The 49,850-nt window shown below is 66.6% G+C and carries 41 protein-coding genes; 29 read left to right on the plus strand and 12 right to left on the minus strand.

The annotated features are described in order from the left end of the window. Both Q319_RS0108260 and Q319_RS0108265 read left to right on the plus strand, forming a co-directional pair. The coding region (locus tag Q319_RS0108260) for a PhoX family protein (protein WP_029481787.1) at positions 1 to 1,583 on the plus strand (1,583 nt) is incomplete at its 5' end. Further along, entirely contained in the window at positions 1,580 to 1,888 is a 309-nt protein-coding gene (locus tag Q319_RS0108265; protein ID WP_029481788.1) for a hypothetical protein, read from the plus strand. The genes Q319_RS0108260 and Q319_RS0108265, both read left to right, overlap by 4 nt. Before the next feature lie 181 nt (positions 1,889 to 2,069). Here the strand turns inward: Q319_RS0108265 and Q319_RS0108270 are convergent, their stop codons facing one another. Beyond that, positions 2,070 to 2,567, minus strand: a complete 498-nt coding sequence (locus Q319_RS0108270; protein WP_029481790.1) for a helix-turn-helix domain-containing protein — start codon at positions 2,565 to 2,567, stop codon at positions 2,070 to 2,072. 400 nt (positions 2,568 to 2,967) lie between these two features. On the opposite strand from Q319_RS0108270, the gene Q319_RS0108275 reads away from it, so the two are divergent. The 6 genes from Q319_RS0108275 to Q319_RS0108300 all read left to right on the plus strand — a co-directional run bounded on the left by Q319_RS0108275 (position 2,968) and on the right by Q319_RS0108300 (position 8,453). Continuing rightward, a complete protein-coding gene (locus Q319_RS0108275; protein ID WP_029481791.1) occupies positions 2,968 to 3,246 on the plus strand; it encodes a hypothetical protein in 279 nt (92 codons plus the stop codon). Between the two features lie 398 nt (positions 3,247 to 3,644). Beyond that, positions 3,645 to 4,349 carry an AzlC family ABC transporter permease gene (locus Q319_RS0108280; protein ID WP_245619052.1) on the plus strand — a complete coding sequence of 235 codons (705 nt, stop codon included), beginning with the start codon at positions 3,645 to 3,647 and terminating at the stop codon, positions 4,347 to 4,349. Beyond that, positions 4,346 to 4,651: an AzlD domain-containing protein gene (locus Q319_RS0108285; protein WP_029481793.1), complete on the plus strand. Its 306-nt coding sequence runs from the start codon at positions 4,346 to 4,348 to the stop codon at positions 4,649 to 4,651. The genes Q319_RS0108280 and Q319_RS0108285 overlap by 4 nt, the downstream gene beginning before the upstream one ends. A gap of 343 nt (positions 4,652 to 4,994) precedes the next feature. Further along, positions 4,995 to 6,518, plus strand: coding sequence for a dihydrolipoyl dehydrogenase family protein (locus Q319_RS0108290; protein ID WP_162178630.1), 1,524 nt, complete (start codon positions 4,995 to 4,997; stop codon positions 6,516 to 6,518). Beyond that, positions 6,515 to 7,588 (plus strand): flavin-containing monooxygenase, encoded by a 1,074-nt coding sequence (locus tag Q319_RS0108295; protein ID WP_029481795.1) that lies wholly within the window; start codon positions 6,515 to 6,517, stop codon positions 7,586 to 7,588. Before Q319_RS0108290 ends, Q319_RS0108295 begins: the two co-directional genes overlap by 4 nt. Then, the gene (locus Q319_RS0108300; RefSeq protein WP_029481797.1) at positions 7,575 to 8,453 is read left to right on the plus strand and encodes a hypothetical protein; all 879 of its coding nucleotides are present in this window, start codon (positions 7,575 to 7,577) and stop codon (positions 8,451 to 8,453) included. The genes Q319_RS0108295 and Q319_RS0108300 overlap by 14 nt, the downstream gene beginning before the upstream one ends. A 91-nt stretch (positions 8,454 to 8,544) precedes the next feature. Here the strand turns inward: Q319_RS0108300 and Q319_RS25440 are convergent, their stop codons facing one another. Further along, a complete protein-coding gene (locus Q319_RS25440; RefSeq protein ID WP_081845948.1) occupies positions 8,545 to 9,027 on the minus strand; it encodes a hypothetical protein in 483 nt (160 codons plus the stop codon). 122 nt (positions 9,028 to 9,149) lie between these two features. Here Q319_RS25440 and Q319_RS0108310 point away from each other — a divergent pair, with 122 nt between their 5' ends. The 4 genes from Q319_RS0108310 (at position 9,150) to Q319_RS0108325 (ending at position 15,126) form a co-directional block, all read left to right on the plus strand. Then, the gene (locus Q319_RS0108310) at positions 9,150 to 9,554 is read left to right on the plus strand and encodes a hypothetical protein (protein ID WP_245619054.1); all 405 of its coding nucleotides are present in this window, start codon (positions 9,150 to 9,152) and stop codon (positions 9,552 to 9,554) included. A 2-nt stretch (positions 9,555 to 9,556) separates the two neighbouring features. Beyond that, entirely contained in the window at positions 9,557 to 14,434 is a 4,878-nt protein-coding gene (locus Q319_RS25445) for a DUF4132 domain-containing protein (RefSeq protein WP_051655211.1), read from the plus strand. A gap of 37 nt (positions 14,435 to 14,471) precedes the next feature. Further along, positions 14,472 to 14,732: a DNA polymerase beta superfamily protein gene (locus Q319_RS28615; protein ID WP_029481804.1), complete on the plus strand. Its 261-nt coding sequence runs from the start codon at positions 14,472 to 14,474 to the stop codon at positions 14,730 to 14,732. Between the two features lie 118 nt (positions 14,733 to 14,850). Further along, positions 14,851 to 15,126: a cold-shock protein gene (locus Q319_RS0108325; protein WP_029481805.1), complete on the plus strand. Its 276-nt coding sequence runs from the start codon at positions 14,851 to 14,853 to the stop codon at positions 15,124 to 15,126. Positions 15,127 to 15,324: 198 nt separating this feature from the next. Here Q319_RS0108325 and Q319_RS0108330 read toward each other — a convergent pair whose 3' ends face one another. The 7 genes from Q319_RS0108330 to Q319_RS0108360 are packed head-to-tail and all read right to left on the minus strand — an operon-like array spanning position 15,325 to position 22,011. After that, positions 15,325 to 16,131: an ABC transporter ATP-binding protein gene (locus tag Q319_RS0108330; protein ID WP_029481806.1), complete on the minus strand. Its 807-nt coding sequence runs from the start codon at positions 16,129 to 16,131 to the stop codon at positions 15,325 to 15,327. Further along, the gene (locus Q319_RS0108335; RefSeq protein WP_051655212.1) at positions 16,128 to 17,147 is read right to left on the minus strand and encodes a FecCD family ABC transporter permease; all 1,020 of its coding nucleotides are present in this window, start codon (positions 17,145 to 17,147) and stop codon (positions 16,128 to 16,130) included. The genes Q319_RS0108330 and Q319_RS0108335 overlap by 4 nt, the downstream gene beginning before the upstream one ends. A gap of 18 nt (positions 17,148 to 17,165) precedes the next feature. Beyond that, a complete protein-coding gene (locus tag Q319_RS0108340; protein WP_029481809.1) occupies positions 17,166 to 18,092 on the minus strand; it encodes an ABC transporter substrate-binding protein in 927 nt (308 codons plus the stop codon). A 55-nt stretch (positions 18,093 to 18,147) separates the two neighbouring features. Beyond that, complete coding sequence (locus Q319_RS0108345; protein WP_156039237.1) at positions 18,148 to 19,122, minus strand: FecCD family ABC transporter permease; 975 nt, start codon at positions 19,120 to 19,122, stop codon at positions 18,148 to 18,150. 44 nt (positions 19,123 to 19,166) lie between these two features. Then, positions 19,167 to 20,114, minus strand: coding sequence for a sucrase ferredoxin (locus Q319_RS0108350; protein WP_029481812.1), 948 nt, complete (start codon positions 20,112 to 20,114; stop codon positions 19,167 to 19,169). 2 nt (positions 20,115 to 20,116) lie between these two features. Then, positions 20,117 to 21,061 (minus strand): ABC transporter substrate-binding protein, encoded by a 945-nt coding sequence (locus Q319_RS0108355; RefSeq protein WP_029481814.1) that lies wholly within the window; start codon positions 21,059 to 21,061, stop codon positions 20,117 to 20,119. Next, positions 21,058 to 22,011, minus strand: a complete 954-nt coding sequence (locus tag Q319_RS0108360) for an ABC transporter substrate-binding protein (RefSeq protein ID WP_415813226.1) — start codon at positions 22,009 to 22,011, stop codon at positions 21,058 to 21,060. Before Q319_RS0108360 ends, Q319_RS0108355 begins: the two co-directional genes overlap by 4 nt. A gap of 343 nt (positions 22,012 to 22,354) precedes the next feature. On the opposite strand from Q319_RS0108360, the gene Q319_RS25450 reads away from it, so the two are divergent. The 9 genes from Q319_RS25450 to Q319_RS0108405 all read left to right on the plus strand — a co-directional run bounded on the left by Q319_RS25450 (position 22,355) and on the right by Q319_RS0108405 (position 34,274). After that, positions 22,355 to 24,469 carry an ATP-binding protein gene (locus Q319_RS25450; protein WP_029481818.1) on the plus strand — a complete coding sequence of 705 codons (2,115 nt, stop codon included), beginning with the start codon at positions 22,355 to 22,357 and terminating at the stop codon, positions 24,467 to 24,469. Between the two features lie 354 nt (positions 24,470 to 24,823). After that, a complete protein-coding gene (gene yidD, locus Q319_RS0108370; RefSeq protein ID WP_029481820.1) occupies positions 24,824 to 25,108 on the plus strand; it encodes a membrane protein insertion efficiency factor YidD in 285 nt (94 codons plus the stop codon). A 152-nt stretch (positions 25,109 to 25,260) separates the two neighbouring features. Continuing rightward, positions 25,261 to 26,493: an MFS transporter gene (locus Q319_RS0108375; RefSeq protein ID WP_034414336.1), complete on the plus strand. Its 1,233-nt coding sequence runs from the start codon at positions 25,261 to 25,263 to the stop codon at positions 26,491 to 26,493. 343 nt (positions 26,494 to 26,836) lie between these two features. Then, a complete protein-coding gene (locus Q319_RS0108380; protein ID WP_051655213.1) occupies positions 26,837 to 27,661 on the plus strand; it encodes an SDR family NAD(P)-dependent oxidoreductase in 825 nt (274 codons plus the stop codon). 285 nt (positions 27,662 to 27,946) lie between these two features. After that, entirely contained in the window at positions 27,947 to 28,816 is an 870-nt protein-coding gene (locus Q319_RS0108385; protein ID WP_029481824.1) for an SDR family oxidoreductase, read from the plus strand. A gap of 10 nt (positions 28,817 to 28,826) precedes the next feature. Beyond that, complete coding sequence (locus Q319_RS0108390) at positions 28,827 to 30,164, plus strand: family 1 glycosylhydrolase (RefSeq protein WP_029481826.1); 1,338 nt, start codon at positions 28,827 to 28,829, stop codon at positions 30,162 to 30,164. A 383-nt stretch (positions 30,165 to 30,547) separates the two neighbouring features. Beyond that, positions 30,548 to 32,926 (plus strand): acyl-CoA dehydrogenase family protein, encoded by a 2,379-nt coding sequence (locus tag Q319_RS0108395; protein WP_029481827.1) that lies wholly within the window; start codon positions 30,548 to 30,550, stop codon positions 32,924 to 32,926. Between the two features lie 26 nt (positions 32,927 to 32,952). Beyond that, positions 32,953 to 33,687, plus strand: a complete 735-nt coding sequence (locus Q319_RS0108400; RefSeq protein ID WP_051655215.1) for a PIG-L deacetylase family protein — start codon at positions 32,953 to 32,955, stop codon at positions 33,685 to 33,687. Next, positions 33,684 to 34,274, plus strand: a complete 591-nt coding sequence (locus Q319_RS0108405; protein WP_029481829.1) for a class I SAM-dependent DNA methyltransferase — start codon at positions 33,684 to 33,686, stop codon at positions 34,272 to 34,274. The genes Q319_RS0108400 and Q319_RS0108405 overlap by 4 nt, the downstream gene beginning before the upstream one ends. On the opposite strand, the gene Q319_RS0108410 is transcribed toward Q319_RS0108405, so the two are convergent. Continuing rightward, positions 34,238 to 35,371: a glycosyltransferase family 2 protein gene (locus Q319_RS0108410; protein ID WP_081845949.1), complete on the minus strand. Its 1,134-nt coding sequence runs from the start codon at positions 35,369 to 35,371 to the stop codon at positions 34,238 to 34,240. The genes Q319_RS0108405 and Q319_RS0108410 overlap by 37 nt on opposite strands. Before the next feature lie 204 nt (positions 35,372 to 35,575). Between Q319_RS0108410 and Q319_RS0108415 the strand changes: the two genes are divergently transcribed. Both Q319_RS0108415 and glf read left to right on the plus strand, forming a co-directional pair. Beyond that, positions 35,576 to 36,832 carry a glycosyltransferase family 1 protein gene (locus tag Q319_RS0108415; protein ID WP_415813848.1) on the plus strand — a complete coding sequence of 419 codons (1,257 nt, stop codon included), beginning with the start codon at positions 35,576 to 35,578 and terminating at the stop codon, positions 36,830 to 36,832. Next, positions 36,825 to 37,976 (plus strand): UDP-galactopyranose mutase, encoded by a 1,152-nt coding sequence (gene glf / locus Q319_RS0108420; protein ID WP_029481833.1) that lies wholly within the window; start codon positions 36,825 to 36,827, stop codon positions 37,974 to 37,976. The genes Q319_RS0108415 and glf overlap by 8 nt, the downstream gene beginning before the upstream one ends. Before the next feature lie 155 nt (positions 37,977 to 38,131). Here the strand turns inward: glf and Q319_RS0108425 are convergent, their stop codons facing one another. Together Q319_RS0108425 and Q319_RS0108430 are read right to left on the minus strand one after the other, a co-directional pair. Further along, the gene (locus Q319_RS0108425) at positions 38,132 to 40,690 is read right to left on the minus strand and encodes an excinuclease ABC subunit UvrA (RefSeq protein WP_034414313.1); all 2,559 of its coding nucleotides are present in this window, start codon (positions 40,688 to 40,690) and stop codon (positions 38,132 to 38,134) included. Between the two features lie 153 nt (positions 40,691 to 40,843). Beyond that, positions 40,844 to 41,518, minus strand: a complete 675-nt coding sequence (locus tag Q319_RS0108430) for an N-acetylmannosamine-6-phosphate 2-epimerase (RefSeq protein ID WP_034414316.1) — start codon at positions 41,516 to 41,518, stop codon at positions 40,844 to 40,846. A gap of 214 nt (positions 41,519 to 41,732) precedes the next feature. On the opposite strand from Q319_RS0108430, the gene Q319_RS0108435 reads away from it, so the two are divergent. The 6 genes from Q319_RS0108435 to Q319_RS28620 all read left to right on the plus strand — a co-directional run. Beyond that, positions 41,733 to 42,719, plus strand: coding sequence for a sugar-binding transcriptional regulator (locus Q319_RS0108435; RefSeq protein WP_029481836.1), 987 nt, complete (start codon positions 41,733 to 41,735; stop codon positions 42,717 to 42,719). A 149-nt stretch (positions 42,720 to 42,868) separates the two neighbouring features. Continuing rightward, positions 42,869 to 47,248 (plus strand): alpha-2-macroglobulin family protein, encoded by a 4,380-nt coding sequence (locus tag Q319_RS0108440; RefSeq protein ID WP_081845950.1) that lies wholly within the window; start codon positions 42,869 to 42,871, stop codon positions 47,246 to 47,248. A gap of 85 nt (positions 47,249 to 47,333) precedes the next feature. Next, positions 47,334 to 47,960 (plus strand): hypothetical protein, encoded by a 627-nt coding sequence (locus tag Q319_RS0108445; RefSeq protein ID WP_029481838.1) that lies wholly within the window; start codon positions 47,334 to 47,336, stop codon positions 47,958 to 47,960. Between the two features lie 50 nt (positions 47,961 to 48,010). Then, positions 48,011 to 49,051, plus strand: coding sequence for a zinc-dependent alcohol dehydrogenase family protein (locus tag Q319_RS0108450; RefSeq protein ID WP_029481839.1), 1,041 nt, complete (start codon positions 48,011 to 48,013; stop codon positions 49,049 to 49,051). 187 nt (positions 49,052 to 49,238) lie between these two features. Then, on the plus strand, positions 49,239 to 49,709 hold the full coding sequence (locus tag Q319_RS24345; protein WP_245619056.1) for a carbohydrate ABC transporter permease: 471 nt from the start codon (positions 49,239 to 49,241) through the stop codon (positions 49,707 to 49,709). After that, positions 49,643 to 49,850 (plus strand): carbohydrate ABC transporter permease (locus tag Q319_RS28620; protein WP_425387984.1); only part of this gene is annotated, 208 nt, incomplete at its 3' end. The genes Q319_RS24345 and Q319_RS28620, both read left to right, overlap by 67 nt.

Here is a 49,850-nt window from a genome sequence, read left to right on the forward strand (position 1 = left end):
TCACGTTCAGCGGCGCGCAGGCGGCGGCCAACAACGGCGCGCCCGTCAACGCCGATCCCACCAGGCTCAGGCCGCAGACGGTGGTTCCCTTCCGCCCCATCGAACCCACCCGCGCCGACACGATCACCCTGCCAGCCGGCTACCGCTTTCAGGTGCTGGCCCCCTGGGGCGAGACGTTCACGGCAGATGGCCGCGAGATAGGCTTTAACCACGACTTCATCGGCTACTTTCCGGCTGATCTGCTTGAGGGCGGTCAGAGCGCCACCGACGCTCTGCTGACCATCAACCACGAATACGTCAATCCCCTGTTCGTGGGTGGCAACACCACGGAGCGCACCCCCGCCCAGATCAGGAAAGAAATGGAATCGGTGGGCGTCAGCGTGGTGCGGGTCAGCAAGCAGGGCCAGACCTGGAAAGTGGTGCCGGACGCCCGCAACCGACGGATTGATGCCATGACCAGGATTGAGCTGACCGGGCCGGTGCGCGGCACTGCGCCCGTCAAGGGGGCCACCGTGGTCAGCGGGACGGTGGGCAACTGCTCCGGCGGCCAGACGCCGTGGGGCACGCTGCTGACCTGCGAGGAAAACGTGGACGGCTACGCCAAAGCCTGGCCGGACAGCGGCTACGAGGCCATGCACCAGGGCTGGGTCACCGAGATTGATCCCTTCGACGCGGCCTGGATGCCCAAAAAGCGTACTGCGATGGGCCGCTTCCGCCACGAGAACGCCGCCGTCAAGGTGGCCGGGGATGGCCGGGTGGTGGCGTACATGGGCGACGACATGCAGGACGCGTGCATCTACAAGTTTGTCAGCCGGGGCAGGTACAACCCGGCCAACCGCGCCGCCAACCGTGACCTGATGGCCGACGGTGATCTGTATGTCGCCAATTTCGGCAATGGCACCTGGGTGCTGCTGGACTACGACAGGAACAAGAAGTTGCAGGAGGCCAGGGACAGCGCGGGCAAGCCTGTCTTTGCCAGTCAGGCCGAGGTGCTGGCCGACGCCCGCGCCAGCGCCCTGGCCGTGGGCGGCACGCCAGTAGACCGCCCGGAAGACATTGAAATCCACCCGCGCACCGGCGAGGTATATGCCGCGCTGACCAACAACAGCAAGCACGGCAACTACTTCGGCCACATCATCAAATTCCGCGAGGACAAGGGCGACTTCACCGCCGAGAAATTCCTGTGGGAAGTGTTCGCCTACGGCGGCCCACAAAGCGGCTTTGCCAGCCCAGACAACCTGGTGTTCGATCCTTACGGCAACCTGTGGATGGTCACGGACAACAGCGACCTGGGCACCAACCCGATCAAGGAATACCACGGCAACAACGCCATGTTCTTCTTTCCCACCGAGGGGCCGAATGCGGGCAAGGCGTACCGTTTTGCCGTCGGCCCGATAGATGCCGAAATGACTGGCCCGGTGTTCTCGCCGGACGGCAAGACGCTGTTCCTGTCGGTACAGCACCCCGGCGAGGACAGCGAGAGCCTGGACAGGCTGACCAGCAACTTCGCGGCGGCAGCGGGCAGCAAGACGCCGCGCCCCACCCTGGTGGCCATCGAGGGCTTCCCAGGATGGACGGCATGACCCTCTGGCCGCGTTCCAGTGCGCCGTGGATCGTGGGCCGCCCCGCCCGCTTTTCGGACGCCGCCGAGGATTTCGTCAATGAACTGACCCGCCAGCAGCCGTGGCGCAAGGCCCGCTGTGAGGCGCGGCTGGAGGCGCTGGGCGAGAGCCTGGGCGATCCTGCCCTGGGCACTGAGTTTCCAGACGCCCGGCTGGAAGCGTGGCTAGACACCTGCCCCGAGAGTGAGCGGGCTGGGGCACGCGCCCTCCTGAAAGAATTTGAGATCTATTTGCGCGAGTGGGACTGGTTGCCTCCGCGTCTATAACGCAAGCCCGGCTGGCGCTGGAGTCCGCTGGCACAGTCAGGCGGGCACAGTCAGCAGGCGGGCAGAGTCAGATGGGCACAGAAATTAGGCGGGCACAGAACGACAGAGAAATACAGGCCGGGCTGGGAAAGACTGCGCTCCTGAACAGGTCTGCGCGATGCATTGAGGCGGCGTTGCTCCGCTAGGACTTCGTTTTGAAGGGCTCCTGGGCAACCTCGTCGCCTCTCACTTGCCGAGGACGGGATTTTTGCGGTGAAACCCCCGCCGCACGCATGAATTCATAAGTGCGTCCCAGGTACACCTTCTTCCCGAACTCCGTCTGAATCCACTGCTGAAGGTCTTTCCCCGCCGGAACGACGCCCGGCTCAAAATCCTCGTGCAGATGCCGGGCGAGGCGCTGCTGTTCGCTGGGGGTCAGGACCGTGGGCGCACCCGCATTGCTATGGCGTCCGTCCGCGAGGCTCTCCAGTCCCAGGGCGTGATACCGGGTGACGAGGGCATAGGACGTCACCCGGCTGTAGCGGGTCAACGCCAGGATTTCGGCCAGGGAGCGGCCTTCGGCCAGAAGCGCGAAGAACTGCGCTCTCCGCTGCTCGACCGCGCAGTCAGAAGTCTCGAAGAGTTGCCAGAAATCGGCGGCGGAGTGTTGCAGCGGCTGGGCAAAAAGAGCTGATTTCATGACCTATTGTAAGCGACTTAATCGGAATTAATCTTCGACGTTGTCGGACATGGCAGTGTAGGCCGTGAATCAGCAGAACGCCCCCCACAGCGCGCACTCGACGGTTTCACATACGCGTTGGCACAGATCACCGCGCCGAACCCCATTCGCTGACCGGATGCTGGAAAGGCTGAGCATCCCAGTTCAGTGACCAGCCTGCCAGACCGATGAATCCTCCAGGCAGAACGGCTGTTTCGATGGCTGCTGGGAAAGTGCAGTGGAAAGCGGTAAATTCACTCCGGGTCACGCACGGCCCACTTGCCGGACGCTGCCTTCATCATCCCTTCAGTGGAGCTTGAGCGGATGCTCAGCGGGGCGGGTTGTGACATGTCTGGAATCAGATGCTGAATAGCCTGAGCCTATGGGAAAAGTTCCAGTCCGCAAGTTCACCTATCTGAACTACGAGATAGAAATCATCAGGGAGCGCAGAAACCTTGCCCCCGTCTCAACGTTTGAACCCAGGCTCGGCGTCGAGGTCCGCTATGGCCTGAAGTTCGGCGGTCAGATGACGGATTGGAGCGAGTTCGTCGAAGCCACGAATGATGAGGTGTCCGCGAACAATCTGGCCGAGATGGGCCTGTGGCGGGCGCGGGAGCTGGAAAAGAAAGCGAGAACGGTTGTCGTCTCACCTGCGGCCTGATGGGGGTCCGTATGGGCAACACATCACCGGTACCGTTTCAGACCAAAGAAAAAGCCCCACACATTGTGGGGCGGTATTCCTGCCTACACGCGGGCAGGTCCTGCTGTTGACGGTAAGTTAGCCCGCCCCCTGTCACAGAAGCATGACGTTCGTCCCACACATGAAGAATTCCTCTGGGTGCTGTCCAGACATCGGCGTCCTGTCCAGATATTGCGGCGCTGCCCCGTATCGTCTTCGGCGAGACGCCAGAATCTGCGGGGCACGCCGCGATCAGAACCTACCTGCACGCCTGACTCGTTCACTGGCCTGAACACCGTCACTGCTTTGCAGCGTGGTACGGCGACGGGAAAGCTGAGGGCGTGTCCGCGCACACCCGTCGGATGCGGCATTCTGCGGGCATGACCGATCCCTCCATGCCCTCGCCAGGTGGGGCCAGTTCCTTCTGGAAGGGCCTGCGCGCCTTCTTGCCGCTGGTTCCGGGCGTCATGCCCTTCGGTATGGTTGCGGGAATCGCGGCGGTGCAGGCTGGATTCACGCCCCTGGAGTCCATGGCCTTTTCCCTGATCGGCTACGCGGGATCGGCGCAACTGGTCGCCTCACAGATGTTCGGCCAGACGCCTGTCCTGCTGATCGTGCTGGCCACCCTGATCGTGAACCTGCGCTTCGCCATGTACTCGGCCTCAATGCTGCCCCTTTTTGACGGTGTCCCGCTAGCGCGGCGCTGGCTCCTCGCCTACAGCCTGACCGATCAGAGCTACGCGGTAACGATGGGGCGGCCCGCCACAGAGCCAGATCCGGTGGCGTACTACACGGGAGCCACCGCGCTGATGTGGCTCACCTGGCAGATCGGAACGGCTGTCGGCGCGCTGCTCGGCGCGAAGATTCCCGCCAGTTGGCCCCTGGAATTTGCCGTGCCGCTGAGTTTCATCGCGCTGCTCGTTCCGGTGCTGAGAAGCAGACCGCAGATGCTGGCGGCAGGCATCTCCGCTGTGGTCGCGGTGGCCGCCCACAGCCTGCCGTTCCGCCTGAATCTGATTCTCGGGGCGGTGTGCGGCATTGCTGCGGGCCTGCTGGTCCAGCGCTGGAAGGGGCGGCAGCCATGAACATCTGGCTCCTGATCGTCGGCGTCGGCCTCGGCAGCGTCCTGCTGCGCGCGTCATTTCTGGTGCTGCTGCGCGACCGCAAACTGCCAGAGAGCCTCACGCTGTCTTTGGGACTGGTGCCTGCGGCGGTGCTGGCGGCCCTGATCGCGCCGGAATTGCTGTATTCCCGGGAAAATGGCGTCTTCGATCCTTTCAGCCCACGGCTGGCGGCGGGTCTGCTGGCCGCCGCCGTGGCCTGGAAAACCCGCAATCTGCTGTTGACGCTGATCGTCGGTCTGGGTCTGCTCGTGGTCCTGGGCTGACCCGACTGTGCCGTTCCTGATGGGCGGAGCTGTTGTGCAGCGGGACTGTGCAGCGGGACTGTGCAGCCGGACTGTCCAGCGGGACCAGCCGCTCACAGACGTATCTCTGGTGTGTGCCAGACATGGTGCCACGGACGTTGGGAATGATGAACGGCAGCCCGCCACATGTCGTGCAGGCCACACACCACTCGCTCCCGTGCCCCTACGGTGGGATCTGGAGGAGACCGATGCCTCCTGCCGCTTTACCCAGATGGGTGTATGGATTCATGGCCGCGCTCCTCGTCCTGGCAGACCTGTCCACGTCCACACGCGCGGTCAATGATGATGGAGGCAAGAAAAGATGATGACCCATAACCCCACTCCCCCAGCCCACGCCTGGGCACACCCAACCGACCTCGGCACCACCCCACTCAAGGCCGACGTGGTGGTGATCGGGGCCGGTTCTGCGGGCCTCACGGCTGCCGGTCTGGCCGCCTCGCTGGGCCGCCGCGTGATCCTGGTGGAACGCGACAGGACCGGCGGGGAATGCCTGTTCACCGGCTGCGTGCCCTCCAAGGCGCTGCTGTCGCTGGCAAAGCGGGTGCATACCGCCCACGGCGCGGCCACCCTGGGCCTGGACGTCACGGGTCAGCCGGACTGGGCCGTCATCCGGGCGGAGGTGAGGCGGGTCATAGACCACTTCCAGACCGTGGACTCCCCCCAGGCCATCGCGCAGAGCGGCGTTACCGTCATCGCGGGCGAGGCGGCGTTCGTGTCGCCGCATGTGCTGGAGGTCACGCACGCACAGGGGAAACGCACCGTCATGGCGGGGGAGTTTGTGCTGGCAACCGGCTCCGAGGCGGTCATCCCCGACATCGAGGGTCTGCGGGACGTGCCCTTCCTGACGCACGAGACTATTTTTGACGTGCCGGAGCGCCCCGCCCACCTGATCGTGCTGGGGGGCGGCCCCATCGGCTGCGAGCTGTCGCAGGCCTTTGCGCGGCTGGGCAGTCGGGTGACGACCGTGGATTCGGGGACCCGCCTGATCTCGCGGGACGAACCCGAGGCGTCGCAGGCTTTGCTGGACATCCTGCAAGAGGAGGGAATCACGGTACATCTGGACGCGCAGGCCGTCCGGGCCGAGGTCACGCCGGACGGGCTGCGGCTGCACCTCAAAGGCGGCGAGGTGGTGGAAGGCACGCACCTGCTGGTGGCAGTGGGCAAGCGGCCCCGCGTGAATGGCCTGGGGCTGGACGTGATCGGCGCGGCTTTTGACGGCCACGGGCTGAAGGTCCGGCCCTCCATGCAGTCCGTCACCTGCCCTTACCTGTGGGGCGCGGGGGACGTGGTGGGCGGGCCGATGTTCACGCACGGCGCGACGGAGCGCGGCCTCCTGGCGGGACTGGGTTCGGTGGCGTGGTGGGGCCGCGCCGCCGCCCGTTTGCGCGCTCCGGCAGGCCGGGTGGAACAGATTCCCTGGGTGACCTACACCGACCCCGAGATCGCCCACTGGGGCCAGACCGAGGCGCAGGCGGTGGAGCAGTACGGTGAGCGCGTCGTGGTGGTGGATTACGATTTCACGCACCTTGACCGGGCCGTGACCGAGGGCGAGAAGGGATTCGTGAAACTGGTGGCCGTGCGGGGCGTACTGGGTACGCCACTGGGCCTGCGGGTGGTGGGCGCGCAGGCCGTGGGCAGCCGCGCCGGCGAACTGATCCAGGGCCTGAGCCTGTCGCCGCGCCTGGGCGTTCATCCCCTGCGGACAGCGCTGCTGCCCGTCTCCTATCCCACCTTTTCTGAGGCTACCCGGCAGACGTACCTGGGCCTGTTTACCGAGGGTCAGCATTTCGGGCGTGCGCGGCCAGGCCGGGCCGGTCCCGCCGCATGACCGGCGACGCGCCGCTTGACGCGCTGGTGATCGGTGCCGGCTCGGCGGGCCTCGCGGCGGCCTACTGGCTGGCACGCCGGGGGCTGAGATTCAGCGTTCTGGAAGCCGGACCCAGTCCGTCCGGGGCGTGGCCCGCGTACTACAGCAGCCTGAAGCTGTTCACGCCTGCGCGGCACTCCAGCCTCCCGGGCCTGCCGTTTCCCGGCCCACCCAGCCATTATCCGTCCAGGGACGCCATGGCCGCCTACCTGCGCGCCTACGCCGCACACTTTGACCTGCCGATTGAGCGGGATTCAGACGTCACCAGTGTGCAGCCCCAGGCGGGCGGCTTTGGGGTCACTGCACGGGATGGCCGGACGTGGTCAGCCCGGACGGTGGTGGCGGCCACCGGCACCTTCCGGCGGCCCCGGCAGCCAACCCTGCCGGGGGCCGAAAGCAGCGCCGTCAGGGTGATGCACTCCTCGGCGTACCGGCACCCGGAGCCTTTCGCGGGAGAGCGGATCGTGGTCGTCGGGGCCGGCAATTCCGGCGCACAGATCGCCGCAGAACTGGGCCGGGTAGCGCGGGTGACACTCGCGGCCCGCCACCCGCTGAGGCTTTTCCCGCAGCGGCCACTGGGCCATGATCTCACGGACTGGCTGACGTGGTCCGGCGTGGAGCGCCTGCCCCTGGGTGCTTTCGGACGGGTGCCAGACGCGCAACCGGTCATCGCGGTACCGGGTCTGCGCGCCGCTCTGGGTCACGGAAATCCAGATGTCCGGCCCATGTTCACGGCCCTGACCCGTGACGGCGTGCGTTGGGCGGACGACACGGTGGAGGCCGTCGATACCGTGATCTTCGCAACTGGCTACGGCTGGAACGGCCCGGACCTGCCAGCAGGGGCCATCAGCGCGGACGGGGAACCCTGTCAGCGGCTCGGGATCAGCACGGCCCTTCCCGGCCTGTACTTCGTGGGCCTGCCCGGTCAGCGCACCGTGGCGTCCGGGACGGTGCGCGCCGCTGGCCCGGACGCGAAAGCCGTGGTGCGTCACCTGGCCCGTCACCTGGAGGGAACCCATGCGCCCCACTGACCTCAGACAGATTCCGTCTGTTTCGCGTGGCAATCGGGACAGCACCGGCCTTGACACTCCACGCCCGGAACCCGTTTTTCTCCATCTCGCCTCCGCCCGGATTTCCAGGTGTTTCCAGCACCCTTCAGTCGGTGTCCATATCAGACCGCTGCTGCTGACCGCCCTGCTGGGCTGTGGTCCAGCGCTGGCCACCCCTTTCGACGATGCTCAGGCGGCGCTGCTGCGCGGTCAGCCGGACGTGGGCGTCACGCTGCTGACGGGTCGCCGCGACGCCCCGTCCCTGGCGCTGCTGGCCCGAACCCATGTCGGTCAGGCGGTCTTCGCCTCCACCGAGGCGCAGAAGCGGTCCCTGTATGCGCGCTCCGAAAGGGCGGCGCGGGCAGCCCTGGCCGCCGACGCCCGCAACGCCGAGGCGCACGTGGAACTGGCGAACGCGCTGGCGTTGCAGTTGCCGGGCACCGGGATCATCAGGGCCACGCAGGTGGGCCGCGAGATCCGCGCGCTGTACGAGCGGGCCGTGGCCCTCGATCCGGCGCAGGCGCGCGGATGGATGGGCCTGGGCGGGTGGCACGCGCAGGCGCTGGCACTGGGTTCCCTGGTCGCGCGCGCCGTCGGTGCCAGCGAGCAGAAGATGCGTGACCACCACCTCCGCGCCATTGAACTTGAGCCGGACGAGGTGTTCTACCGCCTCAGGTACGCCGATGACCTGCTGCTGCTCGCCGGGTCTCAGCCGCGCCGCGCCCAGGCCCTGAAAGCAGAGGCCGGCAGTGTCCTGAAGGCCGCCGCTCGCCTGACCCCGCAGACGTACTGGCAGACCCTCGATCTGAATCAGGTACGCGAGCGGCTCAGGACTCTGGGCCTCTGATCTTCACGCTCCACGTCTAGAAATCGCCTTTCTCCTCCTCCCTATGCCTCTCCCCTGCCCCGCTGCGCGTCCAGTTGAGGGCGCGCCACCTTCAGGCCGGGGGCCACGGTATCCCACCGTCCGCGAAGGCGTCCTGAAGTGCGCCCGTGAGACTGCGCCGCAGCCGCTGGTCCACCAGACCCACGATCAGAGGATTGGGAAAGCACTGCGGGCGGGCCGTGAGCAGCCGCCCCACCAGTTCATGGTCGCTGAGGTCCGGGTGCGTCCGTGCCAGGGCAAAAAGCGCGAGCGCGGCGCTGCGGCTCACCCCGGCCAGACAGGAGACATGCAGGTGGGCGGGCTGGTGCGTGTCCAGAAAAGCCTCGATGACCTGAAGGTGTTCACCGCTGGGAAGGAGGTGCCGCTCCGAGTCGAACCAGACGTCATGCAGTTGCAGATTCAGCCGGGGGCCGTTGTGTTCTGCCAGACGCCGAGACCCGTCGCTCAGGTGGCTGCCAGGGTCAAGGGCGACGATCACGGCGGTCTCGTCGTTCAGACCCGGCATATCCCCCTGACCACTGACTGTCACTTTCATGATTTCCGCCTCCCAGTAATTTCACGTCAAATTATGCTATTTACATAACCAGTTTCAGCCGCTACACTTGAAGGTGAAGTTTAGCACCATCCAAATTCCCCTATCCCTGGCGAGGTTTTTCTATGATTGTCGAGACCAAGATCGTTGGCCGCCGCACCCCCTTTGAACGCCGCCCCACACCACTGCCAGACGGCCCCCAGACCCTACGCAGCCTGCTGGGTCATCTGGTGCATCAGGAAGTGACCGCCTACCACCAGCGGCAGGAGAGCGTGGGCCTGCTCCGTGTGCTGACCGAGCGGGACCTGAGCGACGGCGCGGCGGCGGGCCGGATCAGTGTTGCCCCCCAGGAACGCAGCGGCACCGTCACCCCGGAGGACGCCACCCGGACAGCACTCACCGCCTTCGGCGACGGTCTGTATTACGTGTTTGTGGACGACGAGCAGATCGAGAATCTGGATCAGCCACTTGTCCTGCACGCCGACAGCACGCTGCTGCTTCTGCGCCTGACCGCGCTGGCCGGGGGCTGAGGATGGATGTTCAGGACTATCTGCGCACGTTCCAGCAGCCCTGGAAAGCCCCGCTGGAGGAGCGCCTGAGCGGCGCATCTCCCGAACTCGCCGCACTCGTCCGCCCACTGCTCAAGGAACCCCGCGACTACCGCGAGCGTGAGGGGCGCGAGGTGACGCTGGCCGACTTTTTGCACGGCAGTTCCGAGGCCCATCAGCGCGAACTGGCCGCCCTGCTCTTTCCCCAGTCAGCGGACACTGCCCAGCGCACCATCAACGCCCTGCTGACCCGCCATCCATACCCGGAAAGTTACGCCCGCCGCGCCTTCCGTGCGCCGGGGGAGCGCGTTCAGGCGGTGCGGGCCGCCTCGTGGTTGATGGTGGCGTGGCAGGCCACCCGCGACTATCCGCAGAACATGGAATGGTTCGCGGTCCATGCTGGGCTGCTCGACGCCTGGAATTCACACAGCCTGGGTCTCCTGCTTGGGCAGGCCCTCAGCGACGGCGACGCGGCAGTCTTTCAGATCCTGCGCGACACGGCGTCCACCGGGCATCCGGTGGCGCGCATGGGCCGCCATGTGCCGCTGGCGCTGCTGTCCAGCACCGATCCTGAAGCCTGGGCACTGGCCGAGGGCCTGCTGCTGGCCGCCCAGCGTCAGGAAGGGCTGCGGCAGGTGATTCTGGAAACCGTGGACGAGGCCGGGCCAGAGCCGTTTGCACGGATGCTGCGCCTGATCCTGCAAGAGGACCTGCTGCGCTTCGCCGCTGTCCTGCGGGCGGCCTGCGTGTGGTTCGGCCTGAACTACGACGTCAGCGATCTCAGGGTGGTGCGCGGCCTGCTGACGCGGGCGCTGGCCTTTCTGGAAGACAGCGGCGCAGCCCGCACCGCCGTGCAGAACGGTTCCGGGGTGGACGCTTACCTGGCGCTGTACATCCTGGCGATGCGCGACACTTCCGGGGCTACCGAACTGGCGCGCCCCCTCCTGCATGACGCCGACGCTGAGCGCCGCATGGCCGCCGCCCAGTTCCTGCTGGCTGCCGGACGACTCGCCCAGGCCGAGCAAGCGGCCCTGATCGGTGACCCAGACTCCCGTCTGGCCGCCCTGGCCGGGGGAATGGTCAGCCGTTGGACGCACCTGGATCAAAGTTCTGGACTGACCTTTGAGGACTACCTGTCCTATGCCCAGCGCCTGCCAACCGAGGTCGGTCATCAGCCCCTGCTGTTTCCCTGGCTGGGGCAGTTGCCCGCGCGTGTGGAGGCGATGGACTCGCTGATCGCCGTGCTGGGCGAGGCCCATATCTCACGGCTGGTCCCTTATCTGGGACAGATGAGCGGCGACGGCAAGGTGTCTGTCCTCAGAAAGATCGAGCAGCGCCACAAGGAAAACGTGCAGCCCATCGACACGCCTACCCGTGACATGCTGCTGACCCTGCTGCAAGACCGCAACAGCGGCGTGTCGCAGGCCACGGTGGAGGTGATGGCGCACCTGACCCCCAATCCAGAGGAGGTTGGCGTCATCCAGACCCTCCTCAAGCGCAAGAGCGCGGACCTGCGCCGGGGCCTGATCCGCCTGCTGGCCCGCGACGCCGCGCTGGCCGAGACGAGTGCCCTGGAGCTGCTGAAGACCACCAACACCGATCAGCGTCAGGCGGGGCTACAACTGCTTCAGGAGGTGGGGGCCGCGCCGCCCGCCGACTTTGCGCCAAAAAACGTCAGTGAGCAGACCCTGTACGCCCGCCTGACCGAGCCAGGGGCGCAGATGTCGCTGGACGACGGTCTGGGGCTGTTTGATCCGGCAGAGCGGACCCCATTTGGGCCGCTGGAAATTCATGAGCGAGATTACCCGCAGGACGTTCAGCGCGGCGCAGACCTGCTGCAAAGTCTGGACGCCCTGATCGCCGCCAACCGCGAGTTGCCGCTGCTGGGCGTGGGCTACGACGGTGAGCAGACGATCCTGCTGGGCAACCTGTCGGGCTGGATGCTGCGCCTCAACAGTGACGGTGTCATGCCCCTGGCCGAACTTTGGGACGGCTGGTGGGCGGGCCGCGTAGACGCGAAGGACGGCGACCTGACCCGCATGGGCTGGACCCTGGGGCATTACGTGGCCCGCAAGGACACCACGACAGCAGAACTTGAGACGGAGCTGGCCGGGAACGATGAGGATGACGAGGGCGATGAGGACGAGCAGGAGGTCCAGGCCACGCTTGAATTCAACGAGGCTAGACAGCAGGTGCTGCGTCAGACCCTCCACCGCACGCTGGGGCCGCTGGCGGCGCTGTGGTTGGAACATGCCGATCTCCTGCGGGCCGTCCATACCTATCTGGTAAGCAGGTTCCGCGACGAGCTGGACACCACCCTGGCCCTGGATGCCTGGGAGACGGCCCTGACCTACCTTCCACGCGACACACGGATGCTCAAGCACCCGGAATATACCTGGCGGTCCGAGGACCCCCGCAGCCTGCTTTCGCCGCTGGCCGCCAGGGTGCCTGTCTACAGCCAGCCAGAGCAGACGCTTCAGCGGTACTGGCAGATCAGCCTCTATCAGAATTCAGCCTTCCCGGACCTGCCGCGCTGGCGGCCCGACACCCGGCTGCTGCTGCTGGCCCACGAGCGCGGCTGGGCCGGGCGGACGGATTTGCTGGATCAATTGATCGGCCCGCGCCCTGAACGGGAGGGCTACCACTCCGGCAACGATTTTGATGATTTGAAGGAGTACACCCGTCGCAAGTTGCGCGACAACCTGCCCACCACGCCTGAGTGGCTGGCGGCGGTGGATGAGGTGCGTGCCCGCGTGCTGGAGGTGGAGGTCACGCGCGGCGATCTGGAAACGCCCGCCACGCAGCCTGCCCTGGCCCTGCAAAGCGCGTTGGGCGCGGCGTTGCCCCTGCGCCTGCTGGCCGGGCTGGGCAAGAACCCGCTGAAGCGCGGCTATCAGGGCCGCAACGAGAGCCGCGACGTGACCTTCAGCCATCTGGTCCGGGTGTCGTTTCCCGCACCTGGGGACACGCCCGCCACGTTCGCCGCACAGGTGCAGGACTTCAAGCTGGCCGACGCCCGGTTGCTGGACCTGGCGATGTTCGCGCCGCAGTGGGCCGATCTGGTGGCGGCCACGCTGGGCTGGAAGGGGCTGCGCAGCGGCGTGTACTGGCTGCACGCCCACACCAAGGAAAGCAACTGGAGCGTACCGCAGGACATCCGCGATTCCTGGGAGGCCGAGATTGCTGAGCGCACCCCCCTGAGCGCGGGCGATCTGACCGAGGGCGCGGTGGACGTGGCCTGGTTCAGGCAGATGAATAAAGCGCTGGGCAAGGAACGCTTCGCGGCGCTGCTGGACGCGGCCAAATACGCCAGCAGCAGCGGCGGCCACAAACGCGCCGAACTGTTTGCCCGCGCCATCCTGGGCGAGCTGGAAGAAAGCGATCTGCGCGCACGTATTGCCGACAAACGCAACCAGGACGCCGTGCGGGCGCTGGGGCTGCTGCCTCTGAGCCGTGCCAGAGCGAAGCTGGCAAAAGAACTGGAAGGCCGCTACCGCGTCCTGAGCGATTTTCGCCGGGGGGCCAGACAGTTCGGGGCGCAGCGGCAGGCTAGCGAGCGTCTGGCCGCAGACATCGGCATGCAGAACCTGGCCCGCAGCGCCGGATACAGCGATCCGCAGCGCCTGACCTGGGCGATGGAAGCCCGTATGGCCCCCGACTGGCAGGCCACGGTGACCGAGGGCGGCGTGACCCTGGGCATCGAAATGACCCCGCAGGGCGAGGCCAGCCTGACCCTGCGGCGCGGCGAGAAACCTCTCAAGACGCTGCCGCCCGCCCTCAAGAAACACCCCGAAGTGATCGCCCTGCGCGCCGCCGTGACCGAACTCAAGGCCACCCGTGGGCGCATGCGCGCCGCGCTGGAAGAGGCGATGGTACGCGGCGACTTCTTCACGCCGCAGGAACTGAACGATCTGGGCCGCCATCCAGTGATCGCACCGATGCTGGGGGGACTGCTGTGGGTGCTGGACGCATCCACGGTGGGGTGGTGGCAAGACGGGCAGCTCAAAACGCCGTCTGGCACGCAGGACATCGGCGAGCAATCTTTGCGGCTGGCACACCCGCATGACCTGTACCTGAGTGGCCAGTGGCCCGCCTTTCAGCAGCAGATCATGGAAGGCGGCCTGACCCAGCCGTTCAAACAGGCGTTCCGCGAGTATTACCCGCTGACCGCCGCCGAGGGGGGCGGCGCGGTTCGCAGCCAGCGGTATGCGGGCCACCACGTCCAGCCGGGCAAGGCCGCCGCGCTGTTCAAGGCGCGCGGCTGGGTCACCGTGCCCGAGGAGGGCGTCCGCAAGACCTTCCACCACGAGGGCCTGAACGTTTGGGTGGACACCAGCGTGGGCTACGGCACCCCCAACGAGGTGGAGGGCGCGGCCCTGAACGCCGTCTATTTCGTGCGCCAGGACGAGACCGACGAGCTGGGCCGGGCGCGGCTGGTCCCGCTGACCGAGGTGCCGCCCCGCGTCCTGAGCGAGACCCTCCGTGATCTGGACCTGGTGGTGGGCGTTGCCCACGTCGGCGGCGTCGATCCCGAGGCCAGCCTGAGTACCGTGGACATGCGCACGGACCTGCTGCGTGAAACCCTGCGGCTGCTCAAACTGGGCAACGTGCGGCTGGAACACAGCCACGCTTTCATTGCCGGACAGTACGCCAACTACACCGTCCACCTGGGCAGCGGCACCGTCCACCGAATGCCCGGCGGCTTCCTGTGCGTGATCCCGGTCCACAACCAGCACGCGGGCCGCCTGTTCCTGCCGTTTGCCGATCCCGACCCCAAAACGGCGGAGGTGATCAGCAAGGTACTGCTACTGGCCGAGGACAGGAAGATTCAGGACCCGACGATTCTGGAACAGTTGCGTTAAAGCTGGCCGGAACTGGGCTGTCTCCTCCTCGGGTACAGTGCTCGTCGACGACGGCGCGGTGGAACTCGATCTGGTCACGCACGACGCGCACAAATTTGCCCGCCTGCTGCTGACCCGCAATGGTTACGTGCTGGAGCAACTGCTCTCGCCGTATGTGGTCCAGACCACCCCCGCGCACGCAGAGTTGCTGGCCCTGAAACAGGGGGAGTTTTTTAAACATACTGGCTCTTGGAGTGCGAACGGATTGGATGGAGCGACGAGCAGGACATTCATCCGTTGTGCCGGATCCCGTTCATAAACCAACCCGAGAGGCCAGAACGTGCGATACTAGAGTCGTCTCAAGCCCCGCGCCATTTCACGGTTGCAGCCCAGAGGGCGGCCTACCGGGCGGCGGACTTGGAGATGCAAGGAGATTTATGGCTCAAGGACGAGTAAAGTGGTTTAACGGTGAGAAAGGCTATGGTTTCCTCGAGCACGCGGGTAACCCCGATGTGTTCGTACACTACAGCGCCATTCAGAGCAGCGGTTTCCGCAAGCTCAACGAAGGCGACGAAGTGGAATTCGAAGTCGAAGCTGGCCAGGGCAGCAAAGGCCCACAGGCAAAGAACGTTGTCGTGACCAAGGCTGCGCCCGCCCCGATGGGTGGCGGCAGCATGGGCGGCGGCAACCGTGGTGGCGGAAACCGCTGGTAAACGCCTGATCACCTGATCAGGATGTCAACTTTTCTTTCTCTGGCGGGCGCTCTCGGGCGTCCGCTTTTCTGGTGTGCCGTGACGCTGCACTTCCTCCACCAGGACGCGACGCCCGGCACGGAATCCGGTTGAGGGGTGCTGAAGGTGTTCCCTGGGGGCATTGCGCGCAGCACGCCCCACCGCAATGGACAGCCGACTTCAGCGTGTCAGCGCGTAAGGAATGATGTAGGGCCTCCCCGTGTCCGGGTCACTCAGGATGTGCGCCTTGAGGCCGAAGACCTCGGCCAGCAGCTCCAGCGTCAGCACATCTTCCGGGCGGCCCTGGGCGTAGACCTCTCCCGCCCGCATGGCGATAATCTCGTCGCTGTAGCGCACGGCCTGATTCAGCTCGTGCAGCACCATCACCACCGTCTTGCCCTGCTCACGGTTGAGGCGCTGGGCGAGTTGCAGCACTTCCAACTGGTGGGACAGGTCCAGGTAGGTGGTGGGTTCGTCCAGCAGCAGAATCTCGGTCTGCTGGGCCAAGCTCATGGCAATCCACGCGCGTTGCCGCTGCCCGCCCGACAGCGCCTCCAGCGGGCGGCTGCCGAAGACCGTCATGCCCGTCTGGGCCAGCGCCCACGCCACGGCCTCACGGTCCTCGGGGCGGCGCACGGGAAAGCGGCCCTGGTGCGGGTGGCGGCCAAACCAGACCAGTTCCTCCACCGACAGTCCTTCGGGCGCGACTGGTCCTTGCGGCAGGATTGCCAGCCGCCGCGCCACTTCCTTGCTGGGGAGGGCGTGCAGCGCCTGACCGTACAGCTCCACACTGCCCCCCGAGACAGGCCGCAGCCGTGCCAGCGCCCGCAGCAACGTGCTTTTGCCGCAGCCGTTGGGGCCGATGATGCTGGTGACCTGCTCACCCTTGAGGCTCAGGTTCAGCCCCGGCACGATCACGGACGCGCCGTAGGCCAGTTTCAGGTCATGGGTGGAGAGCGGAGAGCTGGGGATTTCAGGACGGGTCATGCGCTCCTTCTAAGCAGGTAAAGGAAATACGGCGCGCCCACCAGCGTGGTAAAGATGCCTGCGGGAACCTCCAGCGGCGGCACCAGGGCGCGGCCCAGGGTGTCGGCGGCCAGGACCAGTAACGCGCCCAGCAGCATGGAAACGGGCAGCATCCGCCCGTGCTTCGCGCCCACCAGCAGGCGGGCTAGATGCGGGGCCAGCAAGCCCACGAAGCCCAGAATCCCCGCCCCGGTCACGGCGGCCCCGGCCAGCGCCACGCCCACGCCCAGAGACAGCAACCGGGCTGGGTTGACCCGCGTGCCCAGGCCCGTCGCCAGATCCTCCCCCAGATTCAGCACGTCCAGCGTGCGTGACAGCAGCAGTGCGGCGGGCAGCAGCACCAGCGCCCAGGGCAGCACCCGCCACAGCCGTATCGAATCCGCGCCATAGACCGTGCCCGTCAGAAAGGTCAGGGCCGCGCCCAGGCCGTCGGGTGCGCGAACCAGAACCAGTTGCTGCACCGCGCCCAGCGCCGCCGCCACCGCCACGCCCACCAGCGCCAGCCGTACCGGATGCAGACCGCCCACACCACGCCACTCCTGCGAAAGCAGCAGCACCAGACCAAAGCCGCCCCACGCCCCGGCCAGAGCGGCCCAGGGCAGACCACCGGGGGGCGCGGCGGGCCAGGCCAGCAGAAACACGGTGGCCGCCAGACCCGCGCCAGCCCCCACCCCGATGATGTCCGGCGAGGCCAGCGGGTTGCGGATGACACCCTGCATCATGGCCCCGGATGCGGCAAACATCGCGCCGCACAGCATGGAAACGCCCACGTGCGGCAATCGCAGGTCCAGGACCAGTTGGCGGGTCAGGTCATTACCGCCGCCCCAGAGGGTTGCCCAGACCTGGGCCGCCGGAGTCGCCACCGCGCCCAGGCCCAGCGCCAGCACGGCCAGCACAGCGGTCAGGGCAACCAGCACCCCAGCCACTGCCAAAGCGCGGGCGTCGGTATAACGCGGAGTGGAAATTTGAACGGTCATGCGGTCACTGCCACAACATCAATTGTCACGGAAGGCGGCGGGCGGCACGGTGTCGGAGATCAGGCGGCTTTCAATCGCCTGGGCCACCATCAGTTTCAGGGCAATCGGGCCGCGTCCGCGCGTCCAGTTGTCGCGGTCAAACACGTACACGCGCCCACGCTGCACGGCGCTCAGCTTCTGCCATAGCGGGCTTTTCTTCCATTCCTCGGTGATGGGCCGTTCATCCAGCGCGGTGAACAGCACCAGCGTCTGCGGGTTCAGGGCCACCAGCCCTTCCAGCGAGATCTCGTACTGGGTCTGATCCCCTTTCGGACTCAGGGCGTTCCTGCGGCCCAGCGCTTCCAGAAAACTGCCCACGAAGCTGTCGTTGCTATGCACGGTGAATGATTTTGGCGTCGCCACTGCGGCCACGAAGGCAGGCGCATTCTTCTTCGCAAAGGTCTTCGCTTTACGAATCAGCCCCTGCTGATCAGCCAGAAGTTGCTTTGCGGCGGCTTCACGGCCCACCAGTTGCCCGACGGCCAGCGTCTGCGCGTTCAGGTCCTCCAGGCTGCCGCGCCGACTCTGGAAGGCGGCGGTGGGGGCCAGTTTCGCCAGTTGGGGGTAAATCTCGCCCTGCACGAAGGCGTCGGACACGATCAGTTGTGGGCGCAGGGCAGCAATGGCTTCCAGACTGGGCTGGGCGCGGCTGCCCGTGGCAGGGATTTTCGTTGTCATGGCGCGGAGATACGGAGGCGCTCCCCGGTCCCCGCCCTGCATTCCCAGGCTGCCGCCCACCGGGATGACGCCCAGCGCCAGGAGCGTGTCGATGAACGAGTATTCCAGCGCCACCACGCGTTTGACTGGAGCAGTCAACTCCAGCGTACCGCGCTCATGCCTGACGGTCAGGGCCAGAGTGGAGGAAAGGAGGGCCAGGGTGGACAGGGCAAGGAGTTTTGATTTCATGGGGAACCTCGGAGTGATGTAGAAACGGGGAGGAGCGGGAGGAGCGGGAGTCGGGTCATCCCTTTCCCCGCCCAATACGCCGCGCCAGCAGCACGAAAAAGGGCGCTCCGACGGCGGCCACCAGAATGCCCACCGGGGTTTCGGCGGGGCGGTCTACCAGGCGGGCAGCGATATCGGCCAGGATCAGGAAGGCTGCGCCCAGCAGGGCAGCCAGCGGCAGGCTCAGGCGGTGATCGGCCCCCATCAGGGCGCGGGCGGCGTGCGGGATGATCAGTCCCACGAAACCAATCGGCCCCACCACGCTGACCGAACCGGCGGCGAGCAACACGCCCAGTCCGGTGATCAGGGCGCTGTCGCGGGCCGTGCGGGTGCCCAGGCTGCTGGCGATGTCCTCCCCCAGCGCCAACACGTTGACGCGGCCCGAGAACAGCAGCGCCAGAACAAGGCCCAGCCCCAGCCACGGCGCAACCTGCCACAGTTGCTCCCAGGTGCGCCCCGCCACCGAACCGGACAGTGCGAACAATGCGCCCTGGGCACGGGTTTCAAACAGAATCTGCACTGCGCGGGTGGCCGCGCCCAGCAGGTAAGCCACCGCCACTCCGGCCAGCGCCAGCCGCAGCGGTGTGAGGCCCGCGCTTCTGGCCGCGCCGTAGGCCGCCGCTGCCGCCAGCGCCCCGCCCACAAAGGCGGCAGGCACGAACAGCACGCTGGGCGCGGTGGGAAAGAACACCACCATCACCAGAATGGCGAACGCGCCACCCGCCTCCACCCCCAGAATCCCCGGATCGGCCAGCGGGTTGCGGGTCACTCCCTGAAGCAGCAGGCCCGACACCGCCAGCGCCGCCCCGGCCAGCCCCGCCACCAGCGTGCGCGGCAGCCGCAGCGCGTGGACCACCAGGCTATCGGTGCTGTCGTCGGGGGCAAACAGCAACCCCGCCACCCGTGCCAGAGAAATCTCGCTGGCCCCCAGTGCCAACGATGCGAGCAGTGCCAGCACCAGCAAGGACGCCGCGCCCCCGAACACCAGCACCCGCCCGGACAGGCGTGGCGCGGCTTTCTGGATGGCGTGCGTGGTCAAGCCGTGACCTGGGTCTCTAGCGTGACCCTGCCCAGTTGCCACTGCCTCACGTCGCCCAGATCAGGCTTGTGGCTGGAGCCGGGCAGCCTGAGGGCAGGAGCGGGCGAGACTTCAGCGCGGGCGGTGCCTTTCATGCCGCCGAGTTCAAAATGCAGGGTGACGTTCTCGCCCTCCACCTCGGCCCAGCGCCGCGCCAGCAACCAGTCCCAGCCGTGACGGACCAGCAGTTGGCGGTCCAGCAGTTGCGCCAGCGGGGGCAGTCCGGCAAAACCGCGCAGATGTCCGGCCACCTCGGCGGGATGAACCTCGCGGCGGGCCACCCGCACGGCCAGTTCGGGGGTCAGGTGCGCCCACAGGAAGCCGCTGGGCAGGTCCACAGCAGTCGCCGCGAAACGGTGTCCACCAAAATGCCCGGTACGCCACGCCCGCAGGCCAGCGGATTGTAACGCCGTGTGAACGGGGACGCCGTAGCGCCCACACGCCGCGTCCACCGTGCCGTGCGTACAAACGTGGAAATCCGGGCCGGAGGCAGGACTGTCCACCGCCTGCCACCCACTCAGGTTCTCCGGCTCCAGCAGCGTGTCGGTCAGTCCCCGCGCCCATTCGGACTGGGGCAGCTCCGACTGGTAATCCTGACGCACGAAGCCGCCCTTGCCGTGCTGATAATGCCGCACCCGCAAGGGCCGACCCGCCTGCGCCGGGGCGCTCATCAGCAGGCCGAAGCCCGCGCCCGCCGCTTCCACCTTGCCGCGCATCCGCTCAAAGACGCCGCTTTGCTGCGGGGTCCAACTTGCCACGTCGCGCAAGCGCGCCCACATGGGAACGTCCAGTTCCAGCACCGTGACCTCCTGCCAGTGCGGGGCGGTGCCAATCGGGTCTTCCCCAGCGGCGCGGGAAGCGTCAGAGCAGAGGCTCAGACGCGGGGCGCGGGTCTGGACAGTCACCCTCAGCGTCCCAGCAGCTTTGCGCTGATGCCGTTTGCCAGCGTCAGCGTACTCAGGGGACCACCGAACGTCCAGGTGCGTTCATCCAGCGCGTAGGCCCGGTTTGCTTTCACGAAGGGCAGCCCCTGCCACAGCGGCCTGATGCTGGGTGCGGCGAACACGGCGTCCTCCCGCTGGGTCACATACAGGAAGTTTCTGGTGTTCAGCCCGGCCAGGGCTTCCAGGCTGACCTCGGAAAAGCCGTAGGGCTGGGCCGGGGCCGGCCAGGCATTGACCAGACCCAGCCGCTCCAGCACCTGACTGACCATGCTGTTTCTGGTAAAGAGCCGCATGGTGGGCGTTCCCCCGCCCCCGGTGTACGCCTGCGCGAACACGACGCCCTCGCCGCCGCGTCCCGCCGCCTTCAGGTCACGTTTCACGCGGTCCAGGCGGGCGTCCAGGTTGCTCAGCACCTGCCGGGCCGTGCCGCTGCGCCCCAGCACCGCGCCGATCCGGCTGAAGGTGGCCCGCATCTCGCCGTACTGGGACTCGCCGCCGTAACTGTCAAAGACCAGCGTGGGCGCGATAGCCGAGAGTTGCGCGTAATTCTGGGCCGCCCGCAGCTTGGCGGTGATGATCAGGTCCGGCTTGAGGGCGCGGATTTTCTCCAGGCTGGGCTGCTGACGGGTGCCGACGTCCTGCACGCTGGCCGACAGGCTGACCGGAATCCTGACCCACTCGCCATACCCCTTGATGTCGGCCATGCCCACGGGCTGCACGCCCAGCGCCAGGACGTCCTCGGCGTAGGCCCACTCCAGCACCACCACGCGTTTGGGGACGCCCACCACGCAGGTCTGTCCCAGCGAATGCGTGATGGTCTGCCCTTTGCAGGTCTGCGCCGTCTGGGCGGATGCAGACAGACCCAGGCCCGCCAGCAGAACCGCGCCGAGTGCTACACCCCGCTTCACTTGACCTTCTCCAGAATCAGGCGCGTGACCTCGTTGCTGTTGCGGATGGAGGTGAGCGGACCAGAATACGGGCTGAAGGCTTCGGGGGTGTACAGCACGCTCTGATCCTTGAGGCGCTGACCCACCGGGGTCTTTAAGAAGGCGTCCGCGCCGTTGTACTGCCCGCCGGGGGGAAACAGCACCACCAGGGTCTTCTTATCAATGCCCAGCAGCGCCTCGTCGCTGATCTGCGCCCCGATGCCCAGCGTGGCGCTGCCGATCTTCAGGCCGTCCTTGAAACCCAGGGCACGCAGATCGTCGATCAGGCGCACGCTGCTGTAGGCCCAGGTATTGCCGCCGCTGAAGGGGGCCAGCACCACCACCTTGTCGTACTTCCTGAACACGCCCGCCGCCTGCAATTTACGGGCGTCAGTGCGGCTCACGTCCGCTGCCTGCTTGATGATCTGCTCGGCCTGCACCTGCTTGCCGAACACGCGGGCCAGATCGCGCAGCCCCTTTTGCCAGAAGCCCTCGCCGCCTTCCTGATAGCCCACGGTGGGGGCGATCTTGCCCAGTTTGTCGTAATTCTGGTTGCCGTCCCAGGTCAGGCGCACGATCAGGTCAGGCTTGAGAGACAGAATGGTTTCCAGGTTGGGAGCGGTCCAACTGCCCACGAAGCTGGGATTGTTCAGCTTGCCCCGCGCGTAGAAGCCGTCTTTCAACACACTGGGCTTGAGCTTGCCGCCGCTGATGTCGGTGGGCGACAGGTAACTGCTCGCCAGCCCCACCACGCGGTCCCCCAGCCCCAGCGCGAACATCCAGCCCAGCGCCTCCTCGTCCATCACCACGACGCGCATGGGGTTTTTCTTGACGGTGGTGGTCCCCTCGTCGTGCTTGAGGGTCAGGGTGTTGGATTGGGCCACGGCAGCGGGCGTCAGCATCAGGGTCAGCAAAAGGGCGATTCGTTTCACGTCGCCAAACTAGACTAATCCGAGTAGTTTAGTCAAGTTTGGACAGGTGATCATCTTCAAGTGTCCGTGTCTGGATCACCACCAAGAGCTGAACGCTGCTGGCGCTGACCCCACGCCCGCAGAGAGACGGTCCAGACGCTAGATGACGGTTAAGGGTGCGGGCTGCCGGTGCCGGGGTGTACGCCGGATACGCTGCGTGGCAGTTTGGGGCTTCCCGCACCAGGGAGACGGACTCTGTAGTAAGGCACCGCCAGACACCTAATCTTCATTTGCAGTCTCAGAGACAGGTGCTGGCCGTATAGTTCGGGCATGACGGTCAACCCGGGCAGTCACAGGGAGGACCATGCCAGACACCTACGCCCCGCCTGACCTGCAACTTCTGAGACAGGCCCTCGACGCGAGTGTCCACAGTGTCGTGATCGCTGACGCCCGGCAACCCGATCTGCCTCTTCTTTACGTCAACCCAGCTTTCGAGCGCATGAGCGGCTACCCCGCCGTCCAGATCATCGGACTCAACTGCCGCTTCTTGCAGGGCCAAGATCAGGACCAGGCGGCCAGGCACGAGCTGCGGCACGCCATCAAGGAAGGACGCAGCGCCACCGTCATCCTGCGAAACTACCGCCCGGACGGCACGCTGTTCTTCAATGAACTCACCATCAGTCCCATTCATGACCCGGCAGGGACCGTGACGCACTTCCTGGGCTTTCAGACGGACGTGACCACGCGCGAAGCGGCCTCTGCCCTGATGGCCTCTTTGCAGGGTTTGACGGAACATCTGGCGGCGGCCCGGACCCAGCAGGAGGTCAGCAATCTGCTCCTGCGCGGCGCGCTGGGTGCGCTGAGCGCCGTTTCCGGGGCCGTGCTGCTGGTTCAGGGCGCACAGCTCCATGTCGTGGCCCGCAGCGGTCATGACGACGCCAGCATCTGGCAGGATGGGGACCTGGACAGCCACAGGCCCGGTCCAGATGCGTTGCGTCTGAACACGCCGCTGTTCTTCGAGGCCGGGGGTGAACTGGTGGCCGCCTACCCAGACCTCGAAACCCAGACGGGTGGAGTGGCCGCCGTCGCCACAGCCGTTCTGCCCGTGGTGGAGGGAGGACAGCCGCTGGGCGTGATCGTGTTGAACTTCAAAGAACCACACCACTTCACCCCGGACGAGGAGCATTTCATGGCAACGCTGGCCGGGCAGTGCGCCCTGGCCCTGGACCGTGCCCGGCTTTCCGGCAACCTGGAGCGGCAGGTGCAGGACCGCACCGCCGAACTCCAGGCGTTCGTGGCCTTCACCGAGGTGGCGGACAGCGAGACCAACGTGCTGGCCCTGGCCCAGCGGGCCATGGAAGTTCTGGGCGTGCTGTTTCCGGGGTGCACCAACGGCTACTACACCCTGGAAGACGGGCTATGGAAGCTCAGGGTGCATACCCGGGATCTGGAGGAACATCCGGCCCTGCTGGACGCCCTGCGGGTGGGGCTGCCCGTGGACGCCCCCGCCTTTGCCGGGCCTTTGCAGACGGGTCAGCCCGTCTTCGTGGACGGCTGGGACCCCCGACACGAACGCACCCCCGGCACTGCGGTCTACCAGAGCATTGCCATCTACCCGCTGTCCATCGGGGGCCGTCCCCAGGCGATGTTCGTGCTGGGCTTCAAGGGCACCCTGTTCTGGTCCGGGCATCACCAGGCCGTGTTCCGGGCGGTGGGCCGCAGCCTGGGGCTGGCCCTGGAGCGCACCCAGACCGCCCGGCAACTGCTGGCCCAGCGCGACCAGTTGCAGGCCACCAACGAGGAACTCGAAGCGTTCACGTACAGCGTCTCGCATGATCTGCGGACTCCGGTGCGCCACATCATCAGCTTTGGCGATCTGCTGCGCCGCGAGCTGCCCACGCCGCTGGAGGCCAAAGCCGAGCGGTACTTCGGGATCATTTCCAACGCCGCCACCACGTTGAGCGGACTCATCGACGGCATGCTGGACGTCTCGCGCACCTCGCGTCAGGCGCTCCGGGCCGAGCCGGTGAATCTGGAGCGCCTGTTCACCGAGGCCCGCCAGAAGGTGGCCGTGGACCTGCCGCAGCGCCAGATCGACTGGCAGATCCGTACGCTGCCCACCGTTCTGGGGGACGCGGAGCTGCTGCGCCGGGTGATCACGGCGCTGGTGGACAATGCCGTGAAGTTCACGCGTGGCCGGGACCCGGCGGTGATCGAGGTCTGGGCCAGGGACCAGGGCCACAGTTGGGCCGTGCTGGTGCGCGACAACGGGGTGGGCTTCAACCCGCAGTACAGTGACAAGCTGTTCAGCATGTTCCAGCGCCTGCACCGCGCGGAAGACTTCGAGGGAGCCGCCGTGAGTCTGGCCAACGCGCGGCGGATCGTGACCCGGCACGGGGGAAACATGACGGCAGAGGGGCAGCCCGATCAGGGGGCCACGTTCGGGTTCGTCCTGCCCAAAGCACCGGGCCAGGGCTGAAGTGGGCGCTGATCTCGTTCTCCAACCGTCGCCTCTGAATTGGCACCTGTACTGGGCCACGTCCTCACCTTTCAACCGAAGTCCGCAGAATGTCACCTGTTCCCAGCAATCTGACGGCGCTTTCCTGCGCTTGCGCGTGGGGATCAGCGACACCACTCGTCCTTGACGTCCCAGACAATACGAACTGCCCAGCGTGAATCGACTTGGGGTGGGCGGTTCTCATGTCCTCGCTTCTCGGGCCACCTGTGGGAGAGGACCATTCGCACCGCCAGGGTCCAGCCATTTCAGGCTTTCCCTGCATACCTTCACGTCGCTTTCAACTAGCTTCCGCCCCCGCCCATTTAAGCTCAGGGCATGGTTGCTCTCGACACTCTCGCCCTGACTGGCATTGCGCTCTACCAGCGCTGGCTCTCGCCCCACAAGGGCTTTCGCTGCGCCCACGCGGCCTTTTACGGCGGGGCGTCCTGCTCTGCCACCATCGCCCAGACCATCCGGGCAGAGGGCCTGAGCCTTGCCAACATCACGGCCCGTCTGGCCGCCTGCCGCCAGGCTTACGGGCATCTGCAAGTCACGGGCGGCCCCCGCGTGCGCGGCGTGTGTTGCTGTGGCCCGCTGCCCATTCCGTTCCGCTGCGGCTAGCGCCTGACCTCTGGAGATTTCCATGTCTGATCGGGGGTCTAAAGGAGCCTGGGCTAAAGCGATTCCACAGGATCTGGCCTATCCGCTTGTCCACTCCCCTGTCGGCCAGTGCCAGAGCTTCCCCATGCTGTGGGTTCTCTATGCTGCGCGGCATGCCGAATGCCGTTCCCCACCACGCCGCACCGGACCGCTGGACCGCCCTCACGTGGCTGGCGGGCGCAGTCGTTCTTGCCATGGCACCGTGGTTCTCGGCAGCCGCCGTGCTTCCGCAGCTCCGCGCCGTCTGGACCCTGAGCGAGGGCGACGCCGCTTGGCTGACACTGGCCGTTCAACTGGGCTTCGTGCTGGGCGCGGTTCTTAGCGCGGTCCTGAACCTCGCAGACCGGGTCTCTCCCCGGCATCTCATTGTGGCCGGGGCACTTCTGGCCGCCGCGGCCAATCTGGGCATGTTGCTGGCACAGGGTCCGGGCCAGGCCATTGCCCTGCGCGCCCTGACGGGAGCGGCCCTGGCGCTGGTGTATCCCCCGGCGCTCAAGGCCATGTCCACCTGGTTTCGCACGGGGCGCGGCGTGGCGCTGGGCATCATGGTGGGTGCCCTGACCCTGGCCGCCGCGCTGCCGCATCTGGTCAACGGCCTGGGCGGAGCAAACTGGCAGGCCGTGATCGTTGTCACCAGCCTGCTCGCTGCGCTGGGCGGTTTTATGGCCATGCAGGTCAGGAACGGGCCGCATCAGTATCCGCCTGCGGTGTTGCAGCCCGCCGAGGCCTGGCGCATTCTGACTGGGCGCGCTCTGGGCCTCACCACCCTGGGGTATCTGGGACACATGTGGGAGTTGTATGCCATGTGGGCCTGGTTCGCCGTGTTTTTTACCCGGCTGCTCTCGGAGCGCAACCTGCCTGACCCGGCGCAGGGGGCAGCCTACGCCACCTTCGCCGTGGTCGGCGTGGGGGCACTGGGCTGTTATGTCGGCGGAGTCCTGGGAGACCGCTGGGGCCGGACCCGCCTCACGGCGCTGGCCATGTTCCTGTCCGGCGGCTGCGCCCTGGCCCTGGCCCTGGCTGCCCTGCTGAACGCCCCTCCCGCCGTGGTGCTGGGGCTGAGTCTGCTGTGGGGGTTCTGGATCATTGCCGACTCTGCCCAGTTTTCAACCATCGTGAGCGAAATTGCCGACCCCGCCTATGTGGGCACGGCCCTGACCATGCAGTTGGCGCTGGGTTTTACCCTGACCGCCGGGAGCATCGCGCTCGTTCCTGTGCTGGTCAGCGGAAGTGGGTGGGCGCTCGCCTTCGCGGTGCTGGGGATAGGGCCGCTGATCGGGGCAGTGGCCATGCGCCGACTGGCCCGTCTGCCCGAGGCCGCTCAGATTGCCGGAGGCCGGGGCTGACGCGGATCAGGGGATTCAGAACCGTGAGCGGCACTTGATCACCTGCACAGTCAGGCTGCCGCACTGAAACTCAATCGGGGAAGGGAGAGGTCCAACCTGGACGCCACTGCATAAATCTAGTCCCGGCTGAACCGTATCCCGATCCTGCTGCGCCGGACTTCCGGCCTCTCTTTCCGGTCTGCTGATCATGACTTGCCAGCGCCGCGCTGCCGACATGCACGCCCCCTGCGACGTGGCGGTATCGAGAACCAGCATCCTGCTGGCAAGTGGGTGGGCCGGATAAACGAGGAGGACGGAGGTGCTACAGATCCTGACCTCCAGAGGAGCGCTACAGTCAGTCCCTATGACCCCTGATGCTGAAGGTGGCCGCACGACAACACCGGAAAAATTCGATGGCCGTGTGGCCCTGGTCACCGGGGCCTCGAGTGGGATCGGCAGGGCCACCGCCCGTGCGCTGGCTGCCGGGGGCGCTCAGGTGATCGTCGCCGACGTGGATCTGGACGCGGGAGAAGACACGGCCCGCGCCATCCGTGCCGAAGGAGGAACGGCCCACTTCATCGCCTGCGACGTCGCAGACCCTGAACAGGTCCGCGCCCTGCTGGAGCGGACCGTGGCCACCTGTGGTCACCTGGACATCCTGATCAACAATGCCGGCATTTCGGGAGGCGCACAACGCCTGCACGAGCTGGAGGTCGACGACTGGGACCGCGTGATGGCGGTCAATCTTCGCGGCCCCTTTCTGTGCGCCAAATACGCACTGCCCCATCTGATGGACCGCAGGGGAACCATCGTCAACGTCGCCTCCACCTACGGCCTGATCGGCGCGCCTCAGGCACCCGCCTACTGCGCCTCCAAGGGCGGGGTCATCAATCTCACCCGGCAACTCGCGGTGGACTACGGCCCCAGTGGTGTCCGCGTGAATGCCGTATGCCCAGGCTACGTGGATACCGACATGGGCGGCCAGCGGGGCCGGCTGCCCCCTCAGCAGGCGGCGGCAGCGCTGGAACGGCGGGAGAGCAATGCCGCCCGCCAGCCCCTAGGACGACAGGCCCATGTGGATGAGGTGGCCCGCGTGGTGGTCTTCCTGGCCTCTGGAGCAAGTTCCTTCATGACTGGATCTATCGTGACCGTGGACGGGGGCTGCACCTCCACCTTCAATTACAACTAGTAAATCCGCGCAGGATCAGCCTGCGGCTACCTCAGGATGTATCACTCCTCTGGAGAGAAATGAAAATTTCGCCTAGAACAGCTCTCAAAGAGAGTTTTGGCTACTGCGGCTTAATATCCACAAAGGCCGACATCAGCCACTGCCTGTCGTGGTGGGGGGAGGCGGGGCCGTTCGGGATGGTCCCCTTCCCCTTTAGAGCTTCTTGAAACAACGCCGCCGCGTAGCGAAGCAGACACAAGCCCCACAGCGTCTGTCACAGCATGGAATCCATGACAAGGAGGCCCCATGCCCGATAGACCCACGTCCGAAGATTTCAAGAACGCCCAGACCCTGCCCTATCCCGCCAAACAGTCCGAGATGGACATCCAGCCGCAGACCGATCTGAAAGAGTACAGGGCTGCGGGCAAACTGAAAGGCAAGATCGCCCTCATCACCGGTGCAGACTCCGGGATTGGCCGCGCGGTGGCGCTGGCCTTCACGCTTGAGGGTGCGCTGGTTGCCATCGTCTACAACGAGAACGACGGCGACGCACAGACCACAAAGCAGATGGTGGAGGAACGCGGCGGCCAGTGCCTGGTGATCAAGGCCGACGTGCGCGGCAAGGCCGCCCGCCTGGACGCCGTGCAGCAGACCGTGGACAGATACGGCGGCCTGAACGTGCTGGTCAACAACGCCGCGTATCAGGCGACACAGGAGAGTGTGCTGGACATCAGCGAGGAACAACTGCGGCGCACGCTGGAGACCAACCTGTTCGGCTACGTGTTCATGATCCAGGCCGCGCTGCCGCACCTCAAGGAGGGCGACGCAATCGTCAACTCCGGCTCGATTGTCGGTGAGACGGGTAATCCCATCCTGGTGGACTACACCGCTTCCAAGGCTGGCATCCACGCGCTGACCAAGTCGCTGGCGCTGCAATTCGGTGAGCTGGACAACGGCGTCCGCATCAATGCGGTGCTGCCCGGTCCGGTCTGGACCCCGAATATCCCCGGCACCATGCCGCTGGAAGAAGTCCAGAAGTTCGGTCACGAGGTGGCGTTGGGCCGTCCCGGACAGCCCGAGGAACTGGCCCCCGCCTACGTGTACCTGGCCTGCCAGGACAGCTCCTTCGTGACCGGTTCGCTGCTGCATGTGACTGGCGGGAAGCTCTCCTCATGAGGTGTTCGCTATGAGCAAGGGTTTTCTGGACATCATCAAAAAAGAGCTGGGCGACGGCAATTATCTCGGTGACGAGTTCGGGGGTGCGGGGGGCAGCAGCGGCAAGGGTCTGCCCACCGGACAGGCCAGCAACTTCATGTTCGCCACTGGTATCGAGTGTTCCTACCCCACCATCGAACAGGGCAAGGTGCGGCGCGACGAGCTGGAGGAATGCCACCACTACGAGCGCTGGGAAGAGGACCTGCATCTGGTCAAGGATCTGGGCCTCAAGTATCTGCGGTACGGTCTCCCTTACTACCGCGTTCACCAGGGTCCGGGCAAGTACGACTGGGAATTTGCCGATCAGGTGATGGCCGAGATGAAACGGCTGGAGATCACCCCCATCCTGGATCTGATGCACTTTGGGGTGCCGGACTGGCTGGGCAATTTCCAGAACCCGGAGCTGCCGGTCCATTTTGCCGAGTACGCCGAGGCGGTGGCGCGGCGCTACCCCTGGGTGCGGCACTACACGCCCGTCAACGAAATTTACGTGACGGCCAAGGCCAGCGCGCAGGACGGCCTGTGGAACGAGCAGCTCAAGTCCGAACGCGGCTTCGTGACCGCCCTCAAGCATGGGGTGGCCGCCAACATCCTGGCCTGTCAGTCGATAGCCCGCGTGCGCTCCGACGCCATCATCGTGCAGGCCGAGAGCGCCGAGTACATGCACGACGCCAGCGCGGAACCCCGCTCGGAAATTTCGCTGCAAAACCGGCTGCGGTTTCTCTCGCTGGACCTGAATTACGCGGTGACGCCCGACGCGGACATCCTGCTGTACCTGATGGACAACGGCCTGTCCCGCGAGGAGTACGACTGGTTCATGGCCGGAGAGCCGCCGGGCCACCAGATCATGGGCAGCGATTACTACGGCCACAACGAGAAGATCACCAAGCCCGACGGGGAAGTGATGTTCGGTGAGGACGTCTTCGGCTGGTACCAGATCGTCCAGGGCTACTACGAGCGTTACAAGAAGCCGGTCTTTCACACCGAGACCAACGTCGCGGACCTCGAGCAGGCCCCGATCTGGCTGTGGAAACAGTGGATGAACGTCCTGCGGATGCGCCAGGAAGGCACCCCGGTGGTGGGCTTTACCTGGTACAGCCTGACCGATCAGATCGACTGGGACATCCAACTGGCCGAGAAAAAAGGGACAGTGAACACCAACGGCCTGTACACCCTGGACCGCAAGCCCAATCCAGTGGCCCACGCCTACCGTGACCTGCTGGATAACTACGGGCAGATCACGGTCTCGCCGCACAGCGAACTGTTCGAGATCACCGATCAGGCTGCCCGGCTGAAGATCGAGGTGTAGACCCACCTTCTGTCCTGATTTTTCCGCGACTGGTAGGGATTGACTGCCCAGGGTCCGGCTGCGGGAGCGCCAGTCCAGGACAGGAGAAAATGTGGCGAAGACGTGGAACCAGTGTCGGTGATGCTGGCCTCCACGTTTTTGCTTTGAAGACCCCCGAAATACGGTCAGGACATCCATCAGAACAACATTCTCAAACCGAGCGCAACCAGAGATCCGTGTTCCTGCCAGCCGATATGTTCCAGCCTCATGCGGCGTAACAGACCTTCATACCCTCACCGCTGTTCACGGGAGTCGCCCACCGAAGCCATCCTGGCGGCAAAAGCCTACAGAAAAGTTCACGCCCTCCACAGCCGCGCCACCCCCTCCTGACGCCACTCTGGGCCATGACCTCGCTTCCTGCTTTAGCCCCGCCACCTGCCGGGGCACCCGCCCCCGCCCTTCCTCCTGGGTTCCAGTCCTTTTACTGGGGCGGGTTCGAGTGCAGCACCCAGCGCCGTCCTTCAGGACGACGCATCGACGTGATCGACGCCACCGCGCATGACCGCTTTGCTGGGCAGGACTACGCCCGGCTGGCGGCCAGCGGCCTGCTGACCGCCCGCGACGGCCTGCGCTGGCACCTGATCGAACGGGTGCCGGGCGAGTACGACTTTTCCTCGGCGCTCGCCCAGGTCACGGCGGCGCGGGAGGCGGGGGTGCAGGTGGTCTGGGACCTGTTGCACTACGGTTTTCCAGATTTTGTAGATCTGTTCGCCCCCGACTTTCCAGCCATCTTTGGCCGTTACGCGGCGGCGGCGGCCCGGTTTTTGCGCGAACACACCGAAGGGACGCTGTGGATCTGCCCGGTCAACGAGATCTCGTTCACGGCCTGGGGCGGCGGTGACGTGGGCTACCTGAATCCCTTCGCGCAGGGGCGCGGGCTGACCCTCAAGGCCCAGTTGGTGCGGGCGGCCATGTCGGGCATGGACGCCGCACGCGGGGTTGACCCGGCGGTGCGTTTCCTGCACGCCGAGCCGCTGATCAGCGTCGTTCCCCATCCTGAACGGCCAGAGGAGGCCGAGACCGCCCGGCACAGCCACGCCTCGCAGTTCGAGGCGCTGGACATGCTGCTGGGCCGCACCCTGCCGGAACTGGGCGGCGGCGAGGGGTACGTGGATGTGGTGGGCCTGAATTTTTACCCCTACAACCAGTGGTGGCACCACCCGCAGGCGCATCTGCGGAAGTTTCTGACGCCGGGCGACGCCGATCACCGGCCCCTGCGCGCGCTGCTGGCCGAGGTCCATGCCCGCTACGCCCGCCCGCTGGTCATTGCCGAAACTGGGGCCGAGGACGGCGAGCGTGCGCCGTGGTTCGCAGGGGTGGCGCGCGAGGTGGAGGCGGCGCGGGCGGGTGGCGTCCCCATCCACGGCGTCTGCCTGTACCCGGTGGTCAACCATCCCGGCTGGGACGATGACCGCCACTGCCACAACGGGCTGTGGGATTACCCCGACGCCCTGGGAGGCCGCGCGGCCCACGGCCCGCTGGTCGACGCCCTGAACCACGCCCAGGAGCAGCACGAACGGCCTGCCGCCGAACACATCGACGTGCTGCCCCCCGAACCCGCCACACTCAGCGCCGTGCTGGAACGCCTGGCCCACGCGGCCTCTGCCATTGCTGCCGAGGCCGCCGCGCGCGACGCAGACGGGGCCTTTCCTGCCGCCTCGTTCGCGGCGCTGCGAGAGGCCGGATTGCTGGTAGCAACGCTGCCTACAGCCAGTGGAGGTCTGGGGTTGTCCGGCGCGCGGCTGCTGGCCGTGTTGCGCCGGGTGGGCCGGGCCAGTCTGCCGGTGGGCCGGATCTACGAGGGCCATGTCAATGCCCTGCACCTGATTCAGACCCACGGTTCTCAGGAGCAGCGCGAACGCACGGAGGCCGATGCCCGGCGCGGCGAGCTGTTCGGCGTCTGGAACACCGAGGATGGGCCGGGTCTGCGACTGGAGCGGGATGAGGCGGGCGTGGGCTGGACACTTGTCGGCGGCAAGACCTTTACCTCCGGCGCGGACTTCGTGACCCGCCCGCTGCTGCCCGCCGAATTGCCGCAGGGCGGGGGCCGGGTGCTGGCGCTGCTGCCCCACGCCGCGCCGCCCGAACGTTTTGACCCGGCCTTCTGGCAGCCGCTGGGGATGCGGCCCACCGTCAGTTTCCGCGTGGACCTGACGGGCCTGAATCTCGGCGCAGACGACGTGATCGGACAACCGGGCGACTATTACCGCCAGCCGGAGTTCGGCGGCGGTGCGCTACAGTTTCTGGCCGTGCAACTGGGCGGTGCAGACGCCGTGCTGGAGGCCGGGCGGGATGTACTGCGTCAACTGGAACGGACCGGCGACGACCTCCAGCGCCTGCGTTTTGGAGCGGTGGCGGCCCGGCTGGAAGCGGCGTGGCAGACGGTCCTGCGCGGCGCAGCACATCTGGAGGGAGCGCATTTGAACAGAGTGCATCTGGAGAGAGCGGGGGCGGATGATCTGCCGCGCGTTCTGGCCTACGTCGCCCTGGCCCGCGAGGTCACCGAGGACGCCTGTCTGCTGACCTGCGAGGCTGTGGAACGCGCGGTGGGTGCGCGCGGCCTGCTCGCCCCACACCCCGCCGAGCGGCTGCTGCGCGACCTGCGGATGTACCTGCGCCAGCCTGCCCCCGACGCCGCCCGCCTGCATCTGGGCCGCGCCGTGCTGGACGCCCGTGAACTGGCCGACGACGCCTACAGCCCGTGGGGAGACGAGGGGCTGTGACGCTGGACGCTGTAACAGTGGATTCTGTGACGCTGAATCCTGTCCCCCTGGACCCCCGGACCCTGCCCGGCCCGGTCTGGATCGTCTCGCCGCACCCGGACGACGAGGCGTTGGGGTGCGCCGCCCTGATCGCCGCCCTGACCGATCTGGACCGCGAGGTCCACGCCCTGCTGGTCACGGACGGTGGATTTTCCCATCCCAACTCACCCAGCTTTCCACGCGCCCGACTGGCCCAGTCCCGGCTGTCCGAGTGGCGCGCGGGGCTGGCGGCGCTGGGCGTGCCAGAAACCCGCACCCACGCCCTGGGTCTGCCAGACGGCGCGCTGGACAGAGTGGACCCTGCTGACATGGGACGCGAGGTAGGCAGAATTTTTGCTGCTGCCCCTCCCGCCACGCTGCTGCTGCCGTGGCGGCGCGACCCGCACCCCGATCACCGCGCCGCGTGGGGACCGGTCTGGGGGGCGGCCCCACCCGCTACCCGGCGACTGGAATACGCGGTGTGGCTGCCCGAGCGCGGGGACGCCAATGCCTGGCCCACCGCTCAGGAAGCGCGCGTGTGGAGCCTCGCGGTGGGGGCCGCGCGGTCCCGCAAGGCGCAGGCCATCGCCGCGCACGCCACCCAGTTGGGGGGCATTTCCGATGATCCGCACGGTTTTACCCTGGCCCCGGAGATGGTGGAGCGGGCGCTGAACGGCCCGGAACTGTTTTTCGAGGCGTTCGTTCAAGCCGTCCCAGCCGCACAGGAGGCCACCACCACATGACCCTGCCGGAAGACTATTTCGAGGACGTGTACCGCGCCCGCGAGGACCCCTGGGATTTTGCCAGCAGCCCCTACGAGGCCGCCAAGTACGCCCGCACGCTATCTGCGCTGCCCCATGAGCGCTATGCGCGGGCGCTGGAGGTGGGCTGCTCCATCGGCGTGCTGAGCGGTCTGCTGGCAGGGCGGGCCGGGGAACTGTGGGCCGTGGACCTGAACGAGCAGGCGCTGACCCGGGCACGGGCGCGCAACGCCGCCCACTCCAACATCATTTTCGAGCGCCGCCGCCTTCCCACGGACCTGCCGGACGGTCCCTTTGACCTGATCGTGTTGTCAGAGGTGCTGTATTACCTCTCGCCGGAAAACCTGGAAACGGCACTGGACGGGGTATTGGCGCGGCTCAGTGCGTGCGGAACCCTGCTGCTGGTCCACTGGACGCCACAGGTCCACGACTACCCGCAGACCGGCGACGCGGTGCATGCCGCCACACTGGCGCGCGTGGGCCACGGCCTGCACCACCTGCACGCCGAGCGCCACGGGGACGGGCAGCAGGGCTACCGACTGGACGTATTCACCCGCGACGGCATGTAAATGGCGGGCGCGGCAGTCTGATTCAGCAGGCCGCGCACCTCGGCTAGCGCCTGCCCCACGGGGACGGATGGGTACTGGGCACCCCAGTCCCCCGCTTCCCGCGCGGCGTGGGCCGCCTCCAGGGCCTGGCCCAGCGTGGGCGCGTGCAGGGCTGCCTTAAGCGGCCCAGCCTCAGACCGCCACAGGTGAGGGAGCTGGGGGTGCCAGCCGCCCGGATACGCCGCCCGCAGCGCCGCTTCCGCGCGGGCCAGTGCCGCGATTTCTGCGCCGCCGGGAACGCGCCAGACTTGCGGCCCACACCGCCATTCGGCCAGTTGCGTGGACAGGCCCACCGCCACCCGGCCCGACAGGCGGGCGCTGGTGTACACGCGGGCGTCGGGGGTATGACGCAGCGTCAGGTCCGCGCGGCGCAGCTCACGCACCAGCGCGAGGTCTTCCAGGCACAGCACCTGCGGCACCCCGCCCACGGCGCGGTAGGCGCGCACGCTCAGGGCCAGATTCGCGCCGAAGTGCTGCCAGTGGCGGGGCCAGGGATCGGCGGGGTCCGGGTTCAGGCGGGCACCCAATTGACAGGCGGCCAGCCGGTACAGGTCGTCGAGCTGATGGGTGCGGCGGACCTCCTCCTCCAGGGCGGCCCCGTCCCCACCTAACAGAATCCGCCCAGCGGCGGCGTCGGCCCCGGCCAGCAGGGGCTGAAGCAGCGCCCACAACCAGTCCGGCGCGGCGCGGGTGTCGGCGTCGGTGCTGACGATCACGCCGCCGTCCCCGGCCAGTTCGGCGGCGCGGTCCAGGGCGCGGCGGCGTGCGCCGACGACATTGGCCTCGCCGGGGGGCAGGAACACTTCTTCTATTCGCAGCTTCAGCCCCTGCGGCGCGGCCTGTTTGGCGCGGACCGCTGTTCCCCCGCCGCAGTTGTTGACCAGCAACAGCACGCCGAAATTCTGGAAAGGCTGCCCAGTTCCGTTCATCTGTGCGCCCAGCGCCCGCAACGTCGCGCCGATCCCTTCCGCCTCGTCGCGCGCTGGAATCGCGACGACAACAGGCGGCAGTTCAGAGCCGGAGGCGGCAGGCCAGAAGGGATGACTGGGCGACGTCATGGGTGGCGGCAGCCTAGCGCCCGACCGCACTCATTTTGCATTTAGCCCAGACCATGAAATTCTTTAGCTGAAGTCCATCTGGGACGCAATCCATGTGCATGTTACGTTTGCATTTCGGAACCCCCTCCTATAGTCCAGACGATCACCGCCGGGGGGCCGCCACGAAGCTGGAACAGGGCTGGCCGCTCACCGGGCCGTGGGTTTTTGTCATCTGCCGCCGCCTCGCGCATCCTGGGAGGGAAGCTCAACGTGCCACACCACCACCAGTCCATCCGACCCACCCTGGCCGCCCGGCCTGCCCTGATCGTGCTGGCGCATCTGCGCTGGGATTTCGTGTTTCAACGCCCCCAGCACCTGATGACCCGCGCCGCCCGCAGCCGCGCCGTGTATTACTTCGAGGAGCCGGTCTTCGGGGAGGCGTTCTTTGGGGAGCCGGGCGACCACCTGAAAACCAGACAGGAGGGCGGCGTCACCGTCTGCACGCCCCACATCCAGAGCGGCTTTTCCGCCGCCGAGTCCCAGGCCCGCACGGCGCGGCTGCTGGGCGAACTGGTGGAAGACGAGGGCCTGCTGGACTATGACCTGTGGGTCTACACCCCGATGGAACTGCCCGTCACGGTGGGGTTGAACCCGCGTGTCACGGTCTACGACTGCATGGACGAGCTGGCCAATTTCAGGGGCGCGCCCCCTGAGCTGCGCGTGCGTGAGGCGCAGCTTTTTGACCGTGCCGGAGTGGTGTTCACGGGCGGTCAGCGGCTGTACGAGGCCAAGTCCGAGCGCCATCCCAACGTACATGCTTTTGCTTCCAGCGTGGATGTCGGGCATTTCGCTCAGGCCCGCGAAGGGTTGCAGGACCCGGCGGATCAGGCCGCATTGCCGCGCCCCCGCCTGGGCTTTTACGGCGTGATCGACGAGCGTTTCGACACGGCCCTGATCGCTGAAGTGGCCCGGCGTCAGCCGGAGTGGCAGTTCGTGCTGATCGGGCCGGTGGTCAAGATCGATCCCGCTGAGCTGCCGCGCGCCGCCAATATCCATTACCTGGGCATGAAGGGCTACGCCGAGTTGCCCGCCTACCTGGCCCACTGGGACGTGGCCCTGCTGCCGTTTGCGCGCAACGCCGCCACCGAGTTCATCAGCCCCACCAAGACGCCGGAATACCTGGCGGCGGGCGTCGGCGTGGTCTCCACCGGCATCCGCGACGTGGTCCGCCCTTACGGCGATCTGGAACTGGCGCGCATCGCCAACACTCCAGATGCCTTCGAGGCGGCCTGCAAGGCGGTGCTGGATGAGGCAGGGACACAGGCCGCGCGGCAGCGTCAGGAACGCGCAGACCAGTACCTCAGCGCGCTGTCCTGGGACCGCACCTGGGCGCAAATGGCCGAACTGATCGAGGACGCCGCCCCCACCACCCGCCTCCCTGCGCTGGCGTCCCACGCGCTGCTGACGGGTTCCGATGACTGAAATTCCTGAACTCAGCGGCGCGGCCCCAGCCGGTTTTGACTACCTGATCGTGGGCGCAGGCTTCGCAGGCAGTGTGCTGGCCGAACGGCTGGCGAGCGCAGGCCAGCGGGTGCTGATCGTGGACCGCCGCCCCCACATCGGCGGCAACGCCTATGACCGCTATGACGACGCGGGCGTCCTGATCCACCCCTACGGCCCCCATATCTTCCACACCAACAGCGCCGAGGTCTTCGCCTACCTGTCGCGCTTTACCGAGTGGCGGCCCTACCAGCACCGGGTGCTGGCCAGCGTGGACGGGCAGGAATTGCCCATTCCTATCAATCTGGATACGGTCAACCGCCTGTACGGCCTGAACCTGACCGCCTTTCAGGTGGAGGAATTCTTCGCCTCGGTGGCCGAGCCAGTGGAGCAGGTCCGCACCAGCGAGGACGTGGTGGTGGGCAAGGTAGGGCGCGACCTTTACAACAAGTTCTTCCGGGGCTACACCCGCAAGCAGTGGGGTCTGGACCCCAGCGAACTGGACGCCAGCGTGACGGCCCGCGTGCCCACCCGCACCAACCGGGATGACCGCTACTTCGCCGACACCTATCAGGCCATGCCGCTGCACGGCTACACCCGCATGTTCGAGGCGATGCTGCACAGACCCAACATCAAGATCATGCTGAACACCGACTACCGCGAAATTCTGGGCCTGATTCCACACGGCCACCTGATCTATACCGGCCCGGTGGACGCTTTCTTTGATCATCAATATGGCAAGTTGCCCTACCGCAGTCTGGAATTCCGGCACGAGACGCACGACAGACCGCAGTTCCAGGCTGTGGGCACGGTCAACTATCCCAACGATTACGCCTACACCCGCATCAGCGAATTCAAGTACATCACGGGGCAGCGCCATGAGCGCACCAGCGTGGTCTACGAGTATCCGCAGGCAGAGGGCGATCCCTACTACCCGGTCCCGCGCCCCGAGAATGCCGAGCTGTACAGGAAATATGAGGCACTGGCCCGGGCGCAGCGGAACGTGACCTTCGTGGGCCGCCTCGCCACCTACAAGTACTACAACATGGATCAGGTGGTGGCGCAGGCCCTGGCCACTTTCAAACGGTTGCGGGAAAAGCAGACGGCTGATCTGGCCCAGGTCTGATCAGCAGGCAAAGCCGCGTACTCCCCACATCTTCTCGGCCACACCGCTGCCTGAAATGCCTTCTGATCCTGACCGCGCCGCTGCTGATTCCCCTGGGTCTGGCGGCGCGTAACTCCAGTACGTTCTCTGGTGACTGAGGTTGGATTTCCAGGAAATCAATCCGTCTCTGGTCCAGCGTCGCCGAGCGCCTGTGCCAGGTAGGGAGCGGTGCGGCTGTCCTGTGCCCGCGCCACCTCGCGGGGCGGACCCTGCGCGACGATCAGGCCGCCCTCGTCCCCCGCGCCGGGTCCGACGTCAATGACCCAGTCGCTCCCCACCACCAGTTGCATGTCGTGTTCCACCGTGATCACGCTGTGCCCGGCATCGACCAGACGGTCAAGCTGGCGGGCCAGCCGCTCCACATCGGCGGGGTGCAGGCCGGTGGTGGGTTCGTCCAGGATGTATAGCGTCTGCCCCCGTCCGGCGCGCTGCAATTCGGTGGCCAGCTTGATGCGCTGGGCCTCGCCGCCCGAGAGTTCGGTGGCGGGTTGCCCCAGCCGCAGGTAACCCAGCCCCACCTCTCGCAGAGTGTCCAGGCTGCGGAACACCGCCGCGTCGCCCCTGAAGAAGTCCCAGGCGGTATCCACCGTCATGTCCAGTACCCCGGCGATGTTGCGGCCCTGGTAATGGACATCCAGGGTCTCAGCGTTGTACCGCGCGCCGTGGCAGACCGGGCACGGCGCGTACACGCTGGGCAGGAACAGCAGTTCCACCATCACCCAGCCCTCGCCCTGGCAGTGTTCGCAGCGCCCGCCCCTGACGTTGAAGGAAAAGCGTCCAGCGCTGTAGCCGCGCTCTTTGGCCAGCGGGGTGGCGGCAAACAGCTTGCGGACGTGATCGAACAGGCCGGTGTAGGTGGCCATGTTGCTTCTGGGCGTGCGCCCGATGGGCTTCTGGTTGACCTGCACCAGCCGTGAGAGCGAGGCCACGTCGCCTCCCAGATGCGCGGTGGTGGCAGGTGGCGGGCTATCCCCGAAGTCTTCCTCGTCCAGTGACCCGTCGGCCTGCTCCACGTTTCCGTGACCCAGATGGGCCGCCAGCGACTCGGCCAGCACCCCACTGACCAGGGTGGACTTGCCCGAACCGGAAACGCCGGTCACGCAGGTCAGCACGCCCAGCGGAAACCGGACCCGCAGGTCACTGAGGTTGTGGCGCGTCACGCTGCCCAGTTCCAGCCAGCCGCTGGGCGTGCGCGGCTGATGTCGTCCCTGGGGAGCCGTCCTAAACAGGTATTCGGCAGTTTTAGACTCCCTGACATCCCGTAAGCCCTCCGGCGATCCGCTGTAGAGGACCCTGCCGCCCCCCTCCCCGGCTCCCGGACCCACGTCCACCAGCCAGTCGGCACGGCGCACCACGTCCAGATCGTGTTCCACCACGAACAGCGAGTTGCCCGCTGCCTTCAGGTTGTCCAGGGCCGAGAGCAGCGCTTCAGTGTCGGCGGGGTGCAGCCCGGCAGAAGGCTCGTCCAGCACGTACACCACGCCGAACAGGTTGGAATAGAGCTGGGTGGCCAGCCGCAGCCGCTGCAACTCGCCGGGCGAGAGCGTGGGCGTCGAGCGCTCCAGTTGCAGGTAACCCAGTCCCAGGTCCAGCAGCACGTCCAGGCGGGCCACCAGGTCTTCGGTCAGGCGCTGCCGGGCCAGGGCCTGCGCGGGCTGATGCTGGGCGAACTGGTCCTGGCCGAGTTGCGCGTCCTCCTGCCCGGCGGCGTAGGGACGCAACAACGCGGCAACCTGTTTAAGGGGCAGCCGCGAGAATTCCGTGATGTCGTGGCCCGCGAAGCCCACCGACAGGGCTTCCGGGCGCAGCCGTTTGCCGTGGCAGACCGGACACTCGGCGGCGATCATGTATCCCTGCACCCGCCGTTTCATCGCCGCGCTCTCGGTGCTGGCGAAGGTGTGCATGACATGCCGCCGGGCGCTGCTGAAGGTGCCCATGTAGCCGGGTTCGAGTTTGCGCTTGACCGCTTTTCTGGTTTCTTCGGGACTCAGGCCCGGATACACCGGCACCACCGGCTGCTCATCCGTGAACAGAATCCACTGGCGCGTCTGGGGCGGCAACTCACGCCACGGCACGTCCACGTCGGTCCCCAGCGACACCAGAATGTCGCGCTGGTTCTGTCCGCCCCAGGCCGTGGGCCACGCGGCGACGGCCCTTTCGCGGATGGTCAGCGACGGATCGGGCACCATCGAGGCTTCCGTGACCTCGTACACCCGGCCCTGACCGTGACAGTTCGGACAGGCCCCCTCAGGGGTGTTGGGCGAGAAGCCCTCGGCGTAGACGATGCCCTGCCCCGGCGGGTACGTTCCGGCGCGCGAGTACAGCATCCGCACCAGATTGGACAGGGTGGTGACGCTGCCCACCGAGGAGCGGGCGGTGGGTGCGCCGCGCCCCTGTTGCAGGGCCACCGCCGGGGGCAGGCCCGTGATCGAGTCCACGTCGGGCGCGCCCACCTGATGAAACAGGCGGCGGGCGTACGGCGAGACGGATTCGAGGTAGCGCCGCTGCGCCTCGGCATACAGCGTCCCGAAAGCCAGCGAGGACTTGCCCGAGCCGGATACCCCGGTGAACACGACCAGCGCGTCACGCGGCACCCGCAGCGAGAGGTCTTTGAGGTTGTGTTCCCGCGCGCCGCGCACCTGCACGAAGCCGGAAAATTCAGGAGAATCTGGCATGGCCCATGCAGTATGGGTGGGCTGCCCACGCACGTGGGCGAGTCGCAACGATCACTGAAGCTTTTTCCCCGCCTCGCTCAGTCTCCCGCCGGGAGCGGTGGTTTCAGCAGGCGATACGCCCCACATTTGACATTCGTTCTGGACACTAGGCACTCACGCCCCCAGCGCCCGCCTGAACCAACCCGTAATCACATCTGGCCGCGTGATCGCGCTGCCCACCACCACAAAACTTGCCCCCAGGCTCACGGCCTGCGCCGCGTCCGCCGGGCTGTTCAGTCGCCCCTCGGCGGCAAAGGGCAGGCCCGCGTCACGCAACTCCCGCATCAGTTCCCAGTCTGGCCCGGCGAGCTGGCGGCTGTAGGGGGTATATCCGCTCAGGGTGGTGCTGACAATGTCCACGCCGTGGTCATAAGCGGCCCGCGCCTCGTCCAGCGTGCTGATGTCACCCATGACCAACGCCCCTGCCGCGTGAACGGCAGCGAACATCTCTGCCAGCGGTTCAGGGCGGGAACGCGCGGTGGCATCGAACGCCACAATCTGCGCGCCCAGCTCCACCAGTTTCATGCCCTCGGCAGCGGTGGGGGTGATGTAGACGTCGGTGTCATCCCGGTCCGTCTTCGTGAGGCCGATGATCGGCAACTCCGTGACGGCCCGCACCGCCGCCACGTCCTCAAAGCCCTGAATCCGCAGGCCCACTGCACCGCCCCGCTCGGCGGCCAGCGCCAATTGCCCGATAATGTACGGATCGCACAGGGGCGAGTCGGGGTTGGCCTGACAGGAGACGATCAGGCCGCCTCGCAGCCTGTCCAGCACGGTCCGCTCAGGCATGAATGCGCAGTCCCCCGGCCTCAATGATCCTGGCGCAGGCACTGCCCAGCGTGCAAAGGGCAAAGGTGAGGGCGGGCAAGGAACGTTTCGTCATGGGACGGCCCTACTCTACATCTCTGGAGAAAGGCCCGGACAGGCCCGGCAACCCAGACAGCCCAAAAAAACAGCCCCACGCTTGACACCTCCCGCCTCAGCCGTATGCTGACCCCCACGTATGGCGCACGCTTCCGCCCCCTCTGCAAGCCAGGACCTTCAGGCCGTCCGGGTGGCGCGGCTGTATTACGTGCAGGGCCTGACCACCGACGCGATTGCCACGGAGCTGGGCCTGTCACGGCCCAAGGTATCGCGCCTGCTGTCTCACGCGCGGCGCAGCGGTCTGGTGGAAATCCGCATCCATGACCCGGAAGGGCAGGCACAGATGCTGGAAGCCCGCCTGCACGCGCGCTATCCCTTCCTGCACGCGCAGGTGGTGGGCGTGCCGCAGGGCAGCCCGGAAACGCTGTGGCTGGAGCGCGTGGCCGCCGCCGCCGCCGCCGCGCTGACCGGGCTGCTGCGCCCCGGCATGACCGTGGGGCTGGCCTGGGGCAACACGCTGAACGCGGTGGGCCACGCGCTGATTCCCCGTCCGGTGCCAGGGCTGACCTTCGTGCAGCTCAACGGTTCGGCCAACGCTGCCGACTTCATGAGCGGCTTCGTGACCGACACGATCCTGCGCTTTGCGCGCAACTTCTCGGCAGGGGCGCAGCTCTTCCCGGTACCCACCTTCTTCGACGATCCGGCCACCAAGCGGGCCATGTGGCGTGAACGCAGCGTCCGGCATGTGCTGGAGTTGCAGAAACAGGCCGATCTGCTGATCTTTTCGGTGGGCAGCCACACGGCCTCTACCCCCAGCCATGTGTACAGCGCGGGTTATCTGGACGCTGATGATCTGGCCGCGCTGGGAGCGCAGGGCGCAGTGGGCGACATCGCCACCGTCTTTTACCGTGCGGACGGCAGCGACGCGGGCCTGGACCTGAACGCCCGTGCCAGCGGCCCGCCCCTGGCGCTGATCCGGGGGGCCAGCGAGTCGCTGTGCGTGGTCAGCGGACTGGGCAAGGCCGCCGCCCTGCACGCCGCGCTGGCCGGAGGGTTGATGCGCCGCCTGATCGTGGACGAGATAACGGCGCGGGCGGTGCTGGAGCTGGGCGGCAGCGAGGGCTAGGGCCGCCGTCCCTGCCCCGCCTTTCGGATGACGCCGCACTCTCCGGGAGAGCCTACCGTGAGCGAAATCTGCACGGACAAGGCGAGAAGTGACACAATCTGGACAGGAAGAAGCTCTGGCTCAGGCGCAGAGCGCACAAAGGGGCAGACATGAAACGACGGTGGACGCGGGGCGCATTGTTATCCGGTTTACTCCTGGTGGGTCTGGCCCCGGCCCAGAGCGAGGTTTCTATCTACGGCGGCGTCTTCCGGGGCGGCCAGCCGGTCAGTGTGGAGGTCTCCGCACCCGCTGGAACGACGTTTACGTTGCGGCGGGTGCTGGACCCGGCGGCCCTGTTCGCCGCCTCGCCCGATCCGCACCGCCCGAAGATCACGGCGTCCACCCGCACCCAGACAGTCCGCACAGTCAAGCTGAGCCGACGGGACGGCGAGCTGAAGTTTGGCAAGCTGCCCAGCGGCGTGTACGTGGTGGGCACCGGCAGCCTGGGCGCGGTGGTGCTGGTCAGCAACCTGGGTCTGGTGGTCAAGCGCGACGCGGAGCAGGCGCTGACCTACACGGCAGACCGTGAAAGCGGCCAGACGCGGGCGGCGCGGGTGTGGGCGCTGGGCGGGGCTGCTCCAGTTTTGGCAAACGCCAACGGTGTGGCCCGCTTCACCAAGAAGGCCGACGCCGATTCAGATAAGGAAACTTTTCTGGCCCGCTCCGGCAACGACTGGGCCATCAGCGGAGCGTACTGGAACAGCTACGCGGCCCCCCTCGTGCGCGGGTACGTGTACACGGACCGCCCGATCTACCGCCCCGGCCAGCATGTCGATTTCAAGGCGGTGCTGCGGCAGGCGGACAAACTCACGCCGCTGGCGAATACGCCCGTGCGCGTGACCATCACGTCCCCCGACAGCGACGAGGTGTACCGCAAGACGCTGACCACCAACGCGCTGGGTTCGCTGAACGCCGGGCTGGATCTGCCTGTTGGGGCCAAACTGGGCGAGTATTACTTCTCACTGAAGCCCGATAAGGCCGACGGCGACAGCCAGAGCGACATCGGCGGCAGCTTTCAGGTGGAGGCCTACCAGAAACCCGAATACGCCGTCACCCTTGCGCCGGACCGCAAACGCGCCGTGCAAGGCGAGAAGGTCAGCGTCCGCATCTCGGCCCGCTATCTGTTCGGGGGCAACGTGAGCGGGGCCAGGGTCAATTACAACGTCACCCGCGCCCCCTACTATCCGCCCGGCTTTGACAGCGATTCCCTGCCGCCTGGCGACGAGGGCCAGGACTACGGCTCCGACCTGGTGATTCAGGAGGAAACGCGCCTGAACGCCAGCGGAGACCTTGACCTGACCCTGCCGCTGGAGCGTGACCCGGACGGCCAACCCGTCAGCTACCGCATCGAGGCCGAGGTAGAGGACGAGTCGCGCCGCACAGTCAGCGCAGTGGCGCAGGTGATCGCCTTCCCGGCCAGCCTGAACGTGGAGGCCAGCACTGACGGCTACGTGTACGACGCGGGCAAGCCGATCCGCGTATCGCTGGACACCCGTGACCTGAAGGACGTGGCCCGCGCCGCCCCGGTCACACTGGACCTGATCCGCCAGAGCTACGATTACGATAAGAAGAAGAAAACATGGATGTTGAGCGAGACGCGCATGGCCCGCTCCCAGGTCCAGACGAACGCGGCGGGGACGGCCAGCACCACCCTGTCTACCGCGCGTGGCGGCGGGTATCTGGTGCGGGCCACCGTGAAAGACGCGCAGGGCCGCGCGAGTACCTTTGAAAACTTTGTCTGGGTGCTGAAGCCCGGCGAGGACTACGGCTGGAATTACCGCGATCTGACCGTACAACTGGACCGCAAGAGCTACGCCCCCGGCGACACCGCCACCGTGCTGGTGGGCAATCCCAGGCCCGGCGCTCCGGTGCTGGTGACGCTGGAAGGCGACAAGCTCCGCAGTTCCACCGTCCTGCGAGGCACGGGCGCGGTGCTGACCTACCGTTTTCCGGTCACGGCGGACATGGCCCCCAACATTTCCGTGGCGGCGGCAACCCTCAGCGACGGGCAGTTCTACAGCAACGAGGCGCGCGTGAAAGTTCCCCGTGTCGGCGCGGCCCTGACGGGCAAGGTCACGCCTGAAAAGGCCCGTTATGCCCCCGGCGACACGGGCAAATTCAGCGTGGATGTAAAAACGGCGGATGGCAAGGGTGTGGCCGGAGAGGTGGCGCTGGGCGTGGTGGATGGGGCGATTTATCTGGTGCAGCGCGACAACAGCACGCCGATTGCCCAGGTCTTTGACGCGCCGCGCAGCAACGCGGTAGGGACCAATTCCAGCCTCAATTTCTACTTCTCGCAGGTGGGCAACGTGGCGTCCGCGCCCAGGCAGATGGAAACCGCCCCTGCCTTCGCGCAGGACAAGCAGGCTGGGGCCGGAGCTGCCGCCAGCGACAGCGAGGTCACGCCGCGCCAGGATTTCAAGGACACCATTCTGTGGGTGCCCAACCTCCTCACCGACGCGGGGGGCCACGCCGAGGTTTCAGTCAAGTTCCCCGACAATCTGACCACCTGGGTGGCGACGGCCCGCGCCCAGACGAAGACCCCACGCTTCGGGCAAACAGTCGCCACTACCATGACCACCAGGGACGTCATCGCCCGCCTGAGCCTGCCGACGTTCCTGGTGCGGGGCGACACGGTCACGCTGTCGGGGATCGTGAACAACACGCTGAATAAACCAGTCATGGGGACGGCCAGCGCAGTGCTGAACGGTCTGACCCCGTTGAGTGGCGCGGCCCTGAAAGCGGGCGGGGCAGGCAACGTGGGCACGGCGAACGTGACCTTCACCGCCCGCACAGCTTCCGGTAGTGACGCCCTCAAACTTCCCCTGCCTGTGAAGGCCCGAGGGTACGAGGTCACGCAGACGGCGGTGGGCAGCGCCACTCAGCCCAGCATCAAGCTCAATATTCCGGCAGATGCCAACCTGAAAACGCTGGACCTGAGCCTGAGCCTCACGCCGTCGCTGCTGTCCGCCGTGTCGCCCGCGCTGGAGTATCTGGTGGGATACCCCTACGGCTGCACCGAGCAGACCATGAGCCGCTTTCTGCCCGCGCTGCTGGCCGAGGAAAACCTGGGCAGCGCCGCCCTGCCGCAGAGCGTGGCGGAGAATCTGCCCGACATCGTGAGCGCGGGGCTGGCCCGTTTGGAATTGTTCCAACACGAGGACGGCGGCTGGAACTTCTGGCAGTACGACGACAGCACGCTGGAAATGAGCGCCTACGTGGTGGAGGGCCTGTTACGCGCCAAGAAACTGGGGGCGAAGGTCAACAACGACATGCTGTACAACGGCTTGCAATACCTCGCCAAAAATGTGCCCAACCCCAAGGGCAGACAGGCCGAGCGTGCCAGCGCCTACCGTGCCCTGGCCGACGCCGGGAAGGTGGACAAGACGCAACTGATGGCCTTCGCCCGCCGCAAGGATCTGGAACCGTATGCGCTGGCCGAAACCGCACTGGCCCTGAGCAAGTCCGGGCAGACACAGGCGGCCCGCGACGTGCTGGACCGCCTGAAAGCAAAGCGTATCGGCACGCAGGGCGGCTCGTTGTCGCACTGGGAAACGCCCAAACGGGGGGGCGGCGATTCCTGGTACGACTACTGGGACGACAACAGCGTGCAGGTCACGGCCAAAGCGCTGGAGGCCATCGCCACGCTGGAGCCGGACAGCGCCCTGATTCCCGGCGTCTCGCAGTGGTTGCTGTCCAATCGGCGCGGCCCCAAGTGGCTGTCCACCCAGGACACCACCAACGTGATCATCGCGGCGCTGGCGCTGAAGCCTCCAAAGGCTGTGGGCGGCGACGTGAGTGCCCTGCTGGACGGTAAAGCTGCCGGGCAGGCCACCCTCAGCGGGCAGGAGGCAGCCACCCTCAAGATTGACGCCAGCACCCTGAAAGCCGGGGCGCATACGGTCACGCTTCAGGGCGCACCCGCCGGGCTGACCTTTAGCACCCAACTGAAGTACAGCCGCGAACCCACCGAACTGAAGGGGGACGCCAGCAAGGGCCTGCGCCTGAGCCGCCAGTATCAGCGCCTGGAACCTGTCTGGGACGCCAAAAACAACAAATATACTTACCGCCGCGTCTCACTCCTGAAAGGCGGGCAGATGCAGCCCGTCACGGTAGGGGACCTGATTCTGGTGACCCTCAGCGTGCAGCCAGTGGGTCAGGCCGCGCGCTACATGGTGGTCAGCGATCCCATCCCGGCGGGCATGAAGGCGCTGGACGAACGCAGCCTGAGCATCGCGGGCCTGCAAGACCCTGACGAATACGGCTGGGACAACTGGAATCACTGGTACGCGGGCCGTGACCTCCTAGATGACCGCGTGGACCTGTACGCCGACTACCTGAAAGGCGAGCAGAAGATGACCTACCTGCTGCGCGCCCAGACCCCCGGCACCTTCACCGCGCTGCCCACCCACGCCTTCCTGATGTATGACCCGGATGTGGAGGGTTACGCCCCGGCGACGACGTTCACGGTGCGGGACCGGGGAGAGTGAGGGGGGCAGGTTTGTATTTTGACCCCTCTACCCCTGTGGGTGACTCGCAGAGCCGTGAAGCGGAGGGGCGCTGCAAAGCAGCGGGGTGAGGGGGCCACCGGGCAGGCCGTTTTTCTGGCAAGTTGGCGCGCTCTTCCTCTCTCTGGCCCTCCTCTCCCCTGCCGCCCACGCCTTTCAGGCCCAGCACGGCTCTCTGACGGTCATTTACGTGGACCCCCAGGACCGTCAGCAACTCGGGGCCGTCTATAAAGCCTGGGACGCGGCGGCACGGGACCTGAAGGCGCTGGGTCTGTCACCTCCCGTAAAGGTGCGGATTGAGGCGGCGGGCAACGCGGCAGACTTCCAGGCCCGCACCGGGGAACCGGTCAATATTGCGGCCAGTACGCAGGGGGCAGTCATCCGCACGCAACGGCTCTCGGCGCTGGCGGCGCGCGGCCTGCTGCCCAATACGGTGCGGCACGAGGCGTTCCACACGGCCCAGCCTGCCGGAATCCCGCGCTGGCTGGCCGAGGGATTGGCCCGGACCTTCAGCGGGGAGGGGAAGAGTGATCCACGCACGCCGACGGGGCTTGAGGACCTGCCGGATTTGCGATTGAACACCGAACTGCTGGGCCGTGACCCCGCCCGCCTGAATGCCGCTTACCGCGAAGCCACGATGCGGGCGGCAAGGCTGGTGCGGGCGCGGGGCTGGAAAGGGGCGCTGAAGTGGTGACGGGCGGACCATAGCCGTGAAAGAGTCTGTGCCATGAAAGAATTCAGGGTATGAAAGCTGTCGTCTACGAGCAATTTGGAATGCGCCCCGAACTGCGAACTGTGCCGGATCCCACCCCCGAAGCGGACGGCGTGGTGCTGCGGGTAGAGGCGTCCGGTGTGTGCCGCAGCGACTGGCACGGCTGGATGGGCCATGACCCCGATATCGCGCTGCCCCACATCCCCGGTCACGAGATCGCCGGAACCGTGGTGGCCGTGGGCAAGGGCGTCACCCGCTGGCGCGAGGGGGACCGGGTGACGCTGCCCTTCGTCTCCGGCTGTGGGCGCTGCCCGGAGTGTCAGAGCGGGCAGCAGCAGGTCTGCCGGGACCAGTTTCAGCCGGGCTTCACGGCCTGGGGATCGTTTGCCGAATACGTGGCCCTGCGCTACGCCGAGGGGAATCTGGTGAGATTGCCGGACGGGCTGGATTTCGTGACGGCGGCCAGCCTGGGCTGCCGCTTCGCCACCTCCTTCCGCGCGGTGGTGCAGCAGGGCCGGGTGCGCGGCGGCGAGTGGGTGGCGGTTCACGGCTGCGGCGGCGTGGGCCTGTCGGCCATCATGATCGCCCGCGCACTGGGCGCACGCGTGATCGCGGTGGACATCGGCGCGGACAAGTTGGAACGGGCGGCGGAACTGGGGGCGGAAGTGACCCTCAACAACCGGGAAGTGGACGTGGTGACGGCCATCCGCGAGGTCACGGGCGGCGGCGCACACCTCTCGCTGGACGCGCTGGGGCACGCGCAGACCTGCGCCGATTCCATCGTATGCCTGCGAACCCAGGGGCGGCATGTGCAGGTGGGCCTGCTGGTGGCGGGTCACAGCCGCCCGCCGCTGCCGATGGACGCCGTGATTGCAAAAGAACTGGAGATTTACGGCAGCCACGGCATGGCCGCCCACGCCTACCCCGAAATGCTGGGCATGATCGCAAGCGGTCTGCTGCGCCCGGACCGCCTGATCGGTGCGCGGCTGACGCTGGAGGAGTCTATTGGTGCGCTGACAGAGATGGACTCGTTTAACGGCACCGGGGTTCAGGTCATTGACCGTTTCGCCTGAGGGGGCTGAGGCTGAACGCATCGGGCCTGCGGTGACAACACCCTGATTCGCCACAACAGAATTTTCCTCCGGCACGCCGTACAATCTCGGGCCAGGATGGTCCCGAAAGTGCAAAACCCAGGAGGGCGCATATGTTTCGTAAGTTGATGGTATTGAGCGGGTCGGTCTCAGGCCACCGTCAGGATCTGTGAAGGCGTCTCCACCGCTGATGGGCGGTGTGGGCAGGCCGCCCCCCCGGCGCGGCGGCTCGATGCGGCGGCACCAGACCCGCACGGCCTACACCTTCCTGCTGGTCCCCCTGATCTTCTTCCTGATCGTGCGTTTCCTGCCCACCTTCTCTGCCCTGCGCCTGAGCCTGTTCGACTGGAACATCCTCAAAGACACCCAGCCCTTCGTCGGCACCGAGAACTATCAGCGCCTGTTCGCCGACGAGAAGTTCGGTCAGGCGCTACGGAACACGGCGCTGTACACCGTCGTCGGCGTCCCAGCGCAGATCGCGCTGGGACTGATCGTGGCCCTGCTCCTGAACAAGATCGTCGCCCTGCGCGGGGTTTCCGGGCGCTGTACTTCGCCCCCTACGTCACCCCCATCGTGGCCGCCGCGTGGGTCTGGCAGTGGCTGTTCAGCCCGCAGTTCGGTCCGGTCAACACCTTCCTGATCTGGCTGGGCATCACGCCGCAGAACTTCCTGAACTCCCCGGATCAGGCGCTGGCCACCACGGCGGCCCTGGTGGTGTGGCAGAACCTGGGCTTTCAGATCGTGCTGTTTCTGGCGGGCCTCTCGGCCATTCCCCGCAGCT

This window comes from Deinococcus marmoris DSM 12784, from assembly GCF_000701405.1.
Lineage (GTDB): Bacteria > Deinococcota > Deinococci > Deinococcales > Deinococcaceae > Deinococcus > Deinococcus marmoris.

Coding starts and splice junctions, on each gene's coding strand:
- Q319_RS0108280 (WP_245619052.1), top strand. CDS start 3,645: ATGACCGATCCCTCCATGCCCTCGCCAGGTGGGGCCAGTTCCTTCTGG.
- Q319_RS0108335 (WP_051655212.1), bottom strand. CDS start 17,147: ATGACCGTTCAAATTTCCACTCCGCGTTATACCGACGCCCGCGCTTTG.
- Q319_RS0108330 (WP_029481806.1), bottom strand. CDS start 16,131: ATGACCCGTCCTGAAATCCCCAGCTCTCCGCTCTCCACCCATGACCTG.
- Q319_RS0108295 (WP_029481795.1), top strand. CDS start 6,515: ATGACCGGCGACGCGCCGCTTGACGCGCTGGTGATCGGTGCCGGCTCG.
- Q319_RS0108290 (WP_162178630.1), top strand. CDS start 4,995: ATGACCCATAACCCCACTCCCCCAGCCCACGCCTGGGCACACCCAACC.
- Q319_RS0108375 (WP_034414336.1), top strand. CDS start 25,261: ATGCCGAATGCCGTTCCCCACCACGCCGCACCGGACCGCTGGACCGCC.
- Q319_RS0108410 (WP_081845949.1), bottom strand. CDS start 35,371: ATGACGTCGCCCAGTCATCCCTTCTGGCCTGCCGCCTCCGGCTCTGAA.
- Q319_RS25450 (WP_029481818.1), top strand. CDS start 22,355: ATGCCAGACACCTACGCCCCGCCTGACCTGCAACTTCTGAGACAGGCC.
- Q319_RS0108430 (WP_034414316.1), bottom strand. CDS start 41,518: ATGCCTGAGCGGACCGTGCTGGACAGGCTGCGAGGCGGCCTGATCGTC.
- Q319_RS0108275 (WP_029481791.1), top strand. CDS start 2,968: ATGGGAAAAGTTCCAGTCCGCAAGTTCACCTATCTGAACTACGAGATA.
- Q319_RS0108310 (WP_245619054.1), top strand. CDS start 9,150: ATGATTGTCGAGACCAAGATCGTTGGCCGCCGCACCCCCTTTGAACGC.
- glf (WP_029481833.1), top strand. CDS start 36,825: ATGACTGAAATTCCTGAACTCAGCGGCGCGGCCCCAGCCGGTTTTGAC.
- Q319_RS0108265 (WP_029481788.1), top strand. CDS start 1,580: ATGACCCTCTGGCCGCGTTCCAGTGCGCCGTGGATCGTGGGCCGCCCC.
- Q319_RS0108390 (WP_029481826.1), top strand. CDS start 28,827: ATGAGCAAGGGTTTTCTGGACATCATCAAAAAAGAGCTGGGCGACGGC.
- Q319_RS0108425 (WP_034414313.1), bottom strand. CDS start 40,690: ATGCCAGATTCTCCTGAATTTTCCGGCTTCGTGCAGGTGCGCGGCGCG.
- Q319_RS0108325 (WP_029481805.1), top strand. CDS start 14,851: ATGGCTCAAGGACGAGTAAAGTGGTTTAACGGTGAGAAAGGCTATGGT.
- Q319_RS0108340 (WP_029481809.1), bottom strand. CDS start 18,092: ATGAAATCAAAACTCCTTGCCCTGTCCACCCTGGCCCTCCTTTCCTCC.
- Q319_RS0108440 (WP_081845950.1), top strand. CDS start 42,869: ATGAAACGACGGTGGACGCGGGGCGCATTGTTATCCGGTTTACTCCTG.
- Q319_RS25445 (WP_051655211.1), top strand. CDS start 9,557: ATGGATGTTCAGGACTATCTGCGCACGTTCCAGCAGCCCTGGAAAGCC.
- Q319_RS0108300 (WP_029481797.1), top strand. CDS start 7,575: ATGCGCCCCACTGACCTCAGACAGATTCCGTCTGTTTCGCGTGGCAAT.
- Q319_RS0108395 (WP_029481827.1), top strand. CDS start 30,548: ATGACCTCGCTTCCTGCTTTAGCCCCGCCACCTGCCGGGGCACCCGCC.
- Q319_RS0108450 (WP_029481839.1), top strand. CDS start 48,011: ATGAAAGCTGTCGTCTACGAGCAATTTGGAATGCGCCCCGAACTGCGA.
- Q319_RS0108270 (WP_029481790.1), bottom strand. CDS start 2,567: ATGAAATCAGCTCTTTTTGCCCAGCCGCTGCAACACTCCGCCGCCGAT.
- Q319_RS0108435 (WP_029481836.1), top strand. CDS start 41,733: ATGGCGCACGCTTCCGCCCCCTCTGCAAGCCAGGACCTTCAGGCCGTC.
- Q319_RS0108380 (WP_051655213.1), top strand. CDS start 26,837: ATGACCCCTGATGCTGAAGGTGGCCGCACGACAACACCGGAAAAATTC.
- Q319_RS25440 (WP_081845948.1), bottom strand. CDS start 9,027: ATGAAAGTGACAGTCAGTGGTCAGGGGGATATGCCGGGTCTGAACGAC.
- Q319_RS0108285 (WP_029481793.1), top strand. CDS start 4,346: ATGAACATCTGGCTCCTGATCGTCGGCGTCGGCCTCGGCAGCGTCCTG.
- yidD (WP_029481820.1), top strand. CDS start 24,824: ATGGTTGCTCTCGACACTCTCGCCCTGACTGGCATTGCGCTCTACCAG.
- Q319_RS0108385 (WP_029481824.1), top strand. CDS start 27,947: ATGCCCGATAGACCCACGTCCGAAGATTTCAAGAACGCCCAGACCCTG.
- Q319_RS0108405 (WP_029481829.1), top strand. CDS start 33,684: ATGACCCTGCCGGAAGACTATTTCGAGGACGTGTACCGCGCCCGCGAG.